Raw genomic sequence first — 55,653 nt, forward strand, 5'->3', positions numbered from 1 at the left:
TTCTCGGTGCGCTGGCTCTCGATGCGTTTTTTGATCAGTTCCAGGCTGGTGATGATCCCGGTCAGCAGGTTGTTGAAGTCGTGGGCGATGCCGCCGGTGAGCTTGCCCAGGGCGTCCATCTTCTGCGCCTGCAGCAGTTGCGCTTCGGTGCGGGCCAACTGGCGCGCGGCATTGGCCAGTTCGGCCTGCTGATGGCGCTCGCGGTGGCGATGCTCAGTGACGTCTTCCACGAATACCAGGCTCAGCTCGGCGCGGTTGTACGGCGAAATCTGCCACTCGGTCTCGCGCAGCTCGCCATTCACGTTCAACTGCAGCGTGCCTTTCCAGCGCTCGCCGGCCGACAGGCGCTGGCACAGTTCGCCGATGACGGCGGCCTGGCCGTCGGCGAAGCATTCGAGCAGGGCGTCGGGGTTGCGGTTGTCATGAATCAATTGCGCGAAGGCGTGGTTGCATTCATGGACTTTGAGCTGCGCGTCCATCACCGCAATCGGCGCGCTGATATTGAAGAAAATCTCGCGAAAGCGCGCCTCGCTTTCGCGCAGCGCATATTCGGTGTCACGCACCCGCAGCAGGGTGCGCAGGGTCGCCAGCAGCACATCCGGGTCCACCGGGTGGATCAGGTAGGCGTCGGCCCCCGCGTCCAGGCCGGTGATGATGTCGCCGGTCTCGATGGACGCCGCCGACACATGCACCACCGGTAGCAACGCGGTGGACGGGTCAGCACGCAGGCGACGCACGATATCGAAGCCGCTCATGTCCGGCAGGTTGACGTCCAGGATCAGCGCATCGATTTTTTCGCGAGCAATAAGGTCCAGCCCATCCTGGCCGGTGCCGGCTTCCAGCACATGACCATAGTGACGCTCCAGGCGGCGGCGCAGGGCATAGCGCGTGGCGGCGTTGTCGTCGACGATCAGTAATCGAATGTCACGCTTCATCGACGTTCTCGTTTGCGATGGACAGGGGGATGATCACGTAGAACAGCGAGCCCACGCCGGGCGTACTTTCCACACCCACACGGCCGCCCAGCAGTTCGGCGAAGCGTTTGCACAGCGACAGGCCCAGGCCAGTGCCGCGCAGGCGTTTTTGCAGCGGAGAATCAATCTGCGAAAAATCTTCGAACAGGTTGTTGTGCAGCTCGGCGGGAATGCCCAGGCCAGTGTCCTGCACCGCAAAGCGGATCTCGCGGTCGTTCTCCATGCCGGCCGAAATCCGCACCTCGCCTTGCAGGGTGAATTTGAGCGCGTTGGAGATGAAGTTGCGCAGAATCTGCGCCAGCTTCTTGTCATCGGTATACAGCCTGGGCAGGCCGGCCGGCTCTTCGAAGATCAGGTCCACCGACGAGGCATCGACGATGGGCCGGAACATCCCGCGCAGCGCCGAGAACAGGTCGAACATGTCGAACCACGCCGGCGAGATGGAAATGCGCCCGGCCTCGATCTTGGCCAGGTCCAGCAGGTCATCGACCATTTCCCGCAGCTCGCGGGCAGAGCTGCGGATAAACCCGACCTGGGTGTGTTGTTCAGGGCTCAGCGGGCCATCGAGTTCATCCGCCAACAGGCTGGTGATGCTCAGGATAGAACCCAGCGGCGTGCGAAACTCATGACTCATGTACGACAGGAAGCGGCTCTTGAGGTCCGATGCCTGGCGCAGTTGGTCGGCCTGCATGTCGAGTTCGGCATACAGCGCCAGCACGCCCTGGTTGGTCTCGTCCAGTTCGGCGCGCAGGGCGTCCCCTTCCAGGCGCAGGCGTTTGACTTCATCGGCAAGGGAGGCAGTGGTTTCAGCCATTGATAGCCTCCAGGGCAATCACGAATACGGTAACGTCATCGCGGCCGCGACAGAAATCACGGTGCAGAATGGCGGCGATCAGGGCCGGGTGGCGGTGTACGAGGCCCGGGTAATCGGCAAGGTTCCAGCGTGACTGCAAGCCGTCGCTGTACAGGATCAGCAACTGGCCGGTCACTTGAGCGTAGTCGAAGGGCTGGGCCTTGCGATATTGCACGCCGACGATCCCCGGATGGGAGGCCAGCCCCCGAGACTTGCCGTGGCCGATCAGGCTGGCGCCGATGTTGCCGATACCGGTGAAGCGCAGGGTGTCGGCCGAGGCGTCGTATTGAGCAATCGCCATGGCGCCGCCGCGGGTGCCGCTCATGCCCACATGCAGGTCGTTCATCAGTACGACTGGGTCGAGAAATGCGTCCTGCGCAAACACCGCCTCACCGGCCTGCGCGGCGCGCTCGGCATCGATGCCATGGCCCAGTCCATCGGCCACCATCACGCTGAAGCGCCCCGGCTCGACCATCAGGTGCCAGGCGTCGCCGCAATGCGGGTCGTCGTGCAATGAATGCTGGCTGACCCCATAGCGGATGTCGCGGGCAGCCGAGGCTCGCGGATACAGGCGCGCAAGCATCGCTGTGCCACGCGCGTCGGCATGCACATCGAACACCTGGGCCAGGCGCGAAATCGCGCCCATGCCGATGCCCTGGGTGCCGCCCGTGGAGAAACCGTCCACCAGGCAGCTGTCCAGATCGAAGCCCTGGCCGCGGTCCACGGCAATCATCTCCACGCCGCCGTTGCCGGTGGCGCGCAGGTGCAACTGGCCGTGATCGGCATGCTTGAGGATATTGCTGGCAAGCTCGGTGGCCACCAGTGCCACGCGCCCGGCGTCGGTTTCGTCAAAGCCCAGTTGCTCGGCCAGCAGTTGCGCCGTGCGGCGCGCATAGCCCACCTGGCTGACGTCCTCGACCAATAACACCTGGGTCAGTGCACTGTGGATATTCAGGACCATCGAGTGATCGTCACGCGGGTGCCTTTACCCGGCGCGGTATCCAGTTCGAATTCGTCCACCAGGCGCTTGGCACCGGTCAGGCCCAGGCCCAGTCCGCCGCCGGAGGTCCAGCCATCGGTCATCGCCAGCTTGAGGTCGGGAATGCCCGGGCCTTCGTCGCGAAAGGTCAGGCGCACGCCGGGGCGCAGGTCTTTTTCAACTACCGCCCAATCCATGTAGCCGCCACCGCCGTACACCACGGTGTTGCGCGCCAGCTCACTGACGGCCGTGACCAGCTTGGTCAGGTCGATCAGGCGCATGCCGCATTCCTGGGCCAGTCTGCGTACCAATTGTCGCGCCAGCACAACGTCCTGTTCGATCAGCACAGGATGCGTGCCGCTGCTGGCTTCGATCATGAGTGTTCAACCCGGTCGCGCAGCAGCTTCATGCCGCGCTCCACGTTCAATGCGGTGGCCACGCCCGGCAGGTTCATGCCCAGTTCCACCAGGGTAATCGCCACGGCCGGCTGCATGCCCACCAGCACCGTCTGCGCGTCCATGATGCGCGACAGGCCCGAGATGGTGCCGATCATGCGCCCGATGAACGAGTCGACCATGTCCAGCGCCGAAATATCGATCAACACGCCGCGCGCCGAGGTGCGGCTGATGCGTTCCGACAGGTCGTCCTGCAGGGTCAGCGCGAGTTGGTCGTGCATGTCCACCTGGATGGTCACGAGCAGAAACTCGCCCATCTGCAAAATAGGGATGCGTTCCATGCTCAGACTGCCTTGCTGACGTTGACGCCCAGACGCTTGAGGGCCAGCGCCAGAGCGTCGGCCAGGTTGGCCTTGGTGACCACGCCTTGCAGGTCGAGCCCCAGGTGCACGATGGTCTGGGCAATTTGCGGACGCACGCCGCTGATGATGCAGTCGGCGCCCATCAGGCGGATGGCGGTAACGGTCTTGAGCAGGTGCTGGGCCACCAGGGTGTCGACGGTCGGCACGCCGGTGATGTCGATAATGGCGATTTCGGAACCGGTGTCGACGATGCGCTGCAGCAGCGATTCCATCACCACCTGGGTGCGTTGCGAGTCCAGTGTGCCGATCATCGGCAGGGCCAGCACGCCGTCCCACAGCTTGACCACCGGGGTGGACAGCTCGAGCAGTTCTTCCTGCTGGCGCTTGATCACCGCTTCACGGGACTTCTGGAACGTGCGGATGGTGTGCATGCCCAGGCCGTCGAGCAGTTCCGACACTTCCCACAGTTGTTCGGCCAGTTGCGCGCCGTCGCTGGCGTATTCGCGCTGCAGCAGGGCGAACACCGGGCCCTTGAGGGCGAAAATGAAGCTGGCGGTCTGCTGGGAATCCTGGCCGATCAGCGCACGGCTGTGGGACAGTTTCTCCAGGAACAGCCGGGTCTGTGCCCAGTTTTCGTGATTGATGTTTTGCGAGCCGCCGTTGTGCAGCGCGTCGGCGAGCAGGTTGAGGAACTCGCCGGTCTGTTGCTTGACGTCGTCCCCCTTGAGGTTGCGTGTGGCGCCCGTGGCCTCCAGGCTGTGCGTCCATTCGTTGAGCAGGTCAATGCGATTGTCTTGCAATGCCTGGACCGTTTTTGCCTGCAGAGTTGCCACGGGTAATCTCCTTTAAGCCATGAATAAAGTGATGGCAATTTATACTAAATTGCATTGCCCGGAACGTTTTTCAGCGAATCCAATGGCAACGCCCGGCCGGGCTGACTGCGCGTGAACCGTGCCTGTAAGGTAGTATCGCGATTCACTCTGAGCCAGCAGTCGACCCGTGATCATCAACTTCGACCTCAACGACCTCCAAGCCTTCCGCGCCGTGGTGGACAAGGGCAGCTTTCGCGGCGCCGCCGAGGCCATCCGCATCTCGCAACCGGCCCTGAGCCGGCGCATCGAAAAACTCGAGTCGGCGCTGGACGTGAAGCTGTTCGAGCGCACCACGCGCCGCGTCAGCCTGACCATGGTTGGCCGCGCGTTCCTGCCGCAGGTCGAGCGCATGCTCGACGACCTCGACATCGCGCTGATGGGCATCAGCAATGTCGCCTCCACGCGCATGGGCCACGTGACCATCGCCTGCGTGCCGTCCACGGCGTATTACTTCATGCCCCACGTGATCTCCGAGTTCCACAAGCTGTATCCGAAGATCCGCCTGCGGGTGCTCGATGCCAGTGCGGGTGAGGTGTGCAATGCGGTGGAAAGCGGCGAGGCGGATTTTGGCGTGAGTTTCAGCGGCAGCCTGGCCGATGAGGTGGAGTTCGAGTTGCTGCTGCAGGAGCGCTACGTGCTGGCCTGCCGGCGTGATCACCCGTTGGCCGAACGCGCGAGCGTAAGCTGGGCCGAAGCCTACGAGCACGACTACATCACGGTGGACAAGACCTCGGGCAACCGCTTCCTGCTGGACCAGGCCCTGCGTGGGGTGCGGGTGAAAAAACCGAGCATCTGCGAGACGCACCACGTGACCACGATGATCGGGCTGGTGGAGGCGGGGTTGGGCGTGGCGATGGTGCCATCGATTGCGATGCCGGCGTGCGAGCACCCGATTCTGGTGAGTGTGCCGCTGGTGGAACCGCAGGTGATGCGCAACGTGGGCTTGATAAAACGCCGCGGGCGGACATTGCCGCCAGCGGCGCTGGAGTTGGAACGGTTGGTGCGGGAGATGCCGTTTCGGTCAGCGTGATACCGAGTCCAGGCCGGTGGATTGCACCACCGGTTGCGCCTCGGGGGAGGCGAGGAATTTGAGCAGCGCTTTGGCCTCATCCTTGTGTTCGGCGTTGACCGGGATACCGGCCGCAAAGCGCGTTACCGATTGCACGTCTTCCGGCAGCTTGCCAACAAAGGTTACGCCCTTGACCGGCAACAATTCCGCCACCTGCTGCAAGCCCACTTCGTAATCACCCTTGGCCACCTGTTCGGCCACTGGCGCGCGTTCGATCATCGTGCCCTTGGCCGGCATGCCGAGTTTCTTGAACAGCTCTTTCTCGACATACACGCCGCTGGCGCTGTCCGAATAGGCCACGGACTTGGCCTTGCTCAGCACCGCCTTCAGGTCCGCATCGGTGTTGATCACAGGCTTTGCCGCGCCTTCCTTGACCACCAGGCCAATACGCGAGTCCGCCAGTTCCACACGGGAGGCCGGGTCGACCTTGCCCTGTTTGATCAGCTCATCCAGCGCATAGCCGACCATGATCACCACGTCGGCGTGTTCGCCACGGGCCAGGCGGTTGGGAATCGCTTCCGGCGCCTTGCCCATGGACGGGCCGAGGATGGTGTCGAGGGTGTCGCCGCTTTGCTTGGCGTACTGCGGGCCGAGCAATTTGTAGGCAGCGGTGAACCCACCGGAGGTCATCACCTTGAGTTGTTCGGCCTGGGCCGTCAGCGCCAGGGCACTGAGGGCCAGGGCGGTCAGGGTTTTAGCGAGAAACTTCATTACACCGCTCCTTGCATCACTTGCCCGCGGGCGTTGGCGCGACGATAGAGCGCCAGGGTCGAACACAGCGCACACAGCGCGGCAAACATCATCCAGTAGGCCGGCGAGGCCTTGTCGCCGGTGATATGGATAAACCAGGTGGAGATCGCCGGGGTGAACCCGCCGAAGATCGCCGTCGCCAGGCTATAAGCCAGGGAGAAGCCCGCCACGCGCACTTCCACTGGCATGATTTCGGTCAGCGCCGGAATCATCGCGCCGTTGTACATGCCGTAGAGGAAGGAGAACCACAGCAGGGTTTCCAGCATGTGCGCAAAGCTCGGTGCGTTGACCACGTAGGACAGCGCCGGGTAAGCGGTCAGCACAGTCAGCACGGTCATGGCCAGCAGCACCGGCTTGCGGCCGAAGCGATCGCTCAAGGTGCCGCCGATCGGCAGCCAGATAAAGTTGGAGATGGCCACCAGCAAGGTCACCAGCAGGGCGTCCGAGGTGCTCAGTTGCAGCACGGTCTTGCCGAAGGTCGGCGCATACACAGTGATCAGGTAGAACGCGGTGGTGGTCATGGCCACCATCAACATACCGCCGATGACCACAGTCCAGTTCTTCACCAGGGTTGCCATCACTTCACGCATGGTCGGGCGGTGCGTGCGGTTGGCGAACTCTTCGGTTTCCTGCAGGTTGCGACGCAGGATGAAGATGAACGGGATGATCACGCAGCCCAGGGCGAACGGAATGCGCCAGCCCCAATCGGCCACCACTGCAGGTTCCATCCACACGTTCAGGCCGTAACCCAGTGCGGCGGCGACCACGATGGAGATCTGTTGGCTGCCCGACTGCCAGCTGGTGTAGAAACCCTTGCGGCCCGGTGTGGCCATTTCCGACAGGTAAACCGATACACCGCCCAGTTCCGCACCGGCCGAGAAGCCTTGCAGCAGGCGACCCAGCAGCACCAGCAATGGAGCCCACAGGCCAATGGTCTGGTAACCCGGCACCAGCACGATCAACAGCGTGCCGCTGGCCATGATCGACAGGGTCAGGATCAGGCCTTTGCGACGACCCACGTCATCGATATAAGCACCCAAAATAATGGCGCCGAGCGGGCGCATCAGGAAGCCTGCGCCGAATACGGCGAAGGTCATCATTAATGATGCGAACTCATTGGCAGAGGGGAAGAACGCGGCAGCGATGTAGGTGGCGTAGAAGCCAAACAGGAAGAAGTCGAACTGTTCGAGGAAGTTACCCGAAGTAACGCGAAAAACCGCGCCGACTTTCGAGGAGGCAGAGGCGGGCCGGGAAGGGCTTGTCATGGTTTTGTGTCTCCAGCGTTCTTTTTAAAGTGCTTGTTTCGCTTAAGACCCGAGATAGTGGCTGACACATTTAGAAATGATAAGTGACAAATTTGGATAGATTGATGTGCGTTCGCTATCAATCCTCGGCGCCACCCCTAAAGCCCGTTCCCGTCTGGATGTGAGCTTTCGGCGCGTTCTACTGTGCCCACACCTCACCCTGATCATCGGCGGACCTTGATTCGGGCTGAATGCGCCGCGTACATAGACGCCGGCCCCGGCGCTTTCTACACTGCGGCTTGTCGTGGGGAAGGGGCAGGCGCCGATGAATCGCAATGAATTACGCAAGGCCGATATCAACCTGATGGTGGTCTTCGAAGCGTTGATGCTCGAGCGCAATGTAACGCGGGTGGCCGAGAAGCTGTTTCTCGGCCAGCCGACCATCAGTTCGGCGCTCAACCGTTTGCGCACCTTGTTCAATGACCCGCTGTTCATTCGCGTGGGCCACCGCATGGAGCCCACGGCGCGTGCCGAAGAAATCATCCAGCACCTGTCGCCGGCCCTGGACTCCTTATCGTCGGCCTTGAGCCTGACCCACGATTTCGACCCGTCCATCAGCACCATGACCTTTCGTATCGGCCTGTCCGATGACGTCGAGTTCGGCCTGCTGCCGCCGTTGCTGCGCAGCCTGCGCCAGGAGGCGCCGCAGGTGGTGTTTGTGGTGCAGCATGTCGACTACTGGCGCATTCCCGACCTGCTCGCGTCCGGCGACATCACCGTCGGCATCACCCAGACCCGCGGCCTGCCGGCCAATGCCAAGCGCAAGCTGTTGCGCCATATCCACCCGCGCATCCTGCGCGCCGACGCCTCGCAAACGCCGCTGACCCTCGACGAATATTGCGCACGTCCCCATGTGCTGGTGTCCCACACCGCCAACGTGGCAGGGTTTGCCGATGAGTGGCTGGCAGAAATCGGCCGCAAGCGCCAGGTGGTGCTGTCGGTGCCGCAATACAGTGCGCTGCCGGCGCTGCTGGCCGGCACCGACCTGATTGCCAGCCTGCCGGACTACACCGCCGAAGCCATGGCGGTGTCGGGCAAACTGTTCTGCGAACCGTTTCCGTTTCAGACGCCAACCCTGGACCTGTCCATGGTCTGGCTCAGCCACGTGGACACCGACCCGGCCGAGCGCTGGGTGCGCTCGCGGCTGGAGGCGTTCATGAGCGATCGCGGGTTGGCCGCGCCGCTCTAGAGCAAGCCCTGGTCGGCGCAGGCCTTCACCACTTGTTCGCGAAACCAGCTGTTGGCGCTGTCCTGCGCGCCGGCTTCCTTCCACTGCATATCCAGCGTAAACCCCGGCAAACCGCTCGGCGCCTCGCAGTGGCCGAACACCGTGGCGGGAGCCAGCAGCTTCTGCACGCGGCGCGGCAGGGTAACGATGAAGTCGGTGCCGGTGATCATCTTCAACGCGGCGCTGTAACTGTTGGCGCGCGCGACCACCTGGCGCTTGTGGGCCTGGCGCGCGAGCCAGCCGTCGATCATGTTGTTGGCCGAGGTCCACGGCGTAGGGAACACGTGGCGCCGGGCCACGAAGGCTTGCAGGCTGAACACCGGCTCCGGCGGCGCCGCGCGTTTGTCGAACACACACACCAGGTCATCCTCCAGCAGCATCTGGGTCTTGAAGTCCTTGTGTGCGCGATGAAAGTGCGGGCCGAAGCAGATCACCAGGTCCAGGCGCCCGTCGCGCAGGTCGTCGGCGGGAATGTCGGTTTCGAGTCGCTGCACATTGACGATCACCGGCAGGTCGGCGCGGTCGAAGTCCTTCAACAGGCGCGGCAGGATCAATTGCTCGAAGTATTCCGGGGCGCACACGTTGAACGTTACGGCCTTCTGCGCAGGGTCGAACGGCTGGTCGCCGGCGTGGCACAGGTTGATGCTTTCGAGGATCCTCTGCACATGGCCGTACATGGTCGTGGCCTTGGACGTAGGACGCATGCCCGCGCGGGTGTTGATAAACAACTCATCTTCGAAACTGGTGCGCAGTTTCTTCAGGCTGTAGCTCACGGTGGACTGGCTGACGAACAGCGTCTCAGACACGTCGGTAACGCTGCTCTGGTCGTAGACGGCGATAAACACCATCAGGTCCTGCATATCGAGTTTTCTGAGCAAGTTACTGTTTAGCATCGGTTCCGTCCGCTAACCTTCGGTACCGAACTCAGTACACGACAGTGCAAAAGCTTAACGGAACGGTCGTGCCAATAGAAAGTTCTGTAGGGCGTTTCTATGTTTGTCGTGGGACAAATAATGTCCACAACACGACCTCAGCGAATATGTCGGGCGTAGTGCCGTGGATTGAAGCGCGTGACCATCAGCAGCATCACCACGACCACCGCGGTCAGCGACCACCAGGCCCACGTGAAGCTGCCCGAGCGTTCGCGGATCATCCCCGCGAGCAGCGGCGACAGGCCGGCGATCAGGTAACCGATGCCCTGCACGAAGGCGGTGAGGCTGCCGGCACGGCGCGGGTGGTCGAGGTGGTCCATGGCGAGGATCAGGCTCATCGGAAACAGCCCGCCGATGCCCAGGCCGAGCAGGCAAGGCCACAACAGACTCAGGTGCTGGGGCTTGAGGATCAGGCCGCAGAAACCGAGGAAGATCAGCACCAGCAGCACCGCGACCACGACGCGTTTATCCTCGCGACGATTGGCGATGGCCGGGGTGATCAGGCCGGACACCACTTCCATGGCGGTCAGCCAGCCCAGGAGCAGCCCGGCGTGCTGTTCGCTCCAGCCCTGCTCGACGTAGTAAGGCGCCAGCCAGGCCAGCACGCAGGTGTAGGACGCGGTGCCGAGGCCGAAGAACAGCGCCAGCAGCCAGGCGCGGGCGTTGCCGAAAAACCCTCGCTGCGTGTCGGAGCCCGCCTGGGGCAGTGCGGGTAGCGCCGCGCGTTGTGCACACCAGGCCAGCACCGCCAGCAGCGCGAGCACGGCCCAGATCGCCAGGCCTGCGCGCCAACTGCCGGTGTACATTTGCACGAACGGGGACAGCGCCGCCGCCAGCGCCGCGCCGCCCATGATTGCAGTGACGTACAAACCCATGAACAGCGAGACATTCGCACTGAACCGTGACTTGATCAGCACCGGCATCAGCGCCTGGATCAGCGCAATTCCGATACCGGCGGCCATTGCACTGACAATCAGCTCCAGCGCCGAATCGAGGAACAGTCGCGACAACGTCGCCACGCCAATCAGCAGCAACGACGCGACAACACTGCGGTGCTCGCCAAAGCGCCTGACCAGGCGCATGCCCACGAACATCGCCAGGCCCATGGTCATCACCGGCAGCATGGTCAGTAACGCCGCGTCGCTGAAACTCAATGGCACATCGGCGCGAATCGACGCCAGCAACGGCCCCACGGCCGCCATCGACGGGCGCAGGTTGAGGGCGATCAGGATCACACTGATCACCAGCCATACGGTGGTGGAGGGTTTCGTCTGCACGTTTTGCATGAGCCTGCCTTGAATGAACCAGAGCGAATCAGGCCACGTGCTGGGGGAGGGCGGCAAATCAGAAAATCACTGGAGCTATTGAAAAACTGCGGCCTGAGCCACCGCCAATCAAAGTGTGGGAGGGGGCTTGCTCCCGATAGCGGTGTGTCAGCCAAAGACGTCTCAACTGACCCGCCGCCATCGGGAGCAAAACCCCTCCCACATGTTTAACCGCGGTGTGTCAGTAGCCGACGGTGAAGCGTTGGCGCGAGTGCCTTGGGGTTTCCGCTTCGTCGATCAGTGCAATGGCGTAGTCAGCAAAGCTGATCCAGCTGCGTCCTGCGGCGCTGACCAGCAGCTCATCCTGACCCAGGCGGAATGTACCTGTGCGCGCAGACTCCACGAATTCGGCCGATGGCGACAAAAAGGTCCAGTCCAGCTCTTTCTCCTGGCGCAGCGCTTCCAGAAACTCAGCCCCTGCACTGGCTTCGGCGCGATATTCCTCAGGGAAGCCGGCGCTATCGATCACCCGTCCACCGTCCGGCAGCAGCAGCGAACCGGCGCCGCCGACCACCAGCAGGCGGTGTACTCCGGCCTGTTTCACCGGCCCGATCACGGCGCTGGCGGGCAGGGTGGCGAAGTGCGCGGCGCTGATCACCACGTCGCTGCCGCTGACGGCCTCTTGCAAGGCGTGTGCGTCGAGTGCGTCCACTTGTTTGACGGTGACGCCTGGCTGCGCGGCGAGTTTTTCGGTGTTGCGCGCAATGGCCACCACGCTGTGCCCGCGCCGCAGCGCCTCTTCCAGCAATTGACTGCCCGCACGGCCAGTGGCCCCGATGATTGCGATCTTGCTCATGATGTTCTCCGGTTCGGTTAAGGATTGAAACGCTTCACCACTTCATTTCGCCCTTGGCGACTTTGGCGCTCAGGTCCAGCGAGCTTTCGTCGGCAAGGTCGGGGTAACGTTTTTTCATCGCCGCGATCAGGCCGGTGGAGTCCTTGGCCTTGGCGGTTTCGAGGTCGAATGCCTTGATGTAGTCAGCGGTAAAGGCCACGGAGGCCAGCGATGGCGTACCCAGGTAATGGCCCGGGACCACGGTGTTCGGCTTCAGGTCCTGAATGCGCTGCAGGGTGGTCAGCCAATCCTTGTGGGACTGCGCGCCCTGGGTGTCGGCCATCCACAGGTGAATGTTTTCGGAGACGACCACCCCGCCCACCACGGCCTTGATCGACGGAATCCACACAAAACTGCGGTCCGGCTGCGGGCCGTCGAGGCCGATCACCTGCAGTGCCTCGCCCTCAAGCGTCAGGCTATTGCCCTCAAGTACCTGCGGCACGAGGGTCTTGCCCGGCTTGTCGGCGCCCATTTTCGGGCCCCAGAACGCCAGCTTGCCGGCCACGGTCGCCTTGATATGGTCGACCACCGGCTGCGGCGCCACTACCTTGGCGTCCGGGAACGCGGCGGTGAGGGTATCGAGGCCGAAGTAGTAATCCGGGTCACCGTGGCTGATATAGATGGTGGTCAGGTGCTTGCCGCTGGCACGGATCTTCTGCACCAACTGCTCGGCCTGGCCCTTGCCGAATTGGGCGTCCACCAGGATCGCGTCCTTGGCGCCGCTGACCAGCACCGAACTCACCGGGAAAATCGCCGCTTCACCGGGGTTGTACACGTCGAGCTTCAGCTCGGCCGCCGCCGCGTGGGCGGCAAAGGCCTGGGCGGCGGTTACCAGCGTCAAGCGCTTGAAGGTTGAGAACATCGGGCAGCTCCTGCATTCGATAAGGGATGCGCACAGCTTAGTTGCCTGAAACATCACAAAAAATGCCATGCTGGGACATAGTTTGTTTCTAAAAGTGGGCAGATCATGGACCGTCTTCAGGCAATGCGCGTGTTTGTAAGCGTGGTGGAGCTGGGCAGCCAGTCGGCTGCCGCCGATCACCTGGACCTCTCGCGCCCGGTGGTGTCGCGCTACCTGGCCGAACTCGAAGACTTCGTCGGCGCGCGTCTGCTGCATCGCACCACGCGCAAGCTCAGCCTCACCGCCGCCGGCAGTGAAACCCTGCCGCGCTGCCGGCAATTGCTGGAACTGTGCAGCGACATGCAGGCCGCCGTCGGCACGCCGGATGACGCGCCGCGCGGTCTGTTGCGCCTTAGCGTGAGCACCTCGTTCGGCCAGGCGCAATTGGCCGACGCCATCGCCGCCTTCGTCAAGCGCTACCCCCTGGTGACCGTCGACCTGCAAATGCTCGACCGCACGGTGAACCTGGTGGACGAGCGCATCGACCTGGCCATCCGCACCAGCAATGACCTGGACCCCAACCTGATCGCCCGGCGCCTCACCGTCTGTCGCTCGGTGGTGTGCGCCACGCCGGCCTATCTGCTTGAGCACCCGGCGCCGCAAAAAGTCGAAGACCTGGCCCTGCACAACTGCCTGACCCACTCCTACTTCGGCAAAAGTCTGTGGCATTTCGAGGAAGGCGGTGAGCACGTCTCGGTGCCCATCACGGGCACGATCACCTCCAACGAGGCCAGCACCCTGCTGCGGGTGACGCTGGCCGGGGCAGGGGTGGCGATGCTGCCCAGCTATCAGGCTGGCGACTACATTCGTCGCGGTGAGCTGGTGCGCCTGCTGCCCGAGGCCGAGCCTCGACAAATGAACATTTACGCGGTGTACGCCTCGCGCAAACACATGCCGTCAGCGCTGCGCAGCCTGCTGGATTTTCTGGTGGAGCGGTTTCCGGAAGAGCCGATCTGGGACATCGGTCTGTAAGTCGACATAAACGGTTTGAATATCGCCCAATAATGGCAACTCGCCCTGGCTGACCTATGCTTCAAACAGTCATCCAGAGGTCTGTGCCATGACCCTCAAAACCAGAAAGTACCTGACGATTTTCGCCCTTTGCGCCCTGGCCAGCGCGCTGTACGGCACGGCGGCCTACCGCGTCGAGCAAACGCGCATGCAGCCAAGCTTTGCGATCAGCTGCCACCAGGATCAATGCGTGCCGCACACCGGCAGTTTCAGTGCCTTGCGCTGATCGCGAGGCACCGAAGATCCAACCTGGCCAAGTCAATCCGACTTGAGTTGCTCGCGAAACGCCTTCGGCGAAAACCCTACGCGCCGACGAAACAATCGCGAGAAGTTGGTCGGGTCGGAAAACCCCAGCACGTCCGACATCTCGTTGATCGTCATGCTGGTATAGGTCAGCAGGCGCTTGGCCTCCAGCAACTGGCGGTCGTGCATGATCTGCAACGCCGGCTGCCCGCCCAGTTCGCGGCAGGTGCCATTCAGGTGTGACACCGAGATGCCCAGCTTGTGGGCCAGGTCCTCGATCCTGGGGTGCTCGCGGTAATGCTGCTCGACCAACTGCGTAAAGCGCCGAAAATACTCGCGCCCACGCGGGGCACGCGGGTGGCGACGCTGGATGGCCTGGCGGCTAACCCACACCAGCAGCACGCTGACCACGGCGTGCATCATCATGTCGCGGGCCGGTTGCTCGTTCACGTATTCGTCCTGCAGGCGCACGAACAGGCTGTTGAGGTAGTCGCTGTCCTTGCCGGCCGGGTAGCTGCCCAGGGTCTGCAAGCCGTCGACCGTCGCGCCCAACTGCCCCTGCAAATGGCTGATCAGCGGCGCGGACAACGTCACCACGTAACCTTCCACATCCTCGGCAAACCGAAACCCGTGCACACACAACGGCGGCAGCACCTGCAGGCTCGCTTCGCTGAGGGTGCTGCGCTGGCCTTCGATTTCCAGGTGTGCCTGGCCTTTGTGCACGTAGAGCAACTGGCACAGATCCGCGTGCCGGTGGGGCTGGATTTCCCACTGGTATTCCCGACTACGTCGCGAAATGGTTTCGCAGTGCAGCAAATCGGGGGTAGGCCACTGCTGGCTTTCCCCGTACAGCTTGAAGACTGGAATCGCGGTTTGGCTCATGGTTTCAATCCGATACTCAGGATAGTGGTGCGGTAATCGCCCCGATTGGTAAAAAGCGCAGCCTTTGGCGCAGTTTTCACCTTCTTGTAGCGGCCACTCAAGTGAAAAATGTCAGCAGCACGATCAATGACAACGCTTTCACCCGATCCGTTCGAGGTGGAACTTGCGGGCGATAAAAATAATGAAGACGCTGAAAACCCAAGTCGCCATCATTGGCGCCGGTCCTTCGGGATTGCTGCTGGGCCAGTTGCTGCACAACGCTGGCATCCAGACCCTGATTCTTGAGCGCCAGAGCGCCGACTATGTGCAGGGCCGCATCCGTGCCGGGGTGCTGGAACAAGGCATGGTCGACCTGCTGCGCGAGGCCGGCGTGAGCCAACGCATGGACGCCGAGGGCCTGGTGCACGATGGCTTCGAACTGGCGCTCAATGGCCGGCTGACCCATATCGACCTCAAGGCACTCACGGGGGGCCAGTCGGTGATGGTCTATGGCCAGACCGAAGTCACCCGCGACCTCATGGCCGCCCGAGCTGCGGTCGGCGCCACCACGCTGTACGAGGTGCGCGACGTGCAGCCCCATGACCTGAAAACCGATCGACCCTGGCTGAGCTTCGAGCATCAGGGCGAGATGTTTCGCCTGGACTGCGACTACATCGCCGGTTGCGACGGTTTCCACGGGGTGGCGCGGCAATCGATCCCGGCCGAATCGCTGCAGGTGTTCGAACGGGTGTATCCGTTCGGCTGGCTGGGCATGCTCTGCGACACGCCGCCGGTGCACCCGGAGCTGGTGTATGCAAGGCACCCGCGAGGTTTTGCGCTGTGCAGCATGCGCTCGCCAACGCGCAGCCGTTATTACCTGCAGGTACCCGCTGACGAGCCAGTCAGCGACTGGTCGGACGAGCGATTCTGGGCCGAATTGAAAAAACGCCTGCCCACTGAGCTGGCGGAAGCGCTGATTACCGGGCCGTCCCTTGAAAAAAGCGTCGCGCCGCTGCGCAGCTTTGTGGTCGAACCGATGCAGTACGGCCGTCTGTTCCTGCTGGGCGACGCCGCGCACATCGTGCCGCCCACCGGCGCCAAGGGCCTGAACCTGGCGGCCAGTGATGTGAGCACGCTGTATCGCATTCTGCTCAAGGTGTATGGCGAAGGGCGCGTCGACCTGCTGGAGCAATACTCGGCCATCTGCCTGCGCCGGGTGTGGAAAGCCGAGCGGTTTTCCTGGTGGATGACCTCGATGTTGCACCAGTTTCCCGAGTCCGACAGCTTCACCCAACGCATCGCCGAGAGTGAACTGGATTACTTCATCCACTCCCGCGCGGGCCGCCAGACCATCGCGGAAAATTACGTCGGACTTCCTTACGAGGCTATCGAATAGCCTGCTATCGTATCGAGCATTCCCGCAGGCCGTCTTTCCCGCGGGCCCTGCTCGAAGGTTCTGCCGTGACTCAGCTCAATCAGCCCGTTCCACCGGTTCCCGCCGTGCGCAGCATCCTCATCGCGTTGATGCTGGCGATCTTTCTCGGCGCGCTCGACCAGACCATCGTCGCCGTGTCGATGCCGGCCATTTCCGCGCGGTTCCACGACGTCGACCTGCTGGCCTGGGTGATCTCCGGCTACATGGTGGCGATGACGGTGGCGGTGCCGATCTACGGCAAGCTCGGCGACCTGTACGGGCGCCGCCCGATGATGCTGATCGGCATGGGCCTGTTCACCGTGGCGTCGCTGTTCTGTGGCATGGCGCAAAGCATGGAGCAACTGGTGCTGGCGCGGATTCTCCAGGGCATCGGCGCCGGCGGCATGATCTCGGTGAGCCAGGCGATCATCGGCGACATCATTGCGCCCCGCGAGCGGGGGCGCTACCAGGGCTACTTCAGCAGCATGTATGCGGTGGCCAGCGTGGCCGGCCCGGTGCTGGGCGGGCTGATGACCGAGTACCTGTCGTGGCGCTGGGTGTTCCTGATCAACCTGCCGTTGGGCGCCGGCGCCTGGTACGTGGCCCATCGCACCCTGCGCGGGCTGCCGCCGCCGCAGCGCAAACCGATCATCGATTACCTGGGTACCGTGCTGATGATCATCGGCCTCACCGCATTGCTGCTGGGCATCACCGAAATCGGCCAGGGCCATGCCATGCGTGACCCGCAGGTGCTGGGCCTGCTGACCTGTGCGCTGGTGGCGCTGTCGGTGTTCGTGTGGCACGAGCGCCGCGCCCGCGAGCCGCTGTTGCCGATGCACCTGTTCGCCAACCGCAGCGCGGTGCTGTGCTGGTGCACGATTTTCATCACCAGCTTCCAGGCGATTTCCCTGACCGTGCTGATGCCGCTGCGTTACCAGACCGTGACCGGTTCCGGCGCCGACAGCGCGGCCCTGCACCTGTTGCCGCTGGCGATGGGACTGCCGATGGGCGCTTATTGTGCCGGGCGCCTCACCTCGGTGACCGGCCGCTACAAACCGATGATCCTCAGCGGTGCGCTGTTGAGCCCCCTGGCGATCCTCGGCATGGCCTTGAGTGCGCCGCAGGCGGTCGGGATGACGGCGTTGTTCATGGTGCTGTGCGGGATCGCCGCCGGCATGCAGTTTCCTACCTCACTGGTGGGCACGCAGAATTCGGTGGCGCAACGCGACATTGGCGTGGCCACCAGCACCACCAACCTGTTCCGCTCCCTCGGCGGAGCGGTGGGGGTGGCCTGCATGTCGGCGCTGTTGCTGGCGCTGTTACAGGATTCCAGCTTCGTCCACATGGCCAGTGGCGCGCTGGCGGCCGAAGGCAGTTCCGGCAGCGTGCTGCTCGACGGCCTCAACGCCGCCCCCGGCCCGGCGCAGGACGCCCTGCGCGCGGAGCTGGCGGTGACGTTCCGGCATTTGCTGATGGTGAGTGCAGCAGTGTCGCTGCTGGGCCTGGCGGCGGCCATTGCGATGCCCAATCAGGTGCTGCGCGGCCGCGAAGACAAAGCCGGCTGACTGACCAGCGAAGATCCACAGGTGGGAAGGGGCTTGCTCCCGATAGCAGTGCTTCAGTTAAAGCACCTGTGCCTGACACACCGCCATCGGGAGCAAGCCCCCTCCCACAGGGGAGTGCATTCCAGCGCCGGATCATGGGCTGTAATAACCCACCGCCACCATGAAGTGCCCGCTCTTGCGCACATAGGCATGCTTGTTCTCGACCTTGCCGGTCACCGGGTTCTGCCAGCGGTATTTGTATTCGCCCTGGTCTTGCTCGGCCATTATTTTGAGGATGGGCTCGCCCACTGGCCTGCCGTCCGGGTCCTTGACCTTGCTGAAGTCGGTGTTGATCAGCCGCAGGGTGGTGCCATGGGCCACGTAGCGCCGGGTATTGAGGTCGACCACGAACACGTAGAGGTCGTCCTGCAGGAACCCGCCCTGCAACGAGTTGATCGATTTGAGCGTGCCCGCCTCATCCTTCACCAACGCGTTCACCGCCTTGTTGCGCAGCGCCCGCGCCTGCTCCGGGGTGGCCCGTGGCAGGTAATAGCCGACCGCCAGAATGCGCTCGCCCACCCGCTGGTAAAACACATGCTTGTGCTCGACCTTGCCGTCGTTCCAGTTCTGCCAGCGGTAGTCGGCCTGCTGCACGCCCTGGTTTTCCGGCACCTTGAGCGCGTCCTTGAACGATTGGCGCAACTCCGGGCCCAGCACTTCGGACACATCACGGCCAATCAACGCCGAGGACGGGCCGCCACTGGCCAGCAGTACGCCTTTAGTGTCGACCACGAACACATAACGGTCGTGGTCGACAAACTCCCCTTGGCGGCTGAATGCCGCGAGGGCCTTGTCACCATTGCTCTGATAGTAGGCCAGGGCTTTTTGCAGCAACGCCTTGGCCGCCTCGGCGTCTTCTTCCTGCGCCGTCGCGGCATGCACCTGGCTGGCGCAGATCAGCAGCAGCCAGGTGATTCGCAGCAATGCCTTCATGTTTCATCCCTCTTTATTATTGATGTGACAGCAGCGTAGACGGACTTGGCTCAGGGCGCCGCCAGCCATTGGTTGACGATGCCGTCGTACACCCCGGTCGCCACGCTCAGGTGCAGCCATTGGTCGACATAGCTTTTCCACGCCACATCATCGCGCGGCAGCAGGAAGGCTTTCTGGCTGTATTGCATCTGCCGCTCGGGGTTGACCGCGCACAGTCCGGGCTTGAGCTTTTGCTGGTAGCGCGCCTCGCTGGCGTCGGTGATCATCACGTCGGCCTTGCCGGCCAGCAGTTCGTCAAAGATCGTCACGTTGTCATGCAGGCGGATCTGCGCCTGGGCAAGGTGGGCGCGGGCGAACACCTCGTTGGTGCCGCCTGCCGGCTCGATCACCCGCACCTGCGGCTGGTTGATCTGCTCCACGGTCTGGTAGCGCTGCACATCGGCGCACCGCACCAGCGGGATCTTGCCGTCGACGCCGAGGGATTCGCTGAAGAAGGCTTTTTTCTGGCGCTCCAGCGACACCGAAATACCGCCCACGGCGATGTCGCAGCGTTGCGCGAGAAAATCCGGCATCAGGGTTTTCCAGGTGGTGGGCACCCAGTTGATCTTCGCGTTGAGGCTCTGGGCCAGGGACTCGGCCATGGCAATGTCGATGCCTTCATAGCTGCCGTCGGCGCGCAACGAGCTGTAGGGCTTGTAGTCGCCGGTGGTGCACACGTTGAGCGTGCCGCGCTGGATCACCTCATCGAGGCGTGACGGGGCGGGGTCGGCCAGGGCGGTGGTTGCCGAGCACGCCAGTACACACAGGGCCAGGGAAGCTTTCATGGGGGCGGGTCCTTGGGGCAGTTTTTTTGTAGGCGCGAGCATTGACGCGACGCCTGCGGCTTTCAACCTTTTTTTCACGTTGCACTGGTTAAGCTGTCCACCAAGGTCGTTCACTTCCGTTCCACCCTGATGAGCCCATGATGTCGCCACAACCTCCATCCTCCATCGAGATTGACTTCGCCGAGCGCTATGACCAGGAGCACGCGCGGGTCTGCGGCGACCCGCATCCGCCCAGGCTGCGGCGGCGCCTGGCGATGTGGCGCGACGAATGGCTGGTGCGCCAGGCCCTGAAAGTGGCCGGCGAACCGGGCCTGATCCTCGACCTGGCCTGCGGTTCGGGGCGATTCTGGCCGGTGCTGGGCGAGCACATCAACCGCGTGATCCTCGCCTCGGACAACTCCCAGGACATGCTCGACCACGCGCTTACCCACCACCCGGCGGCATTGCTCAAGCGGGTCAAGACCTTCCAGGGATCAGCGTTTTCCATCGGCTTGTCGGCGAATGCAGTGGACTGCATTTTCTGCCTGGAGTTGTTTCGCCATGTGCCCAGCGCAGAAGGGCGTCTGGCGTTGCTGCGCGAGTTTCACCGGGTCAGCCGCGACACCGTGATTGTCTCCGTGCCCTCACGTACCTTCGTGGAAGGCGAATTTCGCCAGGCAGGCTTCAAGGTCCTGAAACATCAGGAATTCATGCCGGGCTCCCGGCTTTGGCGGGTTTACGTACTGCGTAAGAGGGGATAACTCCCGCCTGTCGGACTATTCTTCAGTGCCTGTCCGAGTTTTCATGATTGCCTGTGCACTGCGAATGCTCGCAAGGCCCTTTCGCGATATATACTGCGCGCCATTCTTCAAGGGAGAGCCGTGTGGCCATCGATATTCACTGGATCTGCGACAACGATAGCCTCGGCCAGCATTGCGCCGAATGGCAGCAGTTGCCATTCGTCGCCCTCGACACCGAATTCATGCGGGTCGACACCTTTTATCCCATCGCCGGGCTGATCCAGATCGGTGATGGCGTACGCGCTTACCTGATCGACCCCCTGACCATCGACAACTGGCAACCCCTGGCCGCGCTGCTGGAAAATCCGGCGGTGATCAAGGTGGTACACGCCTGCAGCGAAGACCTTGAAGTACTGCTGCGCCTGACCGGCAGCCTGCCGGTGCCGTTGTTCGACACCCAGTTGGCGGCCGCCTACCTGAACCTCGGCTTCTCCATGGGCTATTCGCGCCTGGTGCAGGCCGTGCTCGATATCGAGCTGCCCAAGGGCGAGACCCGCTCGGACTGGCTGCAGCGGCCATTGTCCGACACGCAGGTGAGCTACGCCGCCGAAGATGCGGTGCACCTGGCCGAGGTCTACATCCGCCTGCGTCCGCAGTTGTCCGACGATAAATACGCCTGGGTGCTGGAAGACGGCGCCGAACTGGTGGCCAACCTGCGCCGCGAGATCGACCCCTACGAGCTGTACCGCGATGCCAAGCTGGCGTGGAAACTGTCCCGCGCGCAACTGGCCGTGCTGCGTGAACTGTGCGCCTGGCGCGAGCAGCAGGCGCGGGCCCGCGACTTGCCGCGCAACCGCATCATTCGCGAACACTCGCTGTGGCCGTTGGCCAAATCCCAGCCGGACAATCTGGTCGCGCTGGGCAAGATCGAAGACATGCACCCGCGCACCGTGCGCCAGGACGGTCCGTTCCTGCTCGACCTGATCAAGCGCGCCGCCAGCGTGCCCATGGACCAATGGCCACCGGCCGTGGCCGAGCCGCTGCCGGTGGACGCCGCCACGCTGATCAAGCAGTTGCGCGCCCTCGGCCAGGCCGAAGCCGAACGCCTGGACATGGCGCCGGAGCTGATGCTGCGCAAGAAAACCCTCGAAGCCCTGGTCAAGAGTGGCTACCCCGATGGGCCTTATACATTGCCCGACTCGCTGCGTGGCTGGCGCCGCGCGTTGATGGGCCAGGCGCTGCTCGACAGCCTGGCCTCTGCCGGAGAACAGCCTTGAAACGTATTTGCTCCATCTACCGCAGCCTGAAAAAAGACGGCATGTACCTCTACGTGCTCAAAAGCGATGCCCTCGAGCGCGTGCCCGAGCCCCTGATGGCCGCCTTCGGCAAGCCGCACCACGCCTTCGACATGGTGCTGAGCCCGGAGCGCAAGCTGTCGCGCGAAGACATCCTGGTGGTCCTGGAAAACCTCGACAAGCAGGGCTACCACCTGCAAATGCCGCCGGCCGAGGACGAGTACATCGAACACTTGCCCGAAGAGCTGCTGCGCCGCAACGACCCGATGTGATCGGTGGGTGCCCTGCCGGGGCACTTTCTTCAACGCAATCGTAATGAGTGGGCGGTGGCCGCAAGGATGCGGGCGGCCGTCTGCACTGTTTTTGAAAGGTTTTAACCATGCGTGTTCTGATTGCTGAACAGGATCACCCGCTCTACGCCCAACTGCTGCGCGACGCCGCGCCGGACCTTGAGGTACTGACCAGCGGCGACTCGGCCGAGCTCTCGCGCCTGGCCGCCGATTGCCCGGTATGGCTGGGCCAGCCGGACCTGCTGGCGACCCTGCTGCGCCAGGGGCATCAGCCGCAGTGGCTGCAATCGACCTGGGCCGGCATCACGCCGCTGCTGGCCGACGGCCTGCCGCGCGGCTATCGCCTGACCCGTGCGGTGGGCATCTTTGGCCAGGTCATGGCCGAGTTCGTGCTCACCTATATGCTGGGCCACGAGCGTGAAGTGCTGGCGCGTCTGGTCAGCCAGGTGGAGCGCAAGTGGGACAATCGCACCGGCCAGAGCCTGGCGGGGCGCACGGCGCTGATCGTCGGCACCGGCGATATCGGCCAGCGTGTTGCCGAGTTCCTGGTGCCGTTCGGTGTGAAGCTGTACGGCATCGCCAGCACCGCGCGGGAGCAGGCGCCGTTCGTTGAAGTGGCCGCGCTTGATCAACTGGAGCGGCTGGTGGGAGAGGCGGACTACGTGATCAACCTGCTGCCCAACACGGCGCAAACCCACGACCTGTATAACGCGGCGCTGTTCAAGCAGTTCAAGCCGACGGGCGTGTTCATGAACGTCGGGCGCGGCGTGGCGGTGGTCGACGCCGACCTGGTCGAGGCGCTGAAAGAAGGGCACCTGGCTGGCGCGGTGATCGATGTCTGTCGCCAGGAGCCGCTGCCGCAACGCCATCCGTTCTGGACCGCGTGGGGCCTGCTGCTGACCGGGCACAGCTCGGCGCCGACCTCGCCGTCGATGATGGTGGATTTGTTTGTGCAGAACCTGCGCGCGTATCAGGCCCGTGAAGCCCTGCGCGGTGAAGTGGACTTCGAACGCGGTTATTGACCCATCGCCAATGTGGGGAAAGTGCCTCCCCACATTGGCTGCCCGCCTGTTTACAGGCTGAAGTCGCCTTCGGACACTAATTCGCTCAACGGCTTGCGCGGGCTCGGCACTTCACGGCCCTGCAGGTATTCCGGCAGGGTCGATTTGTCGCCCAGCTTGCCCACGGCCACCGCCGCGTGCAGCGCGTAACCCTCGGGAATCTTCAGTTCCTTGCGGGTCAATGCCTGATCGAAACCGGCCATGCCATGGGTATGCCAGCCGCTGAGGCTGGCTTGCAGCGCCAGGTGGCCCCAGGCGGAACCCGTGTCGAAGGTGTGCCACAGCGCCGGAGTTTCCTCGCTGGCGCCGGGCGCAATGAAGTCGGTTTTCGAGGCGATGATCACCAACGCCGACGCATGCTGCGCCCAGTTACGGTTGAATTCGTTGAGCACGCCCAGGTAACGCTCCCAGTCCGGCGTGTCACGGCGCGCGTAGAGAAAGCGCCAGGGTTGCGAGTTGTACGCGGACGGCGCCCAGCGAGCTGCTTCGAAGAAACTCAGCAAGGTCTCCTGTGGAATGCTTTCGCCGGTGAAGGCGCGGGGCGACCAGCGCTCGGTGAACTGCGGATGGATCGGGTAATCGGCAACACGTGTCATGGGGGCTCCTGATCGTCAATGTGGCGCTCAACGCTACTGCGCACTCGTTGGCCTGACAAGCTTTGTAACACCGCCAGTCGCCAGCGCTTGGTTCCAGGCGGCTTGGGCACTAGACTGGCGGCCTTTTCACCTACCGATACCGATGCAGAGCCATGGCCGCCAAAGTCGAACCCTTCTGGATACGCAAAACCCTTGAACACCTCGACCAGGAAGAATGGGAGTCGTTGTGCGACGGCTGCGGCCTGTGCTGCCTGCAAAAGCTTGAAGATGAAGACGACAACAGCGTCTATTACACGCGCATCGCCTGCAAACTGCTCGACCTGAACACTTGCCAATGCACCGATTACCCCAACCGCAGGGCCTCGGTGCCCGATTGCATCCAGCTCACCCCCGGCCAGGCCGACCAGTTCAAATGGCTGCCGCCCACCTGCGGCTACCGGCTGGTCAGCGAGCGCAAGGACCTGCCGTTGTGGCACCACCTGGTCTGCGGCGACCGCGACGCCGTGCACCACGAACGCATTTCCCAGTCCGGGCGCATGCTCAGCGAAGGCAGCGTGCCCGAGGATGACTGGGAGGATTACCTGATTTTCCGCGCGGGCTGAACCAGGAGTGGGTATGAGGGAAGTGATCAAGCTGGCGGTCGCCCTGACGCTGCTGACAATGAGCAGCTCGGCCTGGTGTGCGAAAAAGGTCGACCTGGACTATCACGTCAAGCTGCTGCCCCAGAGCGATCAGGCCGAAGTGCGCGTGAGCCTGTCTCACGGCGCGGCGGTGCGCAGCCTGAATTTCGAACTGGGCCACGCGGGCGACTACAGCGACTTCAAGGCCGACGGCCAGTGGAAGGTCACCGGCAGCCGTGGCCTGTGGCAACCCGATGCCGACAAGGCCAGCCTCACTTACCGCGTGCGCCTGAGCCATGCGCGCAAGCCGGGTACCTATGAAGCGCGGATGACGCCGAGCTGGGCGCTGTTTCGCGGTGAAGACCTGGTGCCGACCGCGCACCTGGACCAGCAGGACGGTGTCGAACTGGTCTCGCGCCTGGTGTTCGAGCTGCCGCCCGGCTGGAAAAGCGTCGAGACCGCCTGGCCGCGCATCGGCAAGCACAAATTCCGCATCGACAATGTGTCGCGCCTGTTCGATCGGCCCACCGGCTGGATGCTCGCCGGCACCCTCGGCAGCCGCCGCGTGCGCCTGGGGGACACCGACGTCACCGTGGCCTCGCCCAAGGGCCAGGCCATGCGCCGCATGGATGTGCTGACCTTGCTGACCTTCGTCTGGCCGCAGGTGGAGGCCGCGTTCCCGCGTCACCCGGCCAAGCTGCTGGTGGTGGGCGCCAGCGACCCAATGCGCCGTGGCGCGTTTGCGGCGCGTGACTCGATCTACCTCAACAGCCGCACGCCGCTGGTGAGTGAGAGTGGCAGCAGCCCATTGCTGCGTGAAGTGGTGCAGGCCATCGGGCGATTCAATGACCATGACACCAGCGACTGGATCAGCGAAGGGTTCGGCGAGTTTTATGCGATTGAGTTGATGCGCCGTGCCGGCGGGATTACCGATGAGCGCTATGCCGCAATTCAGGCGCGGCTGGGCAAGCAGGGCAAGGACGTGACCAGCCTGCGCGGCGAACACGTCAGCGGCGCCACGGTGGCGCGGGCGGTGCTTGTGTTGCAGGACCTGGACCGCGAGATCCGCGTGAAGACCCATAACAAGCGGTCCCTGGATGATCTGGCACAGGCGGTGATGCGGGCTGACAGCGTCAACACGGCGCAATTTGTGCAGTTGGCTGCAAGCATTATCGGTGAGCCATCAGCGGTGCTCGATTCCAGATTACTGCACTGATCTGGATCTGGAAGCACACACCAGAACAAATGCGGGAGGGGGCTTGCTCCCGATGGCGGTAGTTCAGTCACTGATGTGTTGACTGACACACTGCCATCGGGAGCAAGCCCCCTCCCACATTTGGATGTTCAACAGGCATGAAAGCCTGATCAGCCGGTGGTTTTTACCGCTTTCTCGGCGGCCACTTCGGCTTTGGTCTTGAGGTTGTTCAGCTCTGCGCCGGCCCGTTCAATCTTGGTGCGCAGGCTGTTCATCTCCTGACGACCCTGCTCCAGCTTGTCCTTGAGCGAACTGTGGCCGGTAAAGCCGCGCTTGAGCGCCACGCCGCCGATTGCCACCTGGATCAGGCCGAACACGCCGCCACGGCGCAGGCCTTTGCCCAGCATGATGAAACCGCCGGCCACCGAGCCAATGCGTTCCCAGCCGTGCACGTTTTGCTCATGCTGCGGGGCGGGTTGCAGGTGCTCGATGATAGGTCGCAGGTGTGTGCTGTCACTCATGATCCGTCTCCAACAAGGGCTAGTGTAAATAGCTGACTGCTGGCCGGCGCCGGATGTTCCCGAAAAATCAGTACTTGGGCCCCGAGCGGGTGTTGTTGCCCTTGGCCAGGCGGTCGTAGAGCACCACATTGACGGTGGCGGCAAGGTTCATGCAGCCGGTGGTCGGGATGTACACCACGTCTTCGCACCAGTCGCGGATCTCTTTATCCAGTGAGCCGTCTTCGGGGCCGAAGATATACAGCGCGCGGTCGGGATGGGTGTATTCGGGCAGCGGACGGGCGCCTTCCACCAGCTCCACGGCAACCGGGATGCAGCCCAGGGGCAGGATTTTCTTCAGGTCATCGATGCCGATCAGCGGAATGTCGTGGTGGACCTTTTTGGTGTCGGTGATGAAATCCCGCGCGCGCTCGTAACGCACGCCGGTGTAGAACACCGAGGCCACGCCGTAGCAGCCGGCGGCACGCATCACCGAGCCGACGTTTTCGGGGGATTTGGGGTTGTACAGACCGATGCAGCTGTAGCGTTTATTGCCCACGGGGAAGGGTGCCTTGACGAAAAGGCGCGATTATACGGCCTTGAAGTGATGCGGTGCTTGCACGATCGCTGTCGGGAGCAAGCTCCTCCCACTGTTGGACTGCATTTCAGTGTGGGAGGGGGCTTGCCCCCGATGAGGCCGGTACAGGCGATGACGATGTTCAGCTGTCTTTCTTCATCAACCCCGCCAACGCCGCAAACGGGTTGTGCGTGGCCTTGGCAATCGTCGGGCTGCTGGTGGAGCCTTCGCCGAAATACTGCTGGTCGGTGTAGCGCGAGTGCTCGTTGTCATGGCAATACAGGCACAGCAATTCCCAGTTGGAGCCATCCTGAGGATTGTCATCATGGTTATGGTTGCGGTGGTGTACGGTCAGTTCGCTCAGGCGTTTGCCGGCGAACTCACGGGCGCAGCGGCCGCACACGTGGGGGTACATTTTCAGGGCTTTGTCGCGATAGCCCATTTCCCGGTCGCGCTGGGCATCGGCGAGAATGCGGTCCAGCTTGGCGGTGTGGGAGGGCGGGTTGGTCGAGCTCATCATGGCTCCTGGCTGTTTGAGGGTTCACGGATACCGTGGATTCTAGCCGCTCGCGCGCTAAATAACCGCTTCACTTTAGCCATAAGGATTCAACTTCATGCGTCTGCATTCATGGATTGCTGCATTGCTGCTGTGTGGGGTGACTGCCCATGCCCACGCCCTTTCTGCGCCCAGGCCCGGGCAGGTGATCGAAGTAGCCCTCGAGCAGTTGCATCCCACCCAGGCCGTGGTGGGTTTTGAGCAGATCTATTACAGCCTGGGGTTGTTCGCCGCCAAACCGGCCAAGGTCTTTGACGAGTACTGCGAAACCAACGGTCAGGGCGAAGCGAAAAAGGTGCCGAAAAAGGCCGACCTGCATCACCCCGAGAGCTTTACCTGCGAGGATCCGGTAGGTGCTCACCCGGATGAGATGAAAACCGTCGTGGTCGGCCCCGGCGGCCAGCTGTACCTGACCGACGGTCACCATAGCTTCACCACGCTGTGGGAAGTGCCCGGCGGCGGGGCGCGCTTGAAAATGTGGGTCCGGGTGACCGACGATTTCAGCAGCAGCCCGGACATGAACGCCTTCTGGCAGCGTATGGCAGCGGCGCGCAAAGTCTGGCTCAAGGACAGTCACGGCCGGACCCTGGCGCCTGAGCAGTTGCCGGCGCATCTGGGCTTCAAGCACCTGCAGAACGACACCTTTCGCAGCCTGGTGTATTTCACCCGCAAGGCCGCCTATGGCAAGCCGGACGATGGCGAGATTGCCCCCGAATTTCTGGAGTTTTACTGGGGCGACTGGCTGCGCACGCAGATTGATTTGAGCCAGTACAACCTGGACAGCAAAGGTGGCTACAAGGACGCCATCGAAGCCGTTGCCAAGCGCATGGTCAGCCTGGCGCCAGGCTCGAAGGTGGGTGACAGCGGGTTTACCGCTCATCAACTGGGCGGCATGAGCGAGCTGGATCGCAAGGCGCTGGAGAAAACCTTCGAGAATAAAGTGCCGTACATCTTTGACTACCGCAAATCCCTGCGCTGAAACAGGTCAGAAATGTGGGAGGGGGCTTGCTCCCGATCGCAGTGTGTCAGTCAACACATCGGTGACTGAGCTACCGCTATCGGGAGCAAGCCCCCTCCCACAGGGGATTTGTGGTGTCTGGTATCAGGCTTTCAGTTTTTCGGCGATCCAGATGGTGTGCCGGGTGCCTTTGTTGCCATGGGCAAATACCTGCACTTCCTCGGCCTTGAAGCCGGCCTTGCGCAGTTTGTCGCTGAACAGCCTGTCGGCGCTGGCCGACCACACGGCCAGTACGCCCTTGGGCCGCAGTGCCTTGGCACAGGCGGCCAGGCCAGCGGCGGAGTAGAGCCAGCTGTTGGCTTTTTGCGTGAGGCCTTCGGGGCCGTTGTCGACGTCGAGCATGATCGCATCAAAGCCCTGGGGTTCGGCCTGCAGCACCTTGGCCACGTCTTCCAGGCGGATCACGGTGCGCGGGTCCAGCAGCGGGCGGCCGGATTTTTCGCCCAGCGGGCCGCGGTTCCACTCCACCACGCCGGGCACCAGCTCGGCCACCACCACTTCGGCGGTCTTGCCCAGGTGCTTGAGCGCCGAAGCCAGGGTAAAACCCATGCCCAGCCCGCCGATCAATACCCGTGAACCGGGACGCCCGGCCACCTTGCGGCAGGGAATTTCCGCCAGGGCATCCTCGGAGCCGTGCATGCGGGTGTTCATCAGTTGGCCGCCGTCACCGCCCTGGATCTTGATGACAAAATCCTCGCCGTATTCGAACAGGCACAGGGCGCCGCCGTTGTCGGGGATCGGGGTGGTGTCGAGCAGAATGAAACGTTTCATGGAAATCTCATTGGGAAGGGCATTCTTGCGCGGTTGGGAGTAGCCTTGAGGCATTCCGGTCAGGCCATGGAGCCATCGATGAAGTGCAGCATTCTAACGGTCATTGTGCTCGGCGCGCTCACATTGGGTGCCGTGCAGGCGCAGGAGGTGCAGAGTGTACCGGCCGCCCCCGCGCCAACCCCAGGCGCGCCGGGCACTCCGACGCCGACGCTGTACCCGCAGGTGACGCCGCCGGCGTTGCCTAAAGCCAACGCCGACGGCTCGCCGGCGCTGGTGCCGATCGTGTTGCCGACGCCGCCCAAGGACCAGACCGTGCCTGGCCTGCAGCAGAACGACAGCAAACCGAAGACGCCCGGTGGTTAAGCGTCGAGTGCCAGCGCCTTGAACACAAACGCGTATTCCAGCGCCACGTCGCGTAGCCCCTGGTAGCGACCGCTCATCCCGCCGTGGCCGGCACCCAGTTCGGTCTTGAGCAGCAGCAGGTTGTCGGAGGTGGCGGTGTCGCGCAGCTTGGCGACCCATTTGGCCGCTTCCCAGTACTGCACGCGGCTGTCGTTGTAGCCGGCGATCACCAGCAGCGCCGGGTAGGCCTGGGCGCTGACGTTTTCGTACGGCGCATACGCCTTGATGCGCGCATACACCTCGGGCTCTTCGGGGTTGCCCCATTCGTCGTACTCGGTGATCGTCAGCGGCAGCTCCGGGTCGAGCATGGTGTTGAGCACATCCACAAACGGCACTTCGGCAATCGCCGCCTGGAACAGCGCCGGACGCTGGTTGAGCACCGCGCCGATCAACAGACCGCCGGCACTGCCGCCGCTGATCGCCAGTTGCCGGGAGGTGGTCAGGCCCTCGGCAATCAGGTGTTCGGCGCAGGCGATAAAGTCGCTGAAGGTGTTCTGCTTGTGGGCCTGCTTGCCGTTGCGGTACCAGGCTTCCCCCAGCTCGCCGCCGCCGCGCACGTGGGCGATGGCGAACGCCACGCCACGGTCCAGCAGGCTCAGGCGCGCGTGGGAGAACCACGGGTCGAGGCTCTGGCCGTAGGCGCCGTAACCGTAGAGGTACAGCGGGGTCGGCTTGCCCAGTTGGTCGCGCTTGATCACCAGGCTGATCGGCACCTGAGTGCCGTCGGCCGAGGTGGCCCACAGGCGCTGGCTGACGTAGTCATCGGCATTGAATGCGCCGAGTACCGGGGTTTCCTTGAGTACCTGTTGCGCGCCGCTGGCCAGCTCCAACTGACGCACCTGGGCCGGGCGGTTCAGCGCTTCGTAGCGCAGGCGGATCCTGTCGCTGGGGAATTCCAGGCTGTTCTGTACGTAGAGGCTGTAGGCGGCGTCGGGTAACTCCACGCGATAGGCCGGCACGCCCTCGGCATGCACTTCGATCACCGGCAGGCCGCCGATGCGCAGGCTCAGGGTCATGGCGCGGGCATTCAGGCTCACGCCGTCGAGCATCACCTCGTCGCTGTGGGGGATCAGCGTGTGCCAGTCGGCCTCGCCGGGCACGGTGCCGGTGTCGGCGGCGACAAACAGCGCGTAATTGATGCCGTCGCGGTTGCTGCGGATAAACCAGGTCCACTCACCGTCAAGCTGGCCGTGGTCGACATCGTATTCATGGTCTTCGACGCGAGGCGCCAGGCAGGTGAAGTCCAGGTGCGGCTGGCCTGCGTCCAGTGCCCAGATTTCGCTGGTGGTCTTGCTGCCCAGGGCCAGCAGCAGCTGGCGCTCGGAACTGGAACGGTAGCAGTGCAGGAAGAAACGCCCGTCGGGTTCGTGGAACACTTCCTGTGCCGCCGTGCCGTCCAGGCGATAGCGATACAGCTTGTGTGGGCGATGGGTGTCGTCCAGCTCGCCAAAAAACAGGGTGAGGCTGTCATTGGCCCAGGTCATGCTGCCGTCGCAGTCCTGGAATTCCAGTTCGCTGACCTTGCCCGAGGACAATTCCTTGACGAACAGGGTGTAGATCTCTTCGCCACTGGTGTCGAGGCTGTAGGCCAGGCGCTGGTGGTCGGGGCTGATGCTGAAGGCGCCCAGCGAGAAAAAGCCGCCGCCAGCCAAGGCGTTCGGGTCCAGCAGCAGTTCTTCGCTGTCCTCATCCACCTGATTGCTGTCGTCGACAGGGCGGCGGCAGCGGTAGTGGCGGGCGTATTCGTCGCCGGCGGTGGTGCGCGTGTAATACAGATACGGGCCCCACGGAGAGGGCAGCGACAGATCGGTCTCGAGGATGCGGCCCTTGATTTCCTCGAACAGCGTGTCGCGCAGCGCCTGCTGGTCGGCGAGCTGGGCTTGCTGCCAGGCGTTTTCGGCCTTGAGGTAGTCGAGGACGTCTGCGTTATCGCGCTCCTGCAGCCAGGCGTACGGGTCTGGACCTGGGGCCTTGCGGGCGATCGGGGCATTGGATAGGGGCATGGATCACTCTCTGTCTGGCGGACGGTGGCAGGCATTGCAGCCGCGACACGCAAAAGCCGTTATCATAGCCGCCTCTTTGCCAGCCTTGCCATGGACACCATGACCGAGAACGATTATCTGATTGCCTGGGGCCTTTACGCCTTCGCCGCATTGGGCTGCCTGTTGGTGTGGTGGCGCATGACCCGCTGGATCTGGCGCTGGCTGCGCGAGCCACTGCAATTGCTGATGGCGGTGCTGCTGTTCAGCCCGACCATCGTCGATCCGGTCAAGACCCAGTTTGCGCCGGCCGTGGCCATTACCGCGCTGGACCTGGTGCTCAAGGTCGGCAACAACGCCTGGCGGGCGATTTCCGATTTGTTCATGTACACGATGATCGTCTTCGCCGTGTATATCGTCATCGTGTTGATCCGCTGGCCCATCGAGCGCGCCGCCAATGCGCGCCGCGAGCGCAAGGCTGCGTTCGATGCGGCGCTGGCCCAGGAGCCGGCTGAAGACGACGAGCCTTTCCACCGTCCGGTACCCGCCAGCGGCACGCGGGTCGAACCGCGCCTTTAACGTTGCAGCGAGAGCCCTGGCATGTGTGAATTATTGGGCATGAGTGCCAACGTCCCCACCGATATCGTGTTCAGCTTTACCGGGCTGATGCAGCGCGGCGGGCGCACCGGCCCGCACCGTGACGGTTGGGGCATTGCCTTTTACGAAGGCCGTGGCCTGCGCCTGTTCCAGGACCCGGCGGCGAGCAGCGAGTCGGAAGTCGCGCTGCTGGTGCAGCGTTATCCCATCAAGAGCGAAGTGGTGATCGGGCATATCCGCCAGGCCAACGTCGGCAAGGTCAGCCTGGCCAACACCCACCCGTTCGTGCGCGAGCTGTGGGGCCGCAACTGGTGCTTCGCCCACAACGGCCAACTGGCGCAGTTCAATCCGCGCGCCACTTTTTACCGCCCGGTGGGCGACACCGACAGCGAAGCGGCCTTCTGCGATTTGCTCAACCGTGTGCGCGAAGCCTTCCCGGAACCGGTGGACATCGAGCAGGTGCTGCCCGACCTGATCGCCGCCTGCACCGAATACCGCAGCAAGGGCGTATTCAACTGCCTGCTCAGCGACGGCGACTGGCTGTTTTGCTATTGCACGACTAAATTGGCGCAGATCACCCGACGCGCACCCTTTGGCCCGGCGCGCTTGAAGGACGTCGACGTGATCGTCGATTTCCAGGCCGAAACCACGCCCAATGACGTGGTGACGGTGATTGCCACCGAACCGTTGACCGACAACGAAAACTGGACCCGCTACGAACCGGGCCAATGGAGCCTGTGGCGACGCGGTGAATGCGTCAGCCAGGGCGTTACCGAGTAAGGATATCGACCATGTTGCTCAGCTATCTGCGGTTGGTGCTGTTTGCCATTGGCCTGTTGGTCGGCGTGCAAGTGCCGGGTTTCATCAACGACTACGCCAAGCGCGTCGAAGCCCACCTGATCGAGGCCCAGACCGGCCTGCGCGGGTTCGAGACCACCGCGCAGCAGTTTTTCAAGGGCGACCTGCAGGCGCTGGTGGCCCATTACCGCGCCAGTGATGACCCGGTGTTCCAGAGCGACGCCAACAGCCTGGGGGCCATGCTTGACCGCCAGCTTGCGTTGGACAAGCAGTTCCAGGCCATGCAAGGCCCCTGGTATATCCGCGCCCTGCAGGTGGCGGTGGCCGCCGACCCGGACATTCGCCGGGAGACCTGGAATGGCTACAGTTACCAGATCCTGCTGACCCCCGAAGCGATGGGCTGGGGGTTGGGTGGGGCGATGCTGTTGTCGTTCGGCATCGAATGCCTGTTCCGCCTGATCGACTGGGTGGTGCTGGGCGGCAAGCGTCTGCGCCAGAGCCGTCCGATTGAAGAGCGTGACCTCAAAGGCCTTTAAATAGCGGCTCGGTCCACTGTGGGAGCCAGCCCCCTCTTATCAAACACAAAATAACTTTTTGATTTAAAACCTGAAATTTCAGGCAGCCAGTTTCCTGTGGCGAGCAGGCTTGTCCTGCGTTGGGCTGCGCAGCAGCCCCAAAGCCGTGCTCCGGGCAGGGTCAGGTACACCGCGTTTTCCTTGATTGGGGGCGCTGCGCCCCCCAATGCCGTTCAGTTAAGCCAGCGTGATGTTCAAAGCAAAGAGCGGTGCGACTTTTTCGGTGTACATATCCGTTTCTGCTGTAACGGCTGCTGGCGGTTCCGCTCTTACAGCGGCTCACTTTTGAAAAGCGCAAAAGTAAGCAAAACGCTCTTGCCCCAACACTCGGCACCTCGCCTAGGCTCGGTGTGCCCGAACGCAGGCTTTGGAGCGTGGGCCGCCGCGATGGGCCATCCATGGCCCAGCGCGGCTAACCCGGCGTCCTGCCGGGTTACCCACGCTCCAAAGCCTGCGTTCGGCCAGCGTGTTTGACGGGGCGCCTAAGATCAAGATCAAGATCAAGAGCGCGGCGGCCTGAGAGCCGACCGAAATGGCAAGGCCGCTCGCCACAGAGGCCCCAGTTCGCTGCGCGACAGCGCTACGTCGAAGAGGTAGTGGGGACTCCCACCGTTATTTGGATAGAAAGCGCATGCCTTCTTCCAGCCCGCGCAACGTCAGCGGGTACATCTGATCTTCCACCAACTCGCGCACGATCGCCGTCGACGCCGTATAGCCCCAGGTGTCCTTCGGGTACGGATTGATCCAGATCAGCTTCTTGTACTTGGCCATGAAGCGCTGCATCCACACATAGCCCGGCTCCTCGTTCCAGTGTTCGACGCTGCCGCCGGCCTGGGTGATTTCATAGGGCGCCATCGACGCGTCGCCGATAAAGATCACTTTGTAATCGGCGCCGTACTTGTGCAGCAGGTCCTGGGTTGAGGTGCGCTCCGACGTGCGGCGCTGGTTGTTCTTCCACACCGACTCGTACACGAAGTTGTGGAAGTAGAAGTACTCCAGGTGTTTGAACTCGGTCTTGCACGCAGAGAACAGCTCTTCGCAGATCTTCACATGGGCGTCCATCGAGCCGCCGATATCGAACAGCAGCAACAGCTTGATGGTGTTGCGCCGTTCCGGGCGCATCTGGATATTCAGCAGGCCGGCGTCGCGCGCGGTGTGATCGATGGTGCCGTCGATGTCCAGCTCTTCGGCCGCACCCTGGCGCGCGAATTTGCGCAGGCGGCGCAGGGCCACCTTGATGTTGCGCGTGCCCAGCTCGACCTGATCGTCGAGGTTCTTGTACTCGCGCTGGTCCCACACCTTCACGGCCTTGCCCTTGCGCTCGCCGGCATCGCCCACGCGTATGCCTTCCGGGTTGTAGCCGCCGGAACCAAACGGGCTGGTGCCGCCGGTGCCGATCCACTTGTTGCCGCCGGCGTGGCGTTCCTTCTGTTCTTCCAGGCGTTTCTTGAATGCCTCTATGAGCTTGTCGAGGCCGCCGAGGGACTGGATCTGCGCGCGTTCCTCATCGCTCAGCGAGCGTTCGAACTCCTTGCGCAGCCAGTCCTCGGGGATCAGCGCCTGCAGGTGGTCGTCGAGTTTTTCCAGGCCGTTGAAGTAGGCCCCGAAGGCGCGGTCGAACTTGTCGAAATGCCGCTCGTCCTTGACCAGAATCGCCCGCGCCAGGTAGTAGAACTCGTCCATGTCGGCGAAGGTCACGCGCTGTTTGAGCGCGTTGATCAGGTCAAGCAGCTCGCGCACCGACACCGGCACCTTGGCGGCGCGCATTTCATTGAACAGGTTGAGTAGCATCAGCGATTACCGCGGCGGCTCATGAACGCCAGCCGTTCCAGTAACTGCACGTCCTGCTCGTTCTTGACCAGTGCGCCGGCCAGCGGCGGAATGGCCTTGGTCGGGTCGCGCTCGCGCAGCACCGCTTCGCCGATGTTGTCGGCCATCAGCAGCTTGAGCCAGTCGACCAGTTCAGAGGTGGAAGGTTTTTTCTTCAGGCCCGGCACTTTGCGCACGTCGAAGAACACGTCCAGCGCTTCGCTGACCAGATCCTTCTTGATGTCGGGGTAGTGCACATCGACGATTTTCTGCAGGGTGGTGCGGTCGGGGAAGGCGATGTAGTGGAAGAAGCAGCGGCGCAGGAACGCGTCCGGCAGCTCTTTTTCGTTGTTGGAGGTAATGATGATGATCGGGCGTTTCTTCGCCTTGATGGTCTCGTCGATTTCGTAGACGTAGAACTCCATCTTGTCGAGTTCCTGCAACAGGTCGTTGGGGAATTCGATATCGGCCTTGTCGATTTCATCGATCAGTAGGATTACCCGCTCTTCGGCCTCGAAGGCCTCCCACAGCTTGCCTTTCTTCAGGTAGTTGCGTACGTCGTGCACCTTGTCCACGCCCAACTGCGAGTCGCGCAGGCGGCTGACCGCGTCGTACTCGTAGAGGCCCTGGTGCGCCTTGGTAGTGGATTTGATGTGCCAGGTAATCAGCCGGGCGCCGAAGGATTCGGCCAGCTGTTCGGCGAGCATGGTCTTGCCGGTGCCCGGTTCGCCCTTGACCAGCAGCGGCCGCTCCAGGGTGATGGCGGCGTTGACGGCCAGTTTCAGGTCATCGGTAGCCACATAGGCCTGGGTGCCTTCGAACTTCATCGGTGTGTCCTCGGATTCATCAATGCCCGGACTATACCGCGCGGCCCCGGCGACTGTGAACGCAGACGGGTTATTCAGTCTCTGAATGGACGGTCACGTTCATTCCCGGCCAATGCAATCAATGTGGGAGGGGGCTTGTCCCCGATAGCGTTGGTTCAGTCATGGATGTATAAACTGACACACCGCCATCGGGAGCAAGTCCCTTCCCACCGTTTTAATCGGCGCTCGGCTTGGGTTGTTCGTAATGGGCATTGAAGGCCTGGATGAAGCCGTTGCGCAGGATCGCGATGACCGCGCCAAACGCGCTGACATTCTGCTGATGCACACTGCCGCTCAATTCCACGCGGGTGGCGAACTGATTTTTACGCTGGTTCTTGAGCACCGTCTCGCTGGCGCCGACCACGGCTTCCCAGATCGAACGGAAGATATTCTTGTCCTTGTTTTCGACATCCTGCTGCCAGTCGAACACTTCCACATCGCGCAGCAGCGGCTTTATATAGCCGCGCAGCTGGCCTTTCTCGGCCTGGGCTTCGATCACTACATCGCCGGTGCCGGCCTTGAAATCGAACTTGCCATAGGCCGAGGCGAAGTCATTCATGCGCGTCAGTTGCAGGTCGCGGGCACGGAAGCGGAACTCGAACTCTTCGAAATCGCTCAGTGGGTCGAAGGTGGCGTTGGCTTCCAGAGGTGCCTGGCCTTGCAGCAGCGCCTTGCCTTCAAAGCGTGCGTCGCGCTTGCCTTCCACGTCCACCACGTTGGTCAGGTTGTAGAAACTGGCGTTGACCCCGGTGGCGTTGATATTGACCTTTGGCTTGGAGGTGAAGTTGTGGAACGCGATCTTGCCGTCTTCGATGCGCATTTCGTTGAGGGTGATCGGCAGCAGCTTGCTCAGTTGTTCCTGCCAGTCGGTGCCTTTACCGGTCTGGGACGCGGCCTTGTTGGCGCCGCCGTCGACGAAGTTGATTTCCGGACGCACAAAATGCCCCTCGGCGACCACCGCATGGTCGTACCACAGCGAATGCCAGCTCACCGCGAACTCGATCAGCGGCGCCTTGACGAAGGGCACCGGTACCTTGCCGTCCACCTTGACGATCTGCAGGCCGTTGATCCGGTAGGCGCCGCGCCACAGCGCGAGGTCCACGTCGGCAATTTCGCCACGGTAATCGCCCATGTTGGCGAGCTTTTCGTTCAGGTAATTGCGCACCAGATAGGGCAGGGCGATGTTCAGTGCCACTAGGAAAACCACCAGTGCGGCGACGGTCCAAAGTGGCCAGCTGTAGCGACGTTTCATGAAAGGCTCCTCCGTGCAGATAGGGTGTGGACTGCTGCAGCAGGCGCAACGTTCCGCCGACTGGACGCCTCAAAGCCTGAGGCATACCCTTGTGGCCTTGTTCACATTGCCCCAGGGACCCGTCATGAGCCGCATTTTTGCAGATAACGCGCACTCCATCGGTAACACACCTCTTGTTCAGATCAACCGCATCGCGCCGCGCGGCGTGACCATCCTGGCGAAGATCGAGGGGCGCAACCCGGGCTATTCGGTGAAGTGCCGCATTGGCGCCAACATGATCTGGGACGCCGAAGGCAACGGCAAACTCAAGCCGGGCATGACCATTGTCGAGCCCACCTCCGGCAACACCGGTATCGGCCTGGCCTTTGTCGCTGCGGCCCGTGGCTACAAACTGCTGCTGACCATGCCGGCGTCCATGAGTATCGAGCGGCGCAAGGTGCTCAAGGCCCTGGGCGCCGAACTGGTGCTGACCGAACCGGCCAAAGGCATGAAAGGCGCCATCGACAAGGCCGCTGAAATCGTCGCCGGCGACCCGGCCACCTATTTCATGCCGGCCCAGTTCGAAAACCCGGCCAACCCTGCCATCCACGAAAAAACCACCGGCCCGGAAATCTGGAACGACACCGACGGCGCGGTGGACGTGCTGGTGGCGGGCGTGGGCACCGGCGGCACCATCACCGGTGTGTCGCGCTACATCAAGCACACCGCGGGCAAGCCGATCCTGTCGGTGGCGGTCGAACCGATGGCGTCGCCGGTGATCACCCAGGCGCTGGCCGGTGAAGAGATCAAGCCGAGCCCGCACAAGATCCAGGGGATCGGCGCCGGTTTTGTGCCCAAAAACCTCGACCTGTCGATGGTCGACCGCGTTGAGCGGGTGACCGATGAGGAATCCAAGGCCATGGCCCGGCGCCTGATGCAGGAGGAGGGCATCCTCTGCGGTATCTCCTGTGGCGCGGCCATGGCGGTGGCCGTGCGTCTGGCCGAGAAACCGGAGATGCAGGGCAAGACCATCGTGGTGATCCTGCCGGACTCCGGTGAGCGTTACCTGTCGAGCATGTTGTTCAGCGACTTGTTCACCGATCAGGAGAACCAGGCGTGATGCTCACCACAACTGCCGGCTGATCGCCGGGTTTGATTTGTGTCAGCTGGTCAGCCGGGGCCTTCTGCATACTGGCCCAAATGTTTATCATGGCCGGCTGCTACGTCTGCTGTTGGCCAGGCGCTTATTTTCAGGAGTTGCTGCATGACCTTTTCTTTGGCCGCCAAGTTGTCGGTGTTGCTGCTGTTTATCGGCAGTACGCTGTATGTGCACCTGCGCGGCAAGGCCCGTTTGCCGATGTTGCGCCAGTTCGTCAACCATTCGGCGCTGTTCGCCCCGTATAACGCTTTGATGTACCTGTTCTCCGCGGTACCGTCCAAACCTTACCTGGACCGCAGCAAGTTCCCGGAGCTGGACGTGCTCAAGGATAACTGGGAAGTGATCCGCGAAGAGGCCATGCACCTGTTCGACGAGGGTTACATCCGCGCGGCCGAAAAGAACAATGACGCCGGTTTCGGTTCGTTCTTCAAGAAGGGCTGGAAGCGTTTCTACCTCAAGTGGTACGACAAACCGCTGCCGTCGGCCGAGGCCCTGTGCCCGAAGACTGTGGCGCTGGTGAGCAGCATCCCCAACGTCAAGGGCGCGATGTTTGCGCTGTTGCCGGGTGGCAGCCACCTCAACCCGCACCGCGATCCGTTTGCCGGGTCCTTGCGTTATCACCTGGGCCTGTCAACGCCCAACTCCGACGATTGCCGCATCTTTGTCGACGGCCAGGTTTACGCCTGGCGCGATGGGGAAGACGTGATGTTCGACGAAACCTATGTGCACTGGGTGAAGAACGAAACCGAGCAGACTCGGGTGATCCTGTTTTGCGACATTGAACGTCCGCTGAGCAACCGTCTGATGACCCGTCTCAACCGTTGGGTCAGTAAGCAGCTGGGGCGCGCGACTGCGCCGCAGAATCTGGATGATGAGCGGGTGGGTGGGATTAACCAGGCTTATGCGTGGAGCAAGACGTTCAGCGACAGGTTCAGCGGTCGGGTTAAACAGTTCAAGCGCAAGTATCCCCAGGCTTACCGGATTGCGCGGCCGGTGTTGGCGGTGGGGGTGTTGGTGTTGTTGTGGAAGTGGTTGTTTGGCTGATTTGGTGGGGGATGGGGGCTCTTGGTGTTGGTGTACATATCCGTTGCTGCGGTAACGGCTACGTAGGGTTCCGCCCTTACGGCGGGTCACTTTGGAAAGCCCCAAAGTAACCAAAGGGCTCTTGCCCCACCACTCGGCACCTCGCTCAGGCTCGGCGTGCGGCCAGCGTGGTTGACGGGGCGCCTGAGATCAAGATCAAGATCAAAAGCCAAAGCGATGTGATATGTATCAGACAAATGGAGATCAAATGTGGGAGGGGGCTTGCTCCCGATGGCAGTGGGTCAGCTACAAACAAGCTGACTGACCCACCCTCATCGGGAGCAAGCCCCCTCCCACCTTTGCATCTCCAGTGTTGCTTATGAGGCGATCAACTGGCGCAGCACGTAGTGCAGGATGCCACCGGCCTTGAAGTATTCCACTTCATTGAGCGTATCGATCCGGCACAGCACTTCGACCTTCTCGCTGCTGCCATCCTCCCGCGTAATCACCAGCGTCAGGTTCATGCGCGGCACGATCTCTACGTCGGTGAGGCCGAGGATGTCGATTTTCTCCTTGCCGGTGAGTTTGAGCGATTTGCGGTTCTGATCCAGCTTGAACTGCAACGGCAACACGCCCATGCCGACCAGGTTGGAGCGGTGAATCCGTTCGAAGCTTTCGGCAATGACTGCCTTGACGCCCAGCAGGTTGGTGCCCTTGGCCGCCCAGTCGCGGCTGGAGCCGGTGCCGTATTCCTGGCCGGCGATCACCACCAGCGGCGTGCCTGCGGCCTGGTATTTCATCGCTGCGTCGTAGATCGCCATGCGCTCGCCGGTGGGGATGTACAGCGTATTGCCGCCTTCTTCGCCGCCGAGCATTTCGTTGCGGATGCGGATATTGGCAAAGGTGCCGCGCATCATCACTTCATGGTTGCCCCGGCGTGAGCCGTAGGAGTTGAAGTCGCGCGGTTCCACGCCTTGCTCTTGCAGGTAGCGCCCGGCGGGGCTGTCGACCTTGATGTTGCCGGCGGGGGAGATGTGGTCGGTAGTCACCGAGTCGCCCAGCAGCGCCAGCACGTTGGCGCCCGTGACGTCCTTGATCACCGGCAGGGGGCCGGCAATATCGTCGAAGAACGGCGGGTGCTGAATATAGGTGGAGTCCTGCTGCCACACGTAGGTAGCGGCCTGGGGCACTTCGATTGCCTGCCATTGCTCGTCACCGGCGAACACTTCGGCGTATTCCTTGTGGAACATGCCCGTGGTGACTTGTGCCACGGCGTCGGCGATCTCTTTGCTGCTCGGCCAGATATCTTTGAGATATACCGGATTGCCGTCCTTATCGTTGCCCAGCGGCTCGCTGCTGATATCGATACGCACGGTGCCGGCCAGCGCATAGGCCACCACCAGGGGCGGCGAGGCCAGCCAGTTGGTTTTGACCAGCGGGTGCACGCGGCCCTCGAAGTTGCGATTGCCGGACAGCACCGAGGCCACGGCGAGGTCGGCGGTCTGGATGGCTTTTTCAATCGGCTCGGGCAGCGGCCCGGAGTTGCCGATGCAGGTGGTGCAGCCGTAGCCCACCAGGTCGAAACCGAGTTTATCCAGGTACTGGGTGAGGCCTGCGGCGTGGTAATAGTCGGTGACCACCTTGGAGCCCGGCGCCAGGGAGGTCTTGACCCACGGCTTGCGGGTCAGGCCCTTTTCCACGGCCTTTTTTGCCACCAGCCCGGCAGCCATCATCACGCTGGGGTTGGAGGTGTTGGTGCAGGACGTGATGGCGGCGATCACCACCGCGCCGTTTTTCAGGCGATAGGTGTTGCCTTCGTATTCGTAGTCGGCCTCGCCCACCAGGTCTGCATTGCCCACGGCCACGCCACCGCCGCCTTCGCTTTCAAGGCGGCCTTCTTCCTTGTTGGTCGGCTTGAATTGCAGGTCGAGAAAATCGCTGAACGCCTGGCCCACATTCGGCAGCGCCACGCGGTCCTGTGGGCGCTTCGGCCCGGCCAGGCTGGCTTCGACGCTGCCCATGTCCAGCGCCAGGCTGTCGGTGAACACCGGCTCTTGCCCTGCGTTACGCCACAGGCCCTGAGCCTTGGTGTAGGCCTCCACCAGTTTCACGGTTTCGCTGGGGCGACCGGACAGGCGCAGGTAGTCCAGCGTCACGTCGTCCACCGGGAAAAACCCGCAGGTGGCGCCGTATTCCGGGGCCATGTTGGCGATGGTGGCGCGGTCGGCCAGCGGCAGGTCAGCCAGGCCATCGCCGTAGAATTCGACGAATTTACCCACCACGCCTTTTTTGCGCAGCATCTGGGTGACGGTCAGCACCAGGTCGGTGGCGGTGATGCCTTCTTTCAATTTGCCGGTGAGCTTGAAGCCGATCACTTCCGGGATCAGCATCGACACCGGCTGGCCGAGCATGGCCGCTTCCGCTTCAATACCGCCCACGCCCCAGCCGAGCACGCCCAGGCCGTTGATCATGGTGGTGTGGGAGTCGGTGCCCACCAGGGTGTCGGGGAAGGCGTAAGTGCGGCCGTCTTCGTCCTTGGTCCACACGGTGCGGCCCAGGTATTCGAGGTTGACCTGGTGGCAGATGCCGGTGCCCGGTGGCACCACGCTGAAGTTGTCGAAGGCGCTCTGGCCCCAGCGCAGGAAGGCGTAGCGTTCGCCGTTGCGCTGCATCTCGATGTCGACGTTCTGCTCGAAGGCGTCGGCGTTGCCGAACTTGTCGACCATCACCGAGTGGTCAATGACCAGGTCCACGGGGGACAGCGGGTTGATGCGCTGCGGGTCGCCACCGGCCTTGGCCACGGCGGCGCGCATGGCGGCGAGGTCGACCACGGCAGGTACGCCGGTAAAATCCTGCATCAGGACGCGGGCGGGGCGGTACTGGATCTCGCGGTCGGACTGGCGCTCTTTGAGCCAGGCGGCGATGGCCTTGAGGTCGGCGCCGGTGACGGTCTTGTCGTCTTCCCAGCGCAGCAGGTTTTCCAGCAGCACTTTGAGCGACATCGGCAGCTTGTCCAGGTCGCCCAGGCTCTTGGCGGCCTCGGGCAGGCTGAAATAGTGGTAGGTCTTGTTGTCGATTTGCAGGGTCTTAAGGGTTCTCAGGCTATCAAGGGATGACATGACACGACTCCTTATGGTCCGCACGGCTACGGACCTGGCGGGACGAACAGAGCGTTTAACTTAGCCCTGTTTTGAGTAGCAGGCTAATAACTGGACTGCCGGGTGAAGTCCAAGGTTCCGAACTCGGCTATCATGCGCGCGTTTTCATGACAGGCCTTGCACGACAGCAAGCCGGTGCCAGGAGATTCAATGAACACCCTTTTTATGCACTGCCGTCCAGGTTTCGAGGGCGAAGTCTGCTCCGAGATCGCCGAGCATGCCGCGCGCCTTAACGTTTCCGGTTACGCCAAGGCCAAGACCGGCAGCGCCTGCGCCGAGTTCGTCTGCACCGAGGACGACGGCGCCCAGCGCCTGATGCACGGCCAGCGCTTCGCCGAATTGATCTTCCCCCGGCAGTGGGCGCGCGGGGTGTTCATCGACCTGCCGGAAACCGACCGCATCAGCGTGATCCTCGCGCACCTGCATCCATTCCCGGTGTGCGGCAGCCTGTGGCTGGAGATGGTTGACACCAACGACGGCAAGGAGCTGTCGAACTTCTGCAAGAAATTCGAAGTGCATCTGCGCAAGGCCCTGCTCAATGCCGGCAAGCTGGTGGACGACCCGAGCAAGCCACGCCTGCTGCTGACCTTCAAAAGTGGCCGCGAAGTGTTCATGGGTCTGGCCGAGTCGAACAATTCGGCGATGTGGCCGATGGGCATCCCGCGTCTGAAATTCCCGCGTGACGCGCCCAGCCGCTCGACCCTGAAGCTGGAAGAGGCCTGGCATCACTTTATCCCCCGCGACCAGTGGGACGAGCGCCTGCACGGCGACATGACCGGCGTCGACCTCGGCGCCGCCCCCGGCGGCTGGACCTGGCAACTGGTCAACCGGGGCATGCTGGTGACCGCCATCGACAACGGTCCCATGGCCGAAAGCCTGATGGACACGGGCCTGGTGCAGCACTTGATGGCCGACGGTTTCACCTTCGTGCCAAAACAGCCGGTGGACTGGATGGTGTGTGACATCGTCGAGAAACCGGCGCGCAATGCCGCGCTGCTGGAAACCTGGATCGGCGAAGGCCATTGCCGCGAGGCGGTGGTGAACCTGAAGCTGCCGATGAAGCAGCGTTATGCCGAGGTCAAACGTTTGCTGGAGCGGATCGAAGAGGGCTTCAAGGCGCGCGGTATTCGTGTGGAGATTGGCTGCAAGCAGCTGTATCACGACCGGGAGGAGGTGACCTGCCACCTGCGTCGGCTTGAGTCTGCAAGGAAACCCAAGAGACACTGACCGCCCCTGAGGGAGCGGGCTTGCCCGCGATAGCGGTATAACTGTCGAAATTATGTTGAATGTGCCCCCGTCATCGCGGGCAAACCCGCTCCCACACTGGAGCGGGTGTGTTTCAGGAGTGATGTATGAGTGAATTACCCATTGACGGCACCCTCGACGCCACCGGCCTCAACTGCCCGGAGCCGGTGATGATGCTGCACCAGCACATCCGTGACCTGGCGCCAGGCGGCCTGCTCAAGGTGATCGCGACCGACCCTTCCACCCGTCGCGATATTCCCAAGTTCTGTGTGTTCCTGGACCACGAACTGGTTGAACAGAAAGAAGAGGCCGGCACCTACCTGTACTGGATTCGCAAGAAAGTCGATTAAACCCGCGCCTTACCGGCGTGAATACGTCGGCGTGCACTGCGCGCCAGGCGCACCAGCAACATGCCTGCGGCGCAACTCAAGCCGACGATCAAGCCTTGCCACAAGCCGCTCGGGCCGCTGGCTGCGCCCAGCCAGTCGGTGAGCCCCAGGGCGTAGCCCACCGGCAGGCCCACGCCCCAATAGGCGAACAAGGTCAGCACCATGGTCACCCGGGTGTCCTGGTAACCGCGCAACGCACCGGCGGCGGTGACCTGGATCGAGTCCGAAAACTGGAACAGCGCGGAAAACACGATCAGCGTCGAGGCGAGGTGGATCACCACCGGGTCCGGCGTATAGATCGCCGCGATCTGCTCGCGAAACAGCAGCATCAGGCTGCAGGACAGGCAGGCATAGGCCAGCGCCGTGCCCATGCCGACCCCGGCGGCAAAGCGCGCCTCACGGGGTTCGCCACGGCCCAGGGCCTGGCCGACGCGCACGGTCACGGCCATGCTCAGGGAGTAGGGGATCATGAACACCAGCGAGCTGACGTTCAGCGCGATCTGATGGCCCGACACCACGGTGGCGCCGAGGCTGCCGAGCAACAGGGCGATCACGGCAAAAATGCTCGACTCGGCGAAGATCGCCACGCCAATCGGCAGGCCAATGCCCAGCACGCGTTTGATCACCGCCCATTGCGGCCAGTCGAAACGCTTGAACAGTTCACTGCTCTGGTAGGCCGCGCCCCAGCGAGTCCAACAGGCCAGGCCGAGCATCATCACCCACATTGCAATCGCCGTGGCCCAGCCGCAGCCCACGCCGCCCATGGCCGGCACACCGAAGTGGCCGTAAATGAAGATGTAGTTCAGCGGGATGTTCAGCGCCAGGCCGCACAGGCCCATGACCATGCTCGGCCGGGTGCGGCCCAGGCCGTCACTGAAACAGCGCAGCACGTAATACAGCGCAATCGCCGGCATGCCGGCGGCGATGCCATGCAGGTAGCCCATGGAGGGCGCGATCAGGTCGGGCTCAACCTTCATCGCCTGCAGCACCGGCTCGGCGCACAGCAGCAACAGCGCGCCGCACAGACCGACCACCACCGCCAGCCACAGGGACTGACGCACCAGCGGCCCGATCTCGCTGAACTGGCCCGCGCCGTAACGCTGGGCGACTTTGGGCGTGGTGGCCAGTAGGGTGCCGGTCATCAGCAGGTACACCGGAATCCAGATCGAGTTGCCCAGGCCCACCGCCGCCAGGTCCTCAGGGCTGACCCGCCCGGCCATCACCGCGTCGACGAAGCTCATCGCGGTGGTGGCCAGTTGACCGATCATGATCGGCAGGGCAAGCGTCAGCAGGCCGCGCACTTCCCGGCGGATGCGGGCGGGGCGGGTGAGAGGGGCGGTGGCAGTGTTCACGTACAGATGTCCAATCAAAGGCAAAGCGCAAGGACCGCGGATTCTACGCGTTGACGCAATGGTCAGGAAAAAACCTGTGTTGGGGATTTGTAAACGGCGTCGGCCAGAGGTGGGAGGGGTTCTTCAGTGTGAGTCAGATCGCAAGGCTGTACACTGCCGTTCCGCCAAAGGAGCCCCGCCATGCTGATTGTTGCCGACGAGAATATTCCGCTGCTCGATGAGTTTTTCCAGGGCTTTGGTGAGATTCGCCGCGTGCCCGGCCGCGCCATCGACCGCGCCACGGTCGAGCAGGCCGACGTGCTGCTGGTGCGCTCGGTGACTAACGTCAATCGGGCCTTGCTCGAGGGCAGCGACGTCAAGTTCGTCGGCACCTGCACCATCGGCACCGATCACCTGGACCTCGACTACTTCCAGCAGGCCGGCATTCACTGGTCCAGCGCCCCCGGTTGCAACGCGCGCGGCGTGGTGGACTACGTGCTCGGCAGCCTGCAGACCCTGGCTGAAATCGAAGGCGCCGACCTCGCCCAGCGCACCTACGGCATCGTCGGTGCCGGTGAAGTGGGCGGCCGGCTGCTCAAGGTGCTCAAGGGGCTGGGCTGGAACGTGCTGGTGTGCGACCCGCCACGGCAGATCGCCGAAGACGCAGACTACGTGAGCCTGGACCAGATCATCGAGCAGTGCGATGTGATCAGCCTGCACACGCCGCTGATCAAGTCCGGCAATGGTGCAACCTGGCGCCTGTTCGATCGCGAGCGTCTGCGGCAGCTCAAACCCGGCACCTGGCTGATCAACGCCAGCCGCGGCCCGGTGGTGCACAACGCTGCCCTGCGCGAGGTGCTGCTGGAGCGTGAAGACCTGCAGGCCGTGCTGGATGTGTGGGAGGGCGAACCGGAAGTGGACGTCGACCTGGCCGACCTCTGTGTACTGGCGACGCCGCATATCGCCGGCTACAGCCTGGACGGCAAGCAGCGCGGTACGGCGCAGATCTATCAGGCGTTGTGCGCGTACCTTGGCCAGGCGCCCGGCATTGCCCTGAGTGACCTGCTGCCGCAGCCGTGGTTGGCCGAGGTGCAGTTGAATGCATCCACCGACCCGGCCTGGGCACTGGCCACGCTGTGCCGCAGCGTATACGACCCGCGGCGCGATGATGCGGATTTCCGCCGTAGCCTGGTGGGAACCGTGCAGGAGCAGCGCAAGGCCTTCGACCTGCTGCGCAAGCATTACCCCGAGCGCCGCGAAATCGATGGCTTGAAGGTGCGGATCAATGGCCAGTCGCCGGTGCTGTCGAACATTGCGCGCGCGTTGGGCGCCGAGGTCGTTTAAGCGCCCATAAAAAACCCGGCCATCAAGGCCGGGTTTACAAGAGCGTTGGCGCTCGCCTCATTGGGCAGGCTTGACCAATCGCTGCTCCAGTTCGCTGCAGGCTTGCTGGATCATCTCTTCGGTAATCTGTACTTCGCGGCCCTTGGCGTCGATATACGAGCAAGGCAACTGCTGCGGTTGGCGGATCACTTCAATCTTGGCATTGCTGCTGTTTTGCAAGGTCATGGCCTGTCTCCTCATCAGGTTGTGTCCCTATTCTAAAACCCCCGCGTGACCGCGCTGTGACAACTCCCTGCACGCTCACCGGTTCGAACGCCAAGTGCACCAGAAACCACCATGGATTTCCAGTCGCGCGTTAGACCGATAGCCTCTAGGAGCCCGGGTCGCTGGGCATAATTAACCTGACTCATTGTTATTCGCCCAAGTTCCCCCAATGTTGAGTACAGGTTCCCCATCGGTAATGCCCTCATGTTCTCAGTCCGTCAACGCCGTGCGATTCGCCTGGCCAGTCGCTTTATCGCGCCCTATCGCTGGCAGGCGCTCGGTGCCTTGCTGGCGCTGATCGTTACCGCCGGCATCACCTTGTCCATGGGGCAGGGTATTCGCCTGTTGGTGGACCAGGGTTTCATGACGCAATCCCCGCACCTGCTCAATCAGTCCATCGGCCTGTTCATGCTGCTGGTGCTGGGCCTGGCAGTGGGCACGTTTGCGCGGTTCTACCTGGTGTCGTGGATCGGCGAGCGGGTGGTGGCGGACATTCGCCGGCAGGTGTTCAACCACCTGATCTACCTGCACCCAGGCTTCTATGAGAACAACCGCAGCTCGGAAATCCAGTCGCGCCTGACCACCGACACCACCTTGCTGCAATCGGTGATCGGCTCGTCGCTCTCGCTGTTTTTGCGCAATGCGCTGATGGTCATCGGCGGCATCGTGCTGCTGTTTGTCACCAACCCCAAGCTCACCAGCATCGTGGTGGTGGCGCTGCCGCTGGTGCTGGCGCCGATCCTGATTTTCGGGCGGCGTGTACGCAGCCTCTCGCGGCAGAGCCAGGACCGCATAGCCGATGTGGGCAGCTACGTGTCCGAGACCCTCGGCCAGATCAAGACGGTGCAGGCCTACAACCACCAGGTGCAGGACGAGCAGCGCTTCGCCGTGACCGTGGAAGAGGCTTTCGCCACCGCGCGCAAACGCATCGCCCAGCGTGCCTGGCTGATTACCCTGGTGATCATGCTGGTGCTCGGTGCCGTGGGCGTGATGCTGTGGGTGGGCGGCATGGACGTGATCAACGGGCGCATTTCCGGGGGCGAGCTGGCGGCGTTCGTGTTTTACAGCCTGATTGTCGGCAGCGCCGTCGGCACCCTGAGCGAAGTGCTCGGTGAGCTGCAGCGCGCCGCCGGTGCGGCCGAGCGCATCGGTGAATTGTTGCAGTCGAGCAACGAGATTAAAGCCCCGGTGGAGGGCACGGTGCGCTTGCCGGAGCGTGTCAGCGGGCGCCTGGAATTGCAGGACCTGCGCTTTGCCTACCCGTCGCGCCCGGACACTTACGCCATCGACGGCTTGAGCCTGAGCATCAACCCCGGCGAAACCCTGGCACTGGTCGGCCCCTCCGGCGCGGGCAAGTCGACGCTGTTCGACCTGCTGCTGCGTTTCTACGACCCGCAGCACGGTCGCATTACGCTTGAAGGCCACGCGCTGACCGAACTCGACCCTCTGGACCTGCGCCGCCACTTCGCGCTTGTTTCACAGAACCCGGCGCTGTTTTTCGGCAGCGTCGAAGACAACATCCGCTACGGCAATCCGTCCGCCACCCGTGAACAGGTTGAGGCCGCGGCGCGTATCGCCCATGCCCACGACTTCATCCTGCAAATGCCCGACGGCTACCAGACGCACCTGGGCGAAAGCGGGCTGGGCCTGTCCGGTGGCCAGCGCCAACGCCTGGCCATTGCCCGCGCGCTACTGGTGGACGCACCGATCCTGCTGCTGGACGAAGCCACCAGCGCCCTCGACGCCCAGAGCGAACACCTGATCCAGCAGGCGCTGCCGCAACTGATGCAGGGCCGCACCACCCTGGTGATCGCGCATCGGCTGGCGACGGTAAAGAATGCGGACCGGATTGCGGTGATGGATCAGGGCAAGCTGGTGGCGGTGGGCACGCACCAGCAGTTGATTGCGAGCAATGCGCTGTACGCGCGCTTGGCGGCGTTGCAGTTCAGTGTGGACAAGTAGCGCCACGCTTGTGGATACACCTCACGTTTCAGGCAGCCACACTCCTGTGGCGAGCGGGCTTGCCCCGCGTTGGGGTGCGAAGCGCCCCCAATCAAGCAAAACGCGGTGTACCTGATACGGCTCAGCGCCTGGTTTTGGGGCTGCTGCGCAGCCCAACGCAGGACAAGCCTGCTCGCCACAGGGAATCTGCGCTTAACTGAACGGCATTAGGGCAAGCCCGCTCGCCACGATAAGCGCGCTTTCACATTTGGCTATTACTGATCGTCGAAATAGCGCTCATGCCAATCCACCAACGGCTGTGGCGAATTGAGCTTCTGTCCGTAGATCACCGAATAAGACAGCACGTTCTGCACATACTGACGGGTTTCGTCGAACGGGATGCTTTCCACCCACACGTCGAAACTCAGGTGGTCGGCACCGCGCAGCCACTGGCGTACGCGGCCGGGGCCGGCGTTGTAGGCGGCGGAGGCGAGCACGCGGTTGCCGTTGAACTGGCTGTGCACCTGGCTCAGGTAGGCGGCGCCGAGCTGGATGTTCTTGTCAGGGTCGAGCACCTGGGCCGGTGAGGCCAGGGGGATGCTGAATTTGCGCGCGGTCTCCTTGGCGGTGCCCGGCATCAGTTGCATCAGGCCGCTGGCGCCGACGCCGGAGCGCGCGTCGTCCATGAACGCACTTTCCTGGCGGGTGATGGCGAACACCCAGCTCGAATGCAAGCCACGCACCTTGGCTTCGCGCACCAGGGTGTCGCGGTGGGCCATGGGGAAGCGGATGTCCAGGTCATCCCAGTACTGCGCCTGGCTGATGGTGCGGATCGCCGGGAAGTACCATTTCATGTCGTAGGCCAGCCTGGCCTGGGCGACCATTTCATCGCGGTTGAAGTGACGGCTGACGTGATACCACTCGCGGCGCCCGTCGACGATCTGGCCACGCGCATAGAACTCCATTGCGCGGCGCACGCCCGGTGTATTGCGCACCTTGTTCATCAGCGCCTGGCTCATCACCAGCGGTTTGTTGGTGAGCTGGTACGGCGACCTGGAGCGGTCGGCGGCGAGGAAACCGTAGAAATCCCGTTCCTTGGCGACGTTTTTGTACAGCACCATGGCTTGCGGATTTTTCGGCTCGGCCAGTTCCAGGCTGCGGGCCTGCCAGTAGCGCCAGCGGTTAGTGGTAGCCAGGTCCTGTGGCAGTTTGCGGGTGAGCTGGTAGGCCTCTTCCCAACGTGCCAGGCGCAGCAGCAGGCGCAGGCGCCATTCGGATACCGTGTTGTCGCGCAGTTCGGGGTCGTACTGGGTCATCACGTCGAGGGCGCGCGGGTCATAGCGGCGGGCCAGGGTCAGGCCGATTTCGCGGGCGATCGACACTTTTTCGTCACGGGAAAAGTGCATGCTGCTGGCGTAGCCGTCGAGCAGGGCCATGGCCTTGTCCGGGTCCTGGCGTGCCAAACGACGCAGGCCCAGGCCCACGGCATCGGACATGGCCTCGTTGGCCGGCAGGAAGCGTGACGGGTCGCTGAGCATGTCGGGCTTTTGCGCCACATCCACCATCAAGCGGCCCTGGGCGCCGAGGGTGGGCAGGGTTTTCACCAGGCTATTGGCCAGCGCGTAGTTACGCGCTTCGGCGGCGAGCTTGGTGCGGTCCCAGATTTTCTGTTCGGTAAGTTGCCCGGCTGCCGCCCACTGGCCGAAGGTGACATCACAGGCGGAGGGTTGGGTTTTGCCGGTCATCCACAGCTTTTCGGCGGTCTTGTAGCCTTCGGCCTTCAGGTTGTGGGTGAGCTGGTATTGGCCGTGCAGGCAGTCCAGCTCAACAAAATTGAGCTTGGTGTCGTAGTACTTTTCAAAAGTCTGCCAGTCGCCACGTTCGGCGAGCCAGCGCAACCAACGTAGCTTCATCCAGTTGGCCTGGGGCAGGTCGCCGTTTTTGGCGAGGAACTGCTCGATTTCCTCGTTGCTCGCGCTTTTAAGGCGCGCGGTCAATTCGTCATAGGCCAGGTAGGGCGTCAGCGGATAGTCGGCCAGCGCCTGGCTGTATTGCATGTAGGGGCCGGTATCGCCCTTGGCCAGCGCACGTTTGGCTTCATCGTAGTATTGACGTTGGGTGGTGAGGTCCACGGCCTGGGCGGATTGGGCGGCGGTGGCGGAAAGAAGCAGACAGGATAAAAAGTTGAAAAGGCGACTGCGCATGAGACGTCCGTGCAGAGAAATCACGACTAGCACCGGCACCGCCGACACTGATTGCCCCTAGCTTAGCCTTTTGCCAGCGACCGGCGAAAGCTTTGCCGGGAGGTTCGTTCAAGTTCGACGGAAATGTCCTACAGAACGTGTCGACATCGAAAAAGCCGGCCGCATCCCACCCTCAACTCAGGTAGAATGCGCGCCCGGTTTTTGGAGAAGTGTATGACCCTGCTCAAATTCAGCGATGTGTCCCTTGCTTTCGGCGCTATGCCGTTGTTGGACAAGGTGTCCTGGCAGATCGCCCGTGGTGAGCGGGTGTGCATCATCGGCCGCAACGGCACCGGCAAGTCGAGCATGATGAAGCTGGTAAAGGGCGATCAGAAGCCCGATGACGGCTCTGTCTGGCGCGCTCCGGGCCTCAAGATCGGCGAATTGCCGCAGGAATTGCCGGTGGCCGACGGACGGACAGTGTTCGACGTGGTCGCCGAAGGCCTCGATGGCGTGGGCGAGTTGCTCGCGCAATACCATCACCTGGCGCAGAACTGCGTCACCGAAGAAGACCTGGACAAGCTGATGCACGTGCAGCAGGCGCTGGAAGCCCGTGACGGCTGGCGCTTGCAGCAACTGGTCGACAGCACCCTCAGCCGCCTGCAGTTGCCGGCCGACAAGACCCTCGCCGAGTTGTCCGGCGGCTGGCGTCGTCGCGTACTGCTGGCCCAGGCGCTGGTGTCCGAGCCGGATCTGCTGCTGCTCGACGAGCCGACCAACCACCTGGACATCGGCGCTATCGCCTGGCTTGAAGAAGCCATCAAGGACTTCCAGGGCGCCGTGCTGTTCATCACGCACGACCGGGCGTTCCTGCAGAGCCTGGCCACGCGCATCCTCGAGCTGGACCGTGGTGGTCTGATCGACTGGAACGGCGACTACGCCAGCTTCCTGGTGCACAAAGAGGCTGCGCTGTCCGCTGAAGAAACCGCCAATGCGCTGTTCGACAAGAAGCTGGCCCAGGAAGAAGTCTGGATCCGCCAGGGCATCAAGGCGCGCCGCACCCGTAACGAGGGCCGTGTGCGCGCACTCAAGGCCTTGCGTGTTGAGCGTGGTGAGCGTCGCGAGCGTACCGGCAAGGCCAATATCCAGCTGGACACCGCTGACAAGTCGGGCAAGCAGGTGATGGTGCTGGAGAACGTCAGCTTCCATCACCCGGGCGGTCCGTTGCTGATCAAGGACTTCTCCATGGTGCTGGCACGCGGCGACCGTATCGGTCTGCTGGGCGCCAACGGCACCGGCAAGACCACCTTGCTCAAGCTGATGCTCAATGGCCTGCAACCGACCAGCGGCAAGGTGGAAGAGGGCACGCGTATCGACGTGGCCTACTTCGACCAGTTGCGTCACCAGTTGGACCTGGAAAAAACCGTGATCGACAACGTTGCCGAAGGCCGCGACTTTATCGACATCGACGGCCAGAGCCGCCACGTGCTGAGCTACCTCGGCGACTTCCTGTTCAGCCCCCAGCGTGCGCGCACGCCGGTCAAGGCGTTGTCCGGCGGTGAGCGTGCGCGCCTGTTGCTGGCCAAGCTGTTCAGCAAGCCGGCCAACCTGCTGGTGCTCGATGAACCGACCAACGACCTCGACGTGGAAACCCTCGAACTGCTGGAAGAAGTGCTGCTGACCTTCAACGGCACCGTACTGATGGTCAGTCACGACCGGGCATTCCTCGACAACGTGGTCACCAGCACGCTGGTCTTCGAAGGTGAAGGCAAGGTGCGTGAATACGTCGGTGGTTATCAGGACTGGCTGCGCCAGGGCGGCTCGCCGCGTCTGCTGGGCGTGACCGAGAGCAAGTCCGGCAAGGCCGACCTGACCTCCGCCGTGGTTGCACCGGTGGCGGCCGCACCTGCGCCCGCGCAGGACGCAGCGCCGGCGGCCAGGAAGAAACTCAGCTACAAGCTGCAGCGCGAGCTGGAAGCCTTGCCGGGAGAGATCGAGGCCAAGGAGCAGCAGATCGCCGCAGTCGAAGCAGAAATGGCTGATGCGGGTTTCTACCTGCGCCCGGCGGCAGACACCGCCAAGGTCATCGCCTCCCTGGAGACGTTGAACCAGGAGCTGGAAGTGCTGGTTGAGCGTTGGGCCGAGCTGGATGCCTGAGTGATTGCTGGGCAATAAAAAACCCGGTGTTCATTTGATGAACACCGGGTTTTTTATATGAAGTGCGATTCAAAATGTGGGAGGGGCCATCGGTCTTACGAATTTTTTACCAGCTTGACGGCCAGTACATCGCACGGCGCGCCGTGTAGTACATCATTGGCAGTAGAGCCCAGCAACAACGCCAAACCGTGACGACCATGGCTACCCACCACGATCAAGTCGCACGCCTTTTCCTTGGCCAAGTGGTGGATTTCCTGGCGCGGTTGGCCGTATGTCAGGTGGCAGTCGTCCTTTTTCAGGTGAGGGTATTTGAGAATCAAACGGTCCAGGCGCTCCTTGGCCTGGTCAAATTGTTGTTGCTGCAACTGTGAAAGGTCCATCGGTACGTCACCGCCAAAGGCCATGGCCATGGGCTCGACGATATGCACCAGCGACAATATGGCGCCATTGGCCAGTGCAGATTCCTGCGCGCGCTTGATCACCGGATCGCACTCTTCGGTCAGATCGACAGCGACCAGAATATGTTTGTAGGGCATGAGGCGTTCCTCCAAGGGACTGCAATAAGTTCAGTATGGCTGCTTTCAAGCGGATGGGGTTGCGTCAGGTCAAATCCGCTCATCTGGAAATTCGGGAGTACACATATGACGGTGTGGATAGTGGTGTCAATCCTTGCGGTGGTTTTAAGCCCCCTGGCTTGGCTGCGCCCATCGCGCCAGCAGAGCGGACGCATGGCCCTGCGCATGGAGGCGCGACGCATCGGCCTGGCCATGCAACTGGCGCCGCAGGAGTGGCCGCACTGGCTCAAGCACGAGCCGCCAAGCCCGTGTGCGCAGTATTGCCGGCCACGACGCGGCAGTGCGCCGGCCCTTTGGAGCTACTGGCAGCTGGAGCCAGGCGTGTGGGTCAACCAGTGGCGCGAGGTGTGCGTGGAGGAGGCCTTGCTGGCGCATTTTGCAACGCTGCCGGCCAATGTCTACAAGGTCGAAGCGGACAAGCAGATGATCGCCGTTTACTGGGGCGAAAAGGGCGAGGCGGGTGTACTCAGAGACATCGACGCGTTGCTCAAGGCCCTGGCCTGAAAGCCGCGCGATAAAAAGCCCGACATTCATCATCGGGCTGGAGTTGGCCAGGCAGGCCGGTAATGCTGTTTGTCGCGTCGGATGTTCATCCTGGCGCAGTAAGGTACTCGCTAGCCTAGCGGGCTTACCTGTTCTGTACAGCCCTTTTGCATAATCCCTGCATTATTGATTCAGTGAATAATTGAATATTCCCTCTGTGCGGGGCTAGGGTTGTGGTTCCTGAAATGACTGGAAAGTCGTGTTTTTCCTGGCCTTTGGAGCGATTGACAATTGCCCGGAATTGGATGAAGGTGGCGTACCCAAATCAAACGGGCGTATGAATTGAGCGTTTGTCTGTCAGATGCTTCATACATAATCCCGACTATCGCATTGGCGGGTGTGCCTGGCGGATGGGCGTGAACATTGGGCAAAACCTCAATGTCCAACCCTAGGCCAGCGTCCAGTGTGTACTGTTCAGCTTCCATATCGTGGAGATCAGTTGATGATTTACGAAGGTAAAGCCATCACGGTTAAGGCTCTTGAAAGTGGCATCGTCGAATTGAAATTCGACCTCAAGGGTGAGTCCGTCAACAAGTTCAACCGTCTAACCCTGAACGAACTGCGTCAGGCCGTAGACACCATCAAAGCGGATGCTTCGGTCAAGGGCGTGATCGTCTCCAGCGGCAAGGACGTGTTCATCGTCGGCGCTGACATCACCGAATTCGTCGACAACTTCAAGCTTCCCGATGCGGAGCTTGTGGCCGGCAACCTCGAAGCCAACAAGATTTTCAGCGATTTCGAAGACCTCAACGTACCTACCGTTGCCGCGATCAACGGCATCGCGCTGGGCGGCGGCCTGGAAATGTGCCTGGCCGCAGACTTTCGCGTGATGTCGGCGACTGCCAAAGTCGGCCTGCCCGAAGTCAAGCTGGGCATCTACCCGGGCTTTGGCGGCACCGTGCGCCTGCCGCGCCTGATCGGTGCCGACAACGCCATCGAGTGGATCGCCGCCGGCAAGGAAAACAACGCTGAAGACGCACTGAAAGTCGGTGCCGTCGATGCTGTGGTTGCCCCTGACAAGTTGGCTGAAGCTGCGCTGAACCTGATCAAGGGCGCCATCAGCGGCGAATTTGACTATAAGGCCAAGCGGCAGCCGAAGCTGGAAAAACTCAAGCTCAACGCCATCGAGCAAATGATGTCGTTCGAAACCGCCAAGGGTTTCGTGGCGGGTCAGGCCGGCCCTAACTACCCGGCGCCGGTTGAAGCGATCAAGACCATTC

Annotated in this window: 54 protein-coding genes and 1 pseudogene (2 of these 55 only partly in view); 26 read left to right on the top strand and 29 right to left on the bottom strand. The window is 62.6% G+C overall.

The window, feature by feature from the left end:
- From LUB09_RS24030 to LUB09_RS06610, 6 genes and pseudogenes are all read right to left on the bottom strand, one after another.
- A pseudogene (locus LUB09_RS24030) lies at positions 1–935 on the bottom strand (response regulator) (its annotated part extends 76 nt beyond the left edge of the window); the annotation flags it as partial.
- Positions 925–1,788, bottom strand: a complete 864-nt coding sequence (locus LUB09_RS06590) for a sensor histidine kinase (protein ID WP_231422097.1) — start codon at positions 1,786–1,788, stop codon at positions 925–927. The gene LUB09_RS06590 and the pseudogene LUB09_RS24030, both read right to left, overlap by 11 nt.
- Positions 1,781–2,788, bottom strand: a complete 1,008-nt coding sequence (locus tag LUB09_RS06595; RefSeq protein ID WP_231422099.1) for an ATP-binding SpoIIE family protein phosphatase — start codon at positions 2,786–2,788, stop codon at positions 1,781–1,783. The genes LUB09_RS06590 and LUB09_RS06595 overlap by 8 nt, the downstream gene beginning before the upstream one ends.
- Positions 2,779–3,183: an anti-sigma regulatory factor gene (locus LUB09_RS06600; RefSeq protein ID WP_209989985.1), complete on the bottom strand. Its 405-nt coding sequence runs from the start codon at positions 3,181–3,183 to the stop codon at positions 2,779–2,781. The genes LUB09_RS06595 and LUB09_RS06600 overlap by 10 nt, the downstream gene beginning before the upstream one ends.
- Positions 3,180–3,542, bottom strand: coding sequence for an STAS domain-containing protein (locus LUB09_RS06605; RefSeq protein WP_003233973.1), 363 nt, complete (start codon positions 3,540–3,542; stop codon positions 3,180–3,182). Before LUB09_RS06605 ends, LUB09_RS06600 begins: the two co-directional genes overlap by 4 nt.
- Before the next feature lie 2 nt (positions 3,543–3,544).
- Positions 3,545–4,396 carry an STAS domain-containing protein gene (locus tag LUB09_RS06610; protein WP_231422101.1) on the bottom strand — a complete coding sequence of 284 codons (852 nt, stop codon included), beginning with the start codon at positions 4,394–4,396 and terminating at the stop codon, positions 3,545–3,547.
- Positions 4,397–4,562: 166 nt separating this feature from the next.
- On the opposite strand from LUB09_RS06610, the gene LUB09_RS06615 reads away from it, so the two are divergent.
- A complete protein-coding gene (locus tag LUB09_RS06615) occupies positions 4,563–5,465 on the top strand; it encodes a LysR family transcriptional regulator (RefSeq protein ID WP_231422102.1) in 903 nt (300 codons plus the stop codon).
- Here LUB09_RS06615 and LUB09_RS06620 read toward each other — a convergent pair.
- Complete coding sequence (locus LUB09_RS06620; protein ID WP_209989992.1) at positions 5,457–6,215, bottom strand: substrate-binding domain-containing protein; 759 nt, start codon at positions 6,213–6,215, stop codon at positions 5,457–5,459. The two genes, LUB09_RS06615 and LUB09_RS06620, sit on opposite strands and share 9 nt — an antisense overlap.
- Positions 6,215–7,519 carry an MFS transporter gene (locus LUB09_RS06625; protein ID WP_209989993.1) on the bottom strand — a complete coding sequence of 435 codons (1,305 nt, stop codon included), beginning with the start codon at positions 7,517–7,519 and terminating at the stop codon, positions 6,215–6,217. The genes LUB09_RS06620 and LUB09_RS06625 overlap by 1 nt, the downstream gene beginning before the upstream one ends.
- A gap of 304 nt (positions 7,520–7,823) precedes the next feature.
- Between LUB09_RS06625 and LUB09_RS06630 the strand changes: the two genes are divergently transcribed.
- Positions 7,824–8,747, top strand: coding sequence for a LysR family transcriptional regulator (locus tag LUB09_RS06630; RefSeq protein ID WP_003233981.1), 924 nt, complete (start codon positions 7,824–7,826; stop codon positions 8,745–8,747).
- Here the strand turns inward: LUB09_RS06630 and LUB09_RS06635 are convergent.
- The 4 genes from LUB09_RS06635 to LUB09_RS06650 all read right to left on the bottom strand — a co-directional run bounded on the left by LUB09_RS06635 (position 8,744) and on the right by LUB09_RS06650 (position 12,740).
- Positions 8,744–9,679, bottom strand: coding sequence for a LysR family transcriptional regulator (locus tag LUB09_RS06635; protein WP_231422103.1), 936 nt, complete (start codon positions 9,677–9,679; stop codon positions 8,744–8,746). The genes LUB09_RS06630 and LUB09_RS06635 overlap by 4 nt on opposite strands.
- 137 nt (positions 9,680–9,816) lie before the next feature.
- Positions 9,817–11,004, bottom strand: coding sequence for a cyanate transporter (locus LUB09_RS06640; RefSeq protein WP_231422104.1), 1,188 nt, complete (start codon positions 11,002–11,004; stop codon positions 9,817–9,819).
- 220 nt (positions 11,005–11,224) lie between these two features.
- Positions 11,225–11,839 carry an NAD(P)-dependent oxidoreductase gene (locus tag LUB09_RS06645; RefSeq protein WP_231422105.1) on the bottom strand — a complete coding sequence of 205 codons (615 nt, stop codon included), beginning with the start codon at positions 11,837–11,839 and terminating at the stop codon, positions 11,225–11,227.
- 34 nt (positions 11,840–11,873) lie between these two features.
- Entirely contained in the window at positions 11,874–12,740 is an 867-nt protein-coding gene (locus tag LUB09_RS06650; protein WP_231422106.1) for an MBL fold metallo-hydrolase, read from the bottom strand.
- 105 nt (positions 12,741–12,845) lie between these two features.
- Between LUB09_RS06650 and LUB09_RS06655 the strand changes: the two genes are divergently transcribed.
- On the top strand, positions 12,846–13,751 hold the full coding sequence (locus LUB09_RS06655; protein WP_231422108.1) for a LysR family transcriptional regulator: 906 nt from the start codon (positions 12,846–12,848) through the stop codon (positions 13,749–13,751).
- A gap of 88 nt (positions 13,752–13,839) precedes the next feature.
- The gene (locus tag LUB09_RS06660; RefSeq protein WP_209990006.1) at positions 13,840–14,016 is read left to right on the top strand and encodes a hypothetical protein; all 177 of its coding nucleotides are present in this window, start codon (positions 13,840–13,842) and stop codon (positions 14,014–14,016) included.
- A 32-nt stretch (positions 14,017–14,048) separates the two neighbouring features.
- Here LUB09_RS06660 and LUB09_RS06665 read toward each other — a convergent pair whose 3' ends face one another.
- Positions 14,049–14,915: a helix-turn-helix domain-containing protein gene (locus LUB09_RS06665; protein WP_231422110.1), complete on the bottom strand. Its 867-nt coding sequence runs from the start codon at positions 14,913–14,915 to the stop codon at positions 14,049–14,051.
- Between the two features lie 190 nt (positions 14,916–15,105).
- Here LUB09_RS06665 and pobA point away from each other — a divergent pair, with 190 nt between their 5' ends.
- Both pobA and LUB09_RS06675 read left to right on the top strand, forming a co-directional pair.
- Positions 15,106–16,290 (top strand): 4-hydroxybenzoate 3-monooxygenase, encoded by a 1,185-nt coding sequence (pobA, locus tag LUB09_RS06670; RefSeq protein WP_231422147.1) that lies wholly within the window; start codon positions 15,106–15,108, stop codon positions 16,288–16,290.
- Positions 16,291–16,355: 65 nt separating this feature from the next.
- A complete protein-coding gene (locus LUB09_RS06675; RefSeq protein ID WP_231422112.1) occupies positions 16,356–17,873 on the top strand; it encodes an MDR family MFS transporter in 1,518 nt (505 codons plus the stop codon).
- Between the two features lie 132 nt (positions 17,874–18,005).
- Here the strand turns inward: LUB09_RS06675 and LUB09_RS06680 are convergent, their stop codons facing one another.
- Complete coding sequence (locus tag LUB09_RS06680; RefSeq protein WP_231422113.1) at positions 18,006–18,845, bottom strand: cache domain-containing protein; 840 nt, start codon at positions 18,843–18,845, stop codon at positions 18,006–18,008.
- A gap of 50 nt (positions 18,846–18,895) precedes the next feature.
- Positions 18,896–19,669 (bottom strand): transporter substrate-binding domain-containing protein, encoded by a 774-nt coding sequence (locus LUB09_RS06685; protein WP_231422115.1) that lies wholly within the window; start codon positions 19,667–19,669, stop codon positions 18,896–18,898.
- Between the two features lie 140 nt (positions 19,670–19,809).
- Between LUB09_RS06685 and LUB09_RS06690 the strand changes: the two genes are divergently transcribed.
- The 4 genes from LUB09_RS06690 to LUB09_RS06705 all read left to right on the top strand — a co-directional run bounded on the left by LUB09_RS06690 (position 19,810) and on the right by LUB09_RS06705 (position 22,995).
- On the top strand, positions 19,810–20,409 hold the full coding sequence (locus LUB09_RS06690) for a class I SAM-dependent methyltransferase (RefSeq protein WP_209990016.1): 600 nt from the start codon (positions 19,810–19,812) through the stop codon (positions 20,407–20,409).
- 122 nt (positions 20,410–20,531) lie between these two features.
- Positions 20,532–21,665, top strand: coding sequence for a ribonuclease D (gene rnd, locus LUB09_RS06695; RefSeq protein WP_003233994.1), 1,134 nt, complete (start codon positions 20,532–20,534; stop codon positions 21,663–21,665).
- A complete protein-coding gene (locus LUB09_RS06700; protein ID WP_209990023.1) occupies positions 21,662–21,955 on the top strand; it encodes a YcgL domain-containing protein in 294 nt (97 codons plus the stop codon). The genes rnd and LUB09_RS06700 overlap by 4 nt, the downstream gene beginning before the upstream one ends.
- A 107-nt stretch (positions 21,956–22,062) precedes the next feature.
- Complete coding sequence (locus LUB09_RS06705; protein WP_209990025.1) at positions 22,063–22,995, top strand: D-2-hydroxyacid dehydrogenase; 933 nt, start codon at positions 22,063–22,065, stop codon at positions 22,993–22,995.
- A 50-nt stretch (positions 22,996–23,045) separates the two neighbouring features.
- Here LUB09_RS06705 and LUB09_RS06710 read toward each other — a convergent pair whose 3' ends face one another.
- Complete coding sequence (locus tag LUB09_RS06710; RefSeq protein ID WP_231422116.1) at positions 23,046–23,630, bottom strand: nitroreductase family protein; 585 nt, start codon at positions 23,628–23,630, stop codon at positions 23,046–23,048.
- Positions 23,631–23,782: 152 nt separating this feature from the next.
- Between LUB09_RS06710 and LUB09_RS06715 the strand changes: the two genes are divergently transcribed.
- Both LUB09_RS06715 and LUB09_RS06720 read left to right on the top strand, forming a co-directional pair.
- Positions 23,783–24,232 (top strand): YcgN family cysteine cluster protein, encoded by a 450-nt coding sequence (locus LUB09_RS06715; RefSeq protein ID WP_209990028.1) that lies wholly within the window; start codon positions 23,783–23,785, stop codon positions 24,230–24,232.
- A gap of 13 nt (positions 24,233–24,245) precedes the next feature.
- Positions 24,246–25,466, top strand: coding sequence for a hypothetical protein (locus tag LUB09_RS06720; RefSeq protein ID WP_231422118.1), 1,221 nt, complete (start codon positions 24,246–24,248; stop codon positions 25,464–25,466).
- Between the two features lie 149 nt (positions 25,467–25,615).
- Here the strand turns inward: LUB09_RS06720 and LUB09_RS06725 are convergent, their stop codons facing one another.
- The 3 genes from LUB09_RS06725 to LUB09_RS06735 all read right to left on the bottom strand — a co-directional run bounded on the left by LUB09_RS06725 (position 25,616) and on the right by LUB09_RS06735 (position 27,036).
- The gene (locus LUB09_RS06725) at positions 25,616–25,966 is read right to left on the bottom strand and encodes a YgaP family membrane protein (protein ID WP_231422120.1); all 351 of its coding nucleotides are present in this window, start codon (positions 25,964–25,966) and stop codon (positions 25,616–25,618) included.
- Between the two features lie 67 nt (positions 25,967–26,033).
- Positions 26,034–26,501, bottom strand: a complete 468-nt coding sequence (locus tag LUB09_RS06730) for an RNA methyltransferase (RefSeq protein ID WP_003189607.1) — start codon at positions 26,499–26,501, stop codon at positions 26,034–26,036.
- Positions 26,502–26,661: 160 nt separating this feature from the next.
- Positions 26,662–27,036, bottom strand: a complete 375-nt coding sequence (locus LUB09_RS06735; protein ID WP_003172528.1) for a YajD family HNH nuclease — start codon at positions 27,034–27,036, stop codon at positions 26,662–26,664.
- A gap of 97 nt (positions 27,037–27,133) precedes the next feature.
- On the opposite strand from LUB09_RS06735, the gene LUB09_RS06740 reads away from it, so the two are divergent.
- On the top strand, positions 27,134–28,054 hold the full coding sequence (locus tag LUB09_RS06740; RefSeq protein ID WP_231422122.1) for a ParB/Srx family N-terminal domain-containing protein: 921 nt from the start codon (positions 27,134–27,136) through the stop codon (positions 28,052–28,054).
- 123 nt (positions 28,055–28,177) lie between these two features.
- Here LUB09_RS06740 and LUB09_RS06745 read toward each other — a convergent pair whose 3' ends face one another.
- Positions 28,178–28,864, bottom strand: coding sequence for a hypothetical protein (locus LUB09_RS06745; RefSeq protein ID WP_231422123.1), 687 nt, complete (start codon positions 28,862–28,864; stop codon positions 28,178–28,180).
- 78 nt (positions 28,865–28,942) lie between these two features.
- On the opposite strand from LUB09_RS06745, the gene LUB09_RS06750 reads away from it, so the two are divergent.
- Entirely contained in the window at positions 28,943–29,227 is a 285-nt protein-coding gene (locus tag LUB09_RS06750) for a hypothetical protein (protein ID WP_231422125.1), read from the top strand.
- Here LUB09_RS06750 and LUB09_RS06755 read toward each other — a convergent pair.
- Positions 29,224–31,269, bottom strand: a complete 2,046-nt coding sequence (locus LUB09_RS06755; RefSeq protein ID WP_209990043.1) for a S9 family peptidase — start codon at positions 31,267–31,269, stop codon at positions 29,224–29,226. The genes LUB09_RS06750 and LUB09_RS06755 overlap by 4 nt on opposite strands.
- Positions 31,270–31,293: 24 nt before the next feature.
- Between LUB09_RS06755 and LUB09_RS06760 the strand changes: the two genes are divergently transcribed.
- From LUB09_RS06760 to LUB09_RS06770, 3 genes are read left to right on the top strand one after another with little or no spacing between them, the layout of a single operon-like run.
- Positions 31,294–31,824, top strand: a complete 531-nt coding sequence (locus LUB09_RS06760) for an MFS transporter (protein WP_231422127.1) — start codon at positions 31,294–31,296, stop codon at positions 31,822–31,824.
- 21 nt (positions 31,825–31,845) lie between these two features.
- On the top strand, positions 31,846–32,622 hold the full coding sequence (locus tag LUB09_RS06765; RefSeq protein ID WP_003234016.1) for a class II glutamine amidotransferase: 777 nt from the start codon (positions 31,846–31,848) through the stop codon (positions 32,620–32,622).
- Positions 32,623–32,633: 11 nt separating this feature from the next.
- Entirely contained in the window at positions 32,634–33,176 is a 543-nt protein-coding gene (locus LUB09_RS06770; protein WP_057009544.1) for a DUF2937 family protein, read from the top strand.
- Between the two features lie 651 nt (positions 33,177–33,827).
- Here LUB09_RS06770 and LUB09_RS06775 read toward each other — a convergent pair.
- The 3 genes from LUB09_RS06775 to LUB09_RS06785 form a co-directional block, all read right to left on the bottom strand.
- Positions 33,828–35,006, bottom strand: coding sequence for a vWA domain-containing protein (locus LUB09_RS06775; protein ID WP_231422129.1), 1,179 nt, complete (start codon positions 35,004–35,006; stop codon positions 33,828–33,830).
- Positions 35,006–35,851 carry an AAA family ATPase gene (locus LUB09_RS06780; RefSeq protein ID WP_209990058.1) on the bottom strand — a complete coding sequence of 282 codons (846 nt, stop codon included), beginning with the start codon at positions 35,849–35,851 and terminating at the stop codon, positions 35,006–35,008. Before LUB09_RS06780 ends, LUB09_RS06775 begins: the two co-directional genes overlap by 1 nt.
- 214 nt (positions 35,852–36,065) lie before the next feature.
- Entirely contained in the window at positions 36,066–37,142 is a 1,077-nt protein-coding gene (locus LUB09_RS06785) for a DUF748 domain-containing protein (protein WP_231422130.1), read from the bottom strand.
- A gap of 124 nt (positions 37,143–37,266) precedes the next feature.
- Between LUB09_RS06785 and cysK the strand changes: the two genes are divergently transcribed.
- Both cysK and LUB09_RS06795 read left to right on the top strand, forming a co-directional pair.
- Positions 37,267–38,241, top strand: a complete 975-nt coding sequence (gene cysK / locus LUB09_RS06790) for a cysteine synthase A (protein WP_231422131.1) — start codon at positions 37,267–37,269, stop codon at positions 38,239–38,241.
- A gap of 144 nt (positions 38,242–38,385) precedes the next feature.
- Positions 38,386–39,324, top strand: a complete 939-nt coding sequence (locus LUB09_RS06795; protein ID WP_209990065.1) for an aspartyl/asparaginyl beta-hydroxylase domain-containing protein — start codon at positions 38,386–38,388, stop codon at positions 39,322–39,324.
- 356 nt (positions 39,325–39,680) lie between these two features.
- Here the strand turns inward: LUB09_RS06795 and acnA are convergent, their stop codons facing one another.
- Positions 39,681–42,422: an aconitate hydratase AcnA gene (gene acnA / locus LUB09_RS06800; RefSeq protein ID WP_231422132.1), complete on the bottom strand. Its 2,742-nt coding sequence runs from the start codon at positions 42,420–42,422 to the stop codon at positions 39,681–39,683.
- A gap of 189 nt (positions 42,423–42,611) precedes the next feature.
- Here acnA and rlmM point away from each other — a divergent pair, with 189 nt between their 5' ends.
- Both rlmM and tusA read left to right on the top strand, forming a co-directional pair.
- Positions 42,612–43,688: a 23S rRNA (cytidine(2498)-2'-O)-methyltransferase RlmM gene (rlmM, locus tag LUB09_RS06805; protein ID WP_231422134.1), complete on the top strand. Its 1,077-nt coding sequence runs from the start codon at positions 42,612–42,614 to the stop codon at positions 43,686–43,688.
- A 125-nt stretch (positions 43,689–43,813) separates the two neighbouring features.
- Positions 43,814–44,056: a sulfurtransferase TusA gene (gene tusA / locus LUB09_RS06810; protein WP_209990075.1), complete on the top strand. Its 243-nt coding sequence runs from the start codon at positions 43,814–43,816 to the stop codon at positions 44,054–44,056.
- Here the strand turns inward: tusA and LUB09_RS06815 are convergent.
- Positions 44,053–45,447, bottom strand: a complete 1,395-nt coding sequence (locus LUB09_RS06815; protein ID WP_209990078.1) for an MATE family efflux transporter — start codon at positions 45,445–45,447, stop codon at positions 44,053–44,055. The genes tusA and LUB09_RS06815 overlap by 4 nt on opposite strands.
- Positions 45,448–45,627: 180 nt before the next feature.
- On the opposite strand from LUB09_RS06815, the gene pdxB reads away from it, so the two are divergent.
- The gene (gene pdxB / locus LUB09_RS06820) at positions 45,628–46,770 is read left to right on the top strand and encodes a 4-phosphoerythronate dehydrogenase PdxB (RefSeq protein ID WP_231422136.1); all 1,143 of its coding nucleotides are present in this window, start codon (positions 45,628–45,630) and stop codon (positions 46,768–46,770) included.
- A gap of 57 nt (positions 46,771–46,827) precedes the next feature.
- Here the strand turns inward: pdxB and LUB09_RS06825 are convergent, their stop codons facing one another.
- Complete coding sequence (locus tag LUB09_RS06825) at positions 46,828–46,995, bottom strand: PA1571 family protein (protein ID WP_209990085.1); 168 nt, start codon at positions 46,993–46,995, stop codon at positions 46,828–46,830.
- Positions 46,996–47,238: 243 nt separating this feature from the next.
- Here LUB09_RS06825 and LUB09_RS06830 point away from each other — a divergent pair, with 243 nt between their 5' ends.
- Positions 47,239–48,996 (top strand): ABC transporter transmembrane domain-containing protein, encoded by a 1,758-nt coding sequence (locus tag LUB09_RS06830; protein WP_231422138.1) that lies wholly within the window; start codon positions 47,239–47,241, stop codon positions 48,994–48,996.
- 254 nt (positions 48,997–49,250) lie between these two features.
- Here the strand turns inward: LUB09_RS06830 and LUB09_RS06835 are convergent, their stop codons facing one another.
- On the bottom strand, positions 49,251–51,179 hold the full coding sequence (locus LUB09_RS06835) for a transglycosylase SLT domain-containing protein (protein ID WP_209990091.1): 1,929 nt from the start codon (positions 51,177–51,179) through the stop codon (positions 49,251–49,253).
- Positions 51,180–51,392: 213 nt separating this feature from the next.
- Here LUB09_RS06835 and LUB09_RS06840 point away from each other — a divergent pair, with 213 nt between their 5' ends.
- Positions 51,393–53,315 (top strand): ATP-binding cassette domain-containing protein, encoded by a 1,923-nt coding sequence (locus LUB09_RS06840; RefSeq protein WP_209990093.1) that lies wholly within the window; start codon positions 51,393–51,395, stop codon positions 53,313–53,315.
- A 95-nt stretch (positions 53,316–53,410) separates the two neighbouring features.
- On the opposite strand, the gene LUB09_RS06845 is transcribed toward LUB09_RS06840, so the two are convergent.
- Positions 53,411–53,851, bottom strand: a complete 441-nt coding sequence (locus LUB09_RS06845; protein WP_209990097.1) for a universal stress protein — start codon at positions 53,849–53,851, stop codon at positions 53,411–53,413.
- Between the two features lie 105 nt (positions 53,852–53,956).
- On the opposite strand from LUB09_RS06845, the gene LUB09_RS06850 reads away from it, so the two are divergent.
- Both LUB09_RS06850 and fadB read left to right on the top strand, forming a co-directional pair.
- Positions 53,957–54,394, top strand: a complete 438-nt coding sequence (locus LUB09_RS06850; protein WP_231422139.1) for a hypothetical protein — start codon at positions 53,957–53,959, stop codon at positions 54,392–54,394.
- Between the two features lie 481 nt (positions 54,395–54,875).
- A protein-coding gene (gene fadB, locus LUB09_RS06855) for a fatty acid oxidation complex subunit alpha FadB (RefSeq protein WP_209990103.1) crosses the window boundary here: on the top strand, positions 54,876–55,653 show its 5' portion. Its footprint extends 1,370 nt past the window's final position; 778 of the gene's 2,148 nt are visible here — the first part of the coding sequence; its start codon is at positions 54,876–54,878; its stop codon lies beyond the right edge, outside the window.

The organism is Pseudomonas sp. Leaf59, from assembly GCF_920984685.1.
Taxonomy (GTDB): Bacteria; Pseudomonadota; Gammaproteobacteria; order Pseudomonadales; family Pseudomonadaceae; genus Aquipseudomonas.

What these genes read in the sequence shown, in the direction of transcription:
- LUB09_RS06590 (WP_231422097.1), bottom strand. Translation starts at nt 1,788, where the DNA reads ATGGCTGAAACCACTGCCTCCCTTGCCGATGAAGTCAAACGCCTGCGC.
- LUB09_RS06595 (WP_231422099.1), bottom strand. Translation starts at nt 2,788, where the DNA reads ATGGTCCTGAATATCCACAGTGCACTGACCCAGGTGTTATTGGTCGAG.
- LUB09_RS06600 (WP_209989985.1), bottom strand. Translation starts at nt 3,183, where the DNA reads ATGATCGAAGCCAGCAGCGGCACGCATCCTGTGCTGATCGAACAGGAC.
- LUB09_RS06605 (WP_003233973.1), bottom strand. Translation starts at nt 3,542, where the DNA reads ATGGAACGCATCCCTATTTTGCAGATGGGCGAGTTTCTGCTCGTGACC.
- LUB09_RS06620 (WP_209989992.1), bottom strand. Translation starts at nt 6,215, where the DNA reads ATGAAGTTTCTCGCTAAAACCCTGACCGCCCTGGCCCTCAGTGCCCTG.
- LUB09_RS06625 (WP_209989993.1), bottom strand. Translation starts at nt 7,519, where the DNA reads ATGACAAGCCCTTCCCGGCCCGCCTCTGCCTCCTCGAAAGTCGGCGCG.
- LUB09_RS06630 (WP_003233981.1), top strand. Translation starts at nt 7,824, where the DNA reads ATGAATCGCAATGAATTACGCAAGGCCGATATCAACCTGATGGTGGTC.
- LUB09_RS06635 (WP_231422103.1), bottom strand. Translation starts at nt 9,679, where the DNA reads ATGCTAAACAGTAACTTGCTCAGAAAACTCGATATGCAGGACCTGATG.
- LUB09_RS06640 (WP_231422104.1), bottom strand. Translation starts at nt 11,004, where the DNA reads ATGCAAAACGTGCAGACGAAACCCTCCACCACCGTATGGCTGGTGATC.
- LUB09_RS06645 (WP_231422105.1), bottom strand. Translation starts at nt 11,839, where the DNA reads ATGAGCAAGATCGCAATCATCGGGGCCACTGGCCGTGCGGGCAGTCAA.
- LUB09_RS06650 (WP_231422106.1), bottom strand. Translation starts at nt 12,740, where the DNA reads ATGTTCTCAACCTTCAAGCGCTTGACGCTGGTAACCGCCGCCCAGGCC.
- LUB09_RS06655 (WP_231422108.1), top strand. Translation starts at nt 12,846, where the DNA reads ATGGACCGTCTTCAGGCAATGCGCGTGTTTGTAAGCGTGGTGGAGCTG.
- LUB09_RS06660 (WP_209990006.1), top strand. Translation starts at nt 13,840, where the DNA reads ATGACCCTCAAAACCAGAAAGTACCTGACGATTTTCGCCCTTTGCGCC.
- LUB09_RS06665 (WP_231422110.1), bottom strand. Translation starts at nt 14,915, where the DNA reads ATGAGCCAAACCGCGATTCCAGTCTTCAAGCTGTACGGGGAAAGCCAG.
- LUB09_RS06680 (WP_231422113.1), bottom strand. Translation starts at nt 18,845, where the DNA reads ATGAAGGCATTGCTGCGAATCACCTGGCTGCTGCTGATCTGCGCCAGC.
- LUB09_RS06685 (WP_231422115.1), bottom strand. Translation starts at nt 19,669, where the DNA reads ATGAAAGCTTCCCTGGCCCTGTGTGTACTGGCGTGCTCGGCAACCACC.
- LUB09_RS06690 (WP_209990016.1), top strand. Translation starts at nt 19,810, where the DNA reads ATGTCGCCACAACCTCCATCCTCCATCGAGATTGACTTCGCCGAGCGC.
- LUB09_RS06705 (WP_209990025.1), top strand. Translation starts at nt 22,063, where the DNA reads ATGCGTGTTCTGATTGCTGAACAGGATCACCCGCTCTACGCCCAACTG.
- LUB09_RS06710 (WP_231422116.1), bottom strand. Translation starts at nt 23,630, where the DNA reads ATGACACGTGTTGCCGATTACCCGATCCATCCGCAGTTCACCGAGCGC.
- LUB09_RS06715 (WP_209990028.1), top strand. Translation starts at nt 23,783, where the DNA reads ATGGCCGCCAAAGTCGAACCCTTCTGGATACGCAAAACCCTTGAACAC.
- LUB09_RS06720 (WP_231422118.1), top strand. Translation starts at nt 24,246, where the DNA reads ATGAGGGAAGTGATCAAGCTGGCGGTCGCCCTGACGCTGCTGACAATG.
- LUB09_RS06725 (WP_231422120.1), bottom strand. Translation starts at nt 25,966, where the DNA reads ATGAGTGACAGCACACACCTGCGACCTATCATCGAGCACCTGCAACCC.
- LUB09_RS06735 (WP_003172528.1), bottom strand. Translation starts at nt 27,036, where the DNA reads ATGAGCTCGACCAACCCGCCCTCCCACACCGCCAAGCTGGACCGCATT.
- LUB09_RS06740 (WP_231422122.1), top strand. Translation starts at nt 27,134, where the DNA reads ATGCGTCTGCATTCATGGATTGCTGCATTGCTGCTGTGTGGGGTGACT.
- LUB09_RS06745 (WP_231422123.1), bottom strand. Translation starts at nt 28,864, where the DNA reads ATGAAACGTTTCATTCTGCTCGACACCACCCCGATCCCCGACAACGGC.
- LUB09_RS06750 (WP_231422125.1), top strand. Translation starts at nt 28,943, where the DNA reads ATGAAGTGCAGCATTCTAACGGTCATTGTGCTCGGCGCGCTCACATTG.
- LUB09_RS06755 (WP_209990043.1), bottom strand. Translation starts at nt 31,269, where the DNA reads ATGCCCCTATCCAATGCCCCGATCGCCCGCAAGGCCCCAGGTCCAGAC.
- LUB09_RS06765 (WP_003234016.1), top strand. Translation starts at nt 31,846, where the DNA reads ATGTGTGAATTATTGGGCATGAGTGCCAACGTCCCCACCGATATCGTG.
- LUB09_RS06770 (WP_057009544.1), top strand. Translation starts at nt 32,634, where the DNA reads ATGTTGCTCAGCTATCTGCGGTTGGTGCTGTTTGCCATTGGCCTGTTG.
- LUB09_RS06775 (WP_231422129.1), bottom strand. Translation starts at nt 35,006, where the DNA reads ATGCTACTCAACCTGTTCAATGAAATGCGCGCCGCCAAGGTGCCGGTG.
- LUB09_RS06780 (WP_209990058.1), bottom strand. Translation starts at nt 35,851, where the DNA reads ATGAAGTTCGAAGGCACCCAGGCCTATGTGGCTACCGATGACCTGAAA.
- LUB09_RS06785 (WP_231422130.1), bottom strand. Translation starts at nt 37,142, where the DNA reads ATGAAACGTCGCTACAGCTGGCCACTTTGGACCGTCGCCGCACTGGTG.
- cysK (WP_231422131.1), top strand. Translation starts at nt 37,267, where the DNA reads ATGAGCCGCATTTTTGCAGATAACGCGCACTCCATCGGTAACACACCT.
- LUB09_RS06795 (WP_209990065.1), top strand. Translation starts at nt 38,386, where the DNA reads ATGACCTTTTCTTTGGCCGCCAAGTTGTCGGTGTTGCTGCTGTTTATC.
- acnA (WP_231422132.1), bottom strand. Translation starts at nt 42,422, where the DNA reads ATGTCATCCCTTGATAGCCTGAGAACCCTTAAGACCCTGCAAATCGAC.
- rlmM (WP_231422134.1), top strand. Translation starts at nt 42,612, where the DNA reads ATGAACACCCTTTTTATGCACTGCCGTCCAGGTTTCGAGGGCGAAGTC.
- tusA (WP_209990075.1), top strand. Translation starts at nt 43,814, where the DNA reads ATGAGTGAATTACCCATTGACGGCACCCTCGACGCCACCGGCCTCAAC.
- pdxB (WP_231422136.1), top strand. Translation starts at nt 45,628, where the DNA reads ATGCTGATTGTTGCCGACGAGAATATTCCGCTGCTCGATGAGTTTTTC.
- LUB09_RS06825 (WP_209990085.1), bottom strand. Translation starts at nt 46,995, where the DNA reads ATGACCTTGCAAAACAGCAGCAATGCCAAGATTGAAGTGATCCGCCAA.
- LUB09_RS06830 (WP_231422138.1), top strand. Translation starts at nt 47,239, where the DNA reads ATGTTCTCAGTCCGTCAACGCCGTGCGATTCGCCTGGCCAGTCGCTTT.
- LUB09_RS06835 (WP_209990091.1), bottom strand. Translation starts at nt 51,179, where the DNA reads ATGCGCAGTCGCCTTTTCAACTTTTTATCCTGTCTGCTTCTTTCCGCC.
- LUB09_RS06840 (WP_209990093.1), top strand. Translation starts at nt 51,393, where the DNA reads ATGACCCTGCTCAAATTCAGCGATGTGTCCCTTGCTTTCGGCGCTATG.
- LUB09_RS06845 (WP_209990097.1), bottom strand. Translation starts at nt 53,851, where the DNA reads ATGCCCTACAAACATATTCTGGTCGCTGTCGATCTGACCGAAGAGTGC.
- LUB09_RS06850 (WP_231422139.1), top strand. Translation starts at nt 53,957, where the DNA reads ATGACGGTGTGGATAGTGGTGTCAATCCTTGCGGTGGTTTTAAGCCCC.